47 protein-coding genes and 2 pseudogenes are annotated in these 49979 nt (G+C 40.1%); 25 read left to right on the top strand and 24 right to left on the bottom strand.

Going from position 1 to position 49979, the window contains the following annotated elements:
* Nucleotides 1-1316, top strand: a 1316-nt coding sequence (locus RH40_RS12255; RefSeq protein WP_039954672.1) for a heavy metal translocating P-type ATPase, incomplete at its 5' end; no start/stop codon positions are given.
* Nucleotides 1317-1536: 220 nt separating this feature from the next.
* Entirely contained in the window at nucleotides 1537-2295 is a 759-nt protein-coding gene (gene udp / locus RH40_RS12250; RefSeq protein ID WP_009601838.1) for a uridine phosphorylase, read from the top strand.
* A gap of 184 nt (nucleotides 2296-2479) precedes the next feature.
* On the opposite strand, the gene RH40_RS12245 is transcribed toward udp, so the two are convergent.
* From RH40_RS12245 to metG, 6 genes are all read right to left on the bottom strand, one after another.
* A complete protein-coding gene (locus RH40_RS12245) occupies nucleotides 2480-2944 on the bottom strand; it encodes a hypothetical protein (protein ID WP_009601837.1) in 465 nt (154 codons plus the stop codon).
* Entirely contained in the window at nucleotides 2937-3665 is a 729-nt protein-coding gene (locus RH40_RS20095) for a winged helix-turn-helix domain-containing protein (protein WP_009601836.1), read from the bottom strand. The genes RH40_RS12245 and RH40_RS20095 overlap by 8 nt, the downstream gene beginning before the upstream one ends.
* Before the next feature lie 24 nt (nucleotides 3666-3689).
* Nucleotides 3690-4157, bottom strand: a complete 468-nt coding sequence (locus RH40_RS12235) for a hypothetical protein (RefSeq protein ID WP_039954670.1) — start codon at nucleotides 4155-4157, stop codon at nucleotides 3690-3692.
* Between the two features lie 2 nt (nucleotides 4158-4159).
* Nucleotides 4160-4864 (bottom strand): winged helix-turn-helix domain-containing protein, encoded by a 705-nt coding sequence (locus tag RH40_RS12230; RefSeq protein WP_009601834.1) that lies wholly within the window; start codon nucleotides 4862-4864, stop codon nucleotides 4160-4162.
* A 108-nt stretch (nucleotides 4865-4972) separates the two neighbouring features.
* Nucleotides 4973-5167, bottom strand: coding sequence for a hypothetical protein (locus RH40_RS20385; RefSeq protein ID WP_081455009.1), 195 nt, complete (start codon nucleotides 5165-5167; stop codon nucleotides 4973-4975).
* A 239-nt stretch (nucleotides 5168-5406) separates the two neighbouring features.
* Nucleotides 5407-7467, bottom strand: a complete 2061-nt coding sequence (gene metG, locus RH40_RS12225) for a methionine--tRNA ligase (RefSeq protein ID WP_009601833.1) — start codon at nucleotides 7465-7467, stop codon at nucleotides 5407-5409.
* A gap of 164 nt (nucleotides 7468-7631) precedes the next feature.
* On the opposite strand from metG, the gene apbC reads away from it, so the two are divergent.
* The 5 genes and pseudogenes from apbC to RH40_RS12205 form a co-directional block, all read left to right on the top strand.
* The gene (apbC, locus tag RH40_RS12220) at nucleotides 7632-8705 is read left to right on the top strand and encodes an iron-sulfur cluster carrier protein ApbC (RefSeq protein WP_009601832.1); all 1074 of its coding nucleotides are present in this window, start codon (nucleotides 7632-7634) and stop codon (nucleotides 8703-8705) included.
* Between the two features lie 225 nt (nucleotides 8706-8930).
* Nucleotides 8931-9572 carry a uridine kinase gene (gene udk, locus RH40_RS12215; RefSeq protein ID WP_009601831.1) on the top strand — a complete coding sequence of 214 codons (642 nt, stop codon included), beginning with the start codon at nucleotides 8931-8933 and terminating at the stop codon, nucleotides 9570-9572.
* 150 nt (nucleotides 9573-9722) lie between these two features.
* Entirely contained in the window at nucleotides 9723-11906 is a 2184-nt protein-coding gene (locus RH40_RS12210; protein ID WP_009601830.1) for an AsmA family protein, read from the top strand.
* 158 nt (nucleotides 11907-12064) lie between these two features.
* Nucleotides 12065-12460, top strand: coding sequence for a hypothetical protein (locus RH40_RS20380; protein WP_081455008.1), 396 nt, complete (start codon nucleotides 12065-12067; stop codon nucleotides 12458-12460).
* A 21-nt stretch (nucleotides 12461-12481) separates the two neighbouring features.
* Nucleotides 12482-13117: pseudogene (locus RH40_RS12205) on the top strand (serine protease); the annotation flags it as partial.
* 79 nt (nucleotides 13118-13196) lie between these two features.
* Here RH40_RS12205 and cobO read toward each other — a convergent pair.
* Nucleotides 13197-13802 carry a cob(I)yrinic acid a,c-diamide adenosyltransferase gene (gene cobO / locus RH40_RS12200; RefSeq protein WP_009601827.1) on the bottom strand — a complete coding sequence of 202 codons (606 nt, stop codon included), beginning with the start codon at nucleotides 13800-13802 and terminating at the stop codon, nucleotides 13197-13199.
* A 107-nt stretch (nucleotides 13803-13909) separates the two neighbouring features.
* Here cobO and RH40_RS12195 point away from each other — a divergent pair, with 107 nt between their 5' ends.
* Nucleotides 13910-14365 carry a low molecular weight protein-tyrosine-phosphatase gene (locus tag RH40_RS12195; RefSeq protein ID WP_009601826.1) on the top strand — a complete coding sequence of 152 codons (456 nt, stop codon included), beginning with the start codon at nucleotides 13910-13912 and terminating at the stop codon, nucleotides 14363-14365.
* A gap of 46 nt (nucleotides 14366-14411) precedes the next feature.
* On the opposite strand, the gene RH40_RS12190 is transcribed toward RH40_RS12195, so the two are convergent.
* The 4 genes from RH40_RS12190 to sodB all read right to left on the bottom strand — a co-directional run bounded on the left by RH40_RS12190 (nucleotide 14412) and on the right by sodB (nucleotide 17248).
* Nucleotides 14412-15074 (bottom strand): SDR family oxidoreductase, encoded by a 663-nt coding sequence (locus RH40_RS12190; RefSeq protein ID WP_009601825.1) that lies wholly within the window; start codon nucleotides 15072-15074, stop codon nucleotides 14412-14414.
* 200 nt (nucleotides 15075-15274) lie between these two features.
* On the bottom strand, nucleotides 15275-15778 hold the full coding sequence (locus RH40_RS12185) for a VC2046/SO_2500 family protein (RefSeq protein ID WP_009601824.1): 504 nt from the start codon (nucleotides 15776-15778) through the stop codon (nucleotides 15275-15277).
* Nucleotides 15779-15916: 138 nt separating this feature from the next.
* Nucleotides 15917-16519, bottom strand: a complete 603-nt coding sequence (locus tag RH40_RS12180; protein WP_009601823.1) for a 2-hydroxychromene-2-carboxylate isomerase — start codon at nucleotides 16517-16519, stop codon at nucleotides 15917-15919.
* A 144-nt stretch (nucleotides 16520-16663) separates the two neighbouring features.
* A complete protein-coding gene (gene sodB, locus RH40_RS12175; RefSeq protein WP_009601822.1) occupies nucleotides 16664-17248 on the bottom strand; it encodes a superoxide dismutase [Fe] in 585 nt (194 codons plus the stop codon).
* A 301-nt stretch (nucleotides 17249-17549) separates the two neighbouring features.
* Between sodB and RH40_RS12170 the strand changes: the two genes are divergently transcribed.
* A complete protein-coding gene (locus RH40_RS12170; protein WP_009601821.1) occupies nucleotides 17550-17888 on the top strand; it encodes a Grx4 family monothiol glutaredoxin in 339 nt (112 codons plus the stop codon).
* An 85-nt stretch (nucleotides 17889-17973) separates the two neighbouring features.
* Nucleotides 17974-19920 carry a DNA topoisomerase III gene (locus tag RH40_RS12165; RefSeq protein ID WP_009601820.1) on the top strand — a complete coding sequence of 649 codons (1947 nt, stop codon included), beginning with the start codon at nucleotides 17974-17976 and terminating at the stop codon, nucleotides 19918-19920.
* On the opposite strand, the gene RH40_RS12160 is transcribed toward RH40_RS12165, so the two are convergent.
* Nucleotides 19917-20900: a DUF3080 family protein gene (locus RH40_RS12160; RefSeq protein WP_009601819.1), complete on the bottom strand. Its 984-nt coding sequence runs from the start codon at nucleotides 20898-20900 to the stop codon at nucleotides 19917-19919. The genes RH40_RS12165 and RH40_RS12160 overlap by 4 nt on opposite strands.
* Nucleotides 20901-20945: 45 nt before the next feature.
* Nucleotides 20946-21626, bottom strand: coding sequence for an SDR family oxidoreductase (locus RH40_RS12155; RefSeq protein ID WP_009601818.1), 681 nt, complete (start codon nucleotides 21624-21626; stop codon nucleotides 20946-20948).
* A 412-nt stretch (nucleotides 21627-22038) separates the two neighbouring features.
* On the opposite strand from RH40_RS12155, the gene RH40_RS12150 reads away from it, so the two are divergent.
* Nucleotides 22039-22962 carry a histone deacetylase family protein gene (locus RH40_RS12150; protein ID WP_009601817.1) on the top strand — a complete coding sequence of 308 codons (924 nt, stop codon included), beginning with the start codon at nucleotides 22039-22041 and terminating at the stop codon, nucleotides 22960-22962.
* Between the two features lie 13 nt (nucleotides 22963-22975).
* Nucleotides 22976-23458, top strand: a complete 483-nt coding sequence (locus tag RH40_RS12145) for an NUDIX domain-containing protein (protein WP_009601816.1) — start codon at nucleotides 22976-22978, stop codon at nucleotides 23456-23458.
* A gap of 153 nt (nucleotides 23459-23611) precedes the next feature.
* Here RH40_RS12145 and RH40_RS12140 read toward each other — a convergent pair whose 3' ends face one another.
* Both RH40_RS12140 and RH40_RS12135 read right to left on the bottom strand, forming a co-directional pair.
* A complete protein-coding gene (locus RH40_RS12140; RefSeq protein WP_009601815.1) occupies nucleotides 23612-26992 on the bottom strand; it encodes a S41 family peptidase in 3381 nt (1126 codons plus the stop codon).
* A gap of 266 nt (nucleotides 26993-27258) precedes the next feature.
* On the bottom strand, nucleotides 27259-28371 hold the full coding sequence (locus tag RH40_RS12135) for a DUF3103 family protein (protein WP_009601814.1): 1113 nt from the start codon (nucleotides 28369-28371) through the stop codon (nucleotides 27259-27261).
* Between the two features lie 626 nt (nucleotides 28372-28997).
* On the opposite strand from RH40_RS12135, the gene RH40_RS12130 reads away from it, so the two are divergent.
* Together RH40_RS12130 and RH40_RS12125 are read left to right on the top strand one after the other, a co-directional pair.
* Nucleotides 28998-31766, top strand: coding sequence for a glycosyl hydrolase family 18 protein (locus RH40_RS12130; RefSeq protein ID WP_009601813.1), 2769 nt, complete (start codon nucleotides 28998-29000; stop codon nucleotides 31764-31766).
* Between the two features lie 512 nt (nucleotides 31767-32278).
* On the top strand, nucleotides 32279-32842 hold the full coding sequence (locus tag RH40_RS12125) for a YagU family protein (RefSeq protein ID WP_009601812.1): 564 nt from the start codon (nucleotides 32279-32281) through the stop codon (nucleotides 32840-32842).
* Nucleotides 32843-32985: 143 nt separating this feature from the next.
* On the opposite strand, the gene RH40_RS12120 is transcribed toward RH40_RS12125, so the two are convergent.
* Both RH40_RS12120 and RH40_RS12115 read right to left on the bottom strand, forming a co-directional pair.
* Nucleotides 32986-33345, bottom strand: coding sequence for a transporter substrate-binding domain-containing protein (locus tag RH40_RS12120; protein ID WP_050790447.1), 360 nt, complete (start codon nucleotides 33343-33345; stop codon nucleotides 32986-32988).
* Between the two features lie 195 nt (nucleotides 33346-33540).
* A complete protein-coding gene (locus RH40_RS12115) occupies nucleotides 33541-34008 on the bottom strand; it encodes a transporter substrate-binding domain-containing protein (RefSeq protein WP_050790446.1) in 468 nt (155 codons plus the stop codon).
* A gap of 325 nt (nucleotides 34009-34333) precedes the next feature.
* Between RH40_RS12115 and RH40_RS12110 the strand changes: the two genes are divergently transcribed.
* The 4 genes from RH40_RS12110 to RH40_RS12095 all read left to right on the top strand — a co-directional run bounded on the left by RH40_RS12110 (nucleotide 34334) and on the right by RH40_RS12095 (nucleotide 37219).
* Nucleotides 34334-34753, top strand: coding sequence for a phage tail protein (locus RH40_RS12110; protein WP_009601811.1), 420 nt, complete (start codon nucleotides 34334-34336; stop codon nucleotides 34751-34753).
* Between the two features lie 16 nt (nucleotides 34754-34769).
* Nucleotides 34770-35909, top strand: coding sequence for a hypothetical protein (locus tag RH40_RS12105; protein WP_009601810.1), 1140 nt, complete (start codon nucleotides 34770-34772; stop codon nucleotides 35907-35909).
* Between the two features lie 75 nt (nucleotides 35910-35984).
* Nucleotides 35985-36527: an outer membrane beta-barrel protein gene (locus tag RH40_RS12100; protein WP_009601809.1), complete on the top strand. Its 543-nt coding sequence runs from the start codon at nucleotides 35985-35987 to the stop codon at nucleotides 36525-36527.
* Between the two features lie 272 nt (nucleotides 36528-36799).
* Complete coding sequence (locus RH40_RS12095; protein ID WP_009601808.1) at nucleotides 36800-37219, top strand: VOC family protein; 420 nt, start codon at nucleotides 36800-36802, stop codon at nucleotides 37217-37219.
* Between the two features lie 117 nt (nucleotides 37220-37336).
* On the opposite strand, the gene RH40_RS12090 is transcribed toward RH40_RS12095, so the two are convergent.
* On the bottom strand, nucleotides 37337-38707 hold the full coding sequence (locus tag RH40_RS12090; protein ID WP_009601807.1) for a cytochrome P450: 1371 nt from the start codon (nucleotides 38705-38707) through the stop codon (nucleotides 37337-37339).
* Nucleotides 38708-38836: 129 nt separating this feature from the next.
* The gene (locus RH40_RS12085; protein WP_009601806.1) at nucleotides 38837-39373 is read right to left on the bottom strand and encodes a YybH family protein; all 537 of its coding nucleotides are present in this window, start codon (nucleotides 39371-39373) and stop codon (nucleotides 38837-38839) included.
* 291 nt (nucleotides 39374-39664) lie between these two features.
* Here RH40_RS12085 and RH40_RS20090 point away from each other — a divergent pair, with 291 nt between their 5' ends.
* Nucleotides 39665-41983 carry a cytochrome-c peroxidase gene (locus RH40_RS20090; RefSeq protein ID WP_009601805.1) on the top strand — a complete coding sequence of 773 codons (2319 nt, stop codon included), beginning with the start codon at nucleotides 39665-39667 and terminating at the stop codon, nucleotides 41981-41983.
* Nucleotides 41984-42047: 64 nt separating this feature from the next.
* Here RH40_RS20090 and bla read toward each other — a convergent pair whose 3' ends face one another.
* A complete protein-coding gene (bla, locus tag RH40_RS12075; protein ID WP_009601804.1) occupies nucleotides 42048-42902 on the bottom strand; it encodes a class A beta-lactamase in 855 nt (284 codons plus the stop codon).
* Between the two features lie 126 nt (nucleotides 42903-43028).
* On the opposite strand from bla, the gene RH40_RS12070 reads away from it, so the two are divergent.
* The 3 genes from RH40_RS12070 to RH40_RS12060 all read left to right on the top strand — a co-directional run bounded on the left by RH40_RS12070 (nucleotide 43029) and on the right by RH40_RS12060 (nucleotide 45334).
* The gene (locus tag RH40_RS12070) at nucleotides 43029-43931 is read left to right on the top strand and encodes a LysR family transcriptional regulator (protein WP_009601803.1); all 903 of its coding nucleotides are present in this window, start codon (nucleotides 43029-43031) and stop codon (nucleotides 43929-43931) included.
* Nucleotides 43932-44067: 136 nt separating this feature from the next.
* Nucleotides 44068-44748 carry a DUF1826 domain-containing protein gene (locus tag RH40_RS12065; protein WP_009601802.1) on the top strand — a complete coding sequence of 227 codons (681 nt, stop codon included), beginning with the start codon at nucleotides 44068-44070 and terminating at the stop codon, nucleotides 44746-44748.
* A 103-nt stretch (nucleotides 44749-44851) separates the two neighbouring features.
* Complete coding sequence (locus RH40_RS12060) at nucleotides 44852-45334, top strand: tetratricopeptide repeat protein (RefSeq protein ID WP_009601801.1); 483 nt, start codon at nucleotides 44852-44854, stop codon at nucleotides 45332-45334.
* Between the two features lie 28 nt (nucleotides 45335-45362).
* On the opposite strand, the gene RH40_RS12055 is transcribed toward RH40_RS12060, so the two are convergent.
* Together RH40_RS12055 and RH40_RS12050 are read right to left on the bottom strand one after the other, a co-directional pair.
* A complete protein-coding gene (locus RH40_RS12055) occupies nucleotides 45363-45818 on the bottom strand; it encodes a GNAT family N-acetyltransferase (RefSeq protein WP_009601800.1) in 456 nt (151 codons plus the stop codon).
* A gap of 1 nt (nucleotide 45819) precedes the next feature.
* Nucleotides 45820-46056: a VF530 family protein gene (locus RH40_RS12050; protein ID WP_009601799.1), complete on the bottom strand. Its 237-nt coding sequence runs from the start codon at nucleotides 46054-46056 to the stop codon at nucleotides 45820-45822.
* Nucleotides 46057-46414: 358 nt separating this feature from the next.
* On the opposite strand from RH40_RS12050, the gene bufA2 reads away from it, so the two are divergent.
* From bufA2 to RH40_RS12035, 3 genes are read left to right on the top strand one after another with little or no spacing between them, the layout of a single operon-like run.
* Nucleotides 46415-46696, top strand: a complete 282-nt coding sequence (gene bufA2 / locus RH40_RS12045; protein ID WP_009601798.1) for a BufA2 family periplasmic bufferin-type metallophore — start codon at nucleotides 46415-46417, stop codon at nucleotides 46694-46696.
* Nucleotides 46697-46715: 19 nt separating this feature from the next.
* Nucleotides 46716-47543: an MNIO family bufferin maturase gene (bufB, locus tag RH40_RS12040; RefSeq protein ID WP_009601797.1), complete on the top strand. Its 828-nt coding sequence runs from the start codon at nucleotides 46716-46718 to the stop codon at nucleotides 47541-47543.
* On the top strand, nucleotides 47540-48310 hold the full coding sequence (locus RH40_RS12035) for an HvfC/BufC N-terminal domain-containing protein (protein ID WP_009601796.1): 771 nt from the start codon (nucleotides 47540-47542) through the stop codon (nucleotides 48308-48310). The genes bufB and RH40_RS12035 overlap by 4 nt, the downstream gene beginning before the upstream one ends.
* Before the next feature lie 285 nt (nucleotides 48311-48595).
* Here the strand turns inward: RH40_RS12035 and RH40_RS12030 are convergent, their stop codons facing one another.
* The gene (locus tag RH40_RS12030; protein WP_009601795.1) at nucleotides 48596-48943 is read right to left on the bottom strand and encodes a hypothetical protein; all 348 of its coding nucleotides are present in this window, start codon (nucleotides 48941-48943) and stop codon (nucleotides 48596-48598) included.
* 361 nt (nucleotides 48944-49304) lie between these two features.
* Nucleotides 49305-49586: pseudogene (locus tag RH40_RS12025) on the bottom strand (tautomerase family protein); the annotation flags it as partial.
* Between the last annotated feature and the right edge of the window lie 393 nt (nucleotides 49587-49979).

The raw sequence follows: 49979 nt of genomic DNA, 5'->3' as shown, positions 1-49979 counted from the left end.
TTGTGGTTGATCGAGTGGTATCTCTGACTATAACTTCTAAACAAGGTGAAAATACCATTGATAGAATTCTTCATATGATTGAAGAAGCAGAATCGAGAAAAGCGCCCCTTGAGCGTTTTTTAGATAAGTTTAGTCGCTGGTATACGCCTCTCATGATGATTGTTGCATTGGGTGTCATTACTGTCCCCCCACTACTTTTTGCGCAATCATGGGATACTTGGCTATATCGAGGATTAGCGTTATTGCTTATCGCCTGTCCATGTGCGCTTGTTATCTCTACTCCAGCCGCAATTACATCGGGTCTGGCTGCTGCAGCTCGACGTGGTGCATTAGTTAAGGGAGGTGCTGCACTTGAGTTACTAGGTGGAATTGAAACGATTGCCTTCGATAAAACGGGCACATTAACCATTGGCAAGCCCTTGGTGACAGATATTATTACCATTGAAGGTATGAGCAAGAAAGAACTGGTAGAAAAAGTGGCCATGATAGAGCTTGGCTCTAGCCACCCTATCGCTATATCAATAGTTAATCATGCCAAAGATATGCAATTGGACATCTCGGAGGCTGAAGATAGGCAAGCGTTAGTTGGTGTCGGGGTGAGAGGAGTCATTCGGGGTGAAAGTTATCAAGTTAGTGCACCGAGTAAAATAACACTAGCACTGCCAAAAAATATAGATAATGAGATTGAATTGCTCGAATCTGAGGGTAAAACGGTTGTAGTTGTTACACAAGGAGAAGGCAAATACATTGGTCTTATCGCATTACAAGACCAGCTAAGAGACGACGCGATCAATGCAATTAAATCGTTAAGAGCATTGGGTATTCGTCCCATAATGTTAACCGGTGATAATCCCAGAGCGGCTTCGCAAATCAGTCAAAAACTTGGATTAGATTTTGAAGCTAGTTTACTTCCCGAAGATAAAGTCAGTCACGTTGAACGACTTGCTCAAGTTAGCCGTGTTGCAATGGTTGGAGATGGTATTAATGATGCACCTGCAATGAAAGCATCAAGTATTGGCATTGCAATGGGAGGAGGAACGGATGTCGCTCTTGAGACTGCTGATGCCGCCATTACGCATAATCGACTCACTGAGTTGAGTGGCATGATTGAGCTTTCTCGAGCGACACTCAATAATATTCGTCAGAATGTATTTTTAGCTTTGGGATTAAAAGGCGTCTTTTTAGTTACTAGTCTAATGGGAATTACTGGTTTATGGGTTGCAGTATTGGCCGATAGTGGTGCAACAGCGATTGTTACGCTGAATGCATTGCGATTACTTAAATTTAAACCTATTGACAAGCACGCTTCTTCCTAAATAGTAATTCATAATTATATGTAACATAATGTTTGTTTTTGACGTTTTTTGTGACAAAGATCGCTTTGGTTTGCAAGTGCAACAAGATGCTTTTCATTTAGTGTGATCTAAGTCGGAATTTTTTTCCCCGACTTTAGTTAGAGTAACGCCGTATCAAATTCTTTAAATAGATGGTCCCCGGCAATTAAGGAGTTCGGGGGCGAATGACAAGGAGTAACTCATGTCTCAAGCTGTCTTTCACCTTGGTGTGACTAAATCTGATCTGGCTGGTGCTAGCTTAGCAATAATTCCTGGTGACCCTGCACGTGTAGCTAAAATTGCCGAGGAGATGGACAATCCGGTATTTCTTGCACAGCATAGGGAATACACTATTTATCGTGCTGAGTTAAACGGGGAGTCTGTGATTGTTTGTTCTACTGGTATCGGAGGTCCTTCTACCTCTATTGCCGTGGAAGAGCTGGCACAATTAGGAATTCGTACATTTTTGCGTGTTGGAACTACAGGTGCAATTCAACCACATGTTAATGTCGGTGATATGATTGTTTCGACTGGCTCAGTACGCCTTGACGGAGCAAGCCTCCATTTTGCACCAATGGAGTTTCCTGCTGTTGCAGATTTCGATGTTGCAACTGCAATGAAAGCGGCTGTTGAAGAGGCTGGAGCGACCGTCCATATGGGGGTAACGGCGTCGAGTGACACATTTTATCCCGGTCAAGAACGCTATGATACCTTCTCAGGCCGAGTAGTAAAACGTTTCCAAGGTTCAATGCAAGAGTGGCAAAGCATGGGAGTACTCAACTTTGAAATGGAATCGGCTACTCTTCTAACTATGTGTGCAAGCTCAGGGCTGAAAGCGGGTTGTGTTGCAGGGGTAATCATTAATCGTGCGCAACAAGAGATCCCCGATCATGAAACGTTACGAGAAACTGAAGCCCGCTCGATAAAAGTTGTGGTGGAAGCGGCTCGAAAGATGCTGTAGATTGAAGTATTCTACATACACCCAAGCGATGAAAAGACGCTTGGGTGTCTTTAAAAGTTTTTCGGCTTTGCAATGAGCGATGATTAAGTTTTTTCAAATCCTTATTGTGTCCGTAAAGCAGTTTATTCTCGCCAAGCCTCGCATCTTGAAGTGATCAAGTATGTAGCTCTATCTGAAAATAAGCTTACTTATTTTTTAGTAGAATAAATTTGATATCCCTGTTTGGCCTCTCCAATATTCTTTTTCTATTGTCTTTATAAATGATATTAAATGAATCGACAATTTTATAACCATCAATCTTGCTGAGGTTTGTATAGGCTTCTGAACCTTTCATTTTTATATTGTTTTTACTTAACATTTTATTTTTTGATGTTATTTCAAACGTGTTATCTTTGGTTTTTTCTATATCACCATTAGAGGAGAATATATGAGAACGTCCAAATTCATCTTTAATAATTATAGTGGAAAAATAGCTTCCATCATAACTTAAAAATGTGTTTATTCTCTCCTTCCATTCGTTTTTCTGAAATGGATTATAAATAATATTGCCTTCTAATTCCGTTGATTTTACATCATACCTGTAGTAAGAAAAAACAGAAAAAATTAGTAACAAAGATGAAAAAAATAGTAGATAAAAGTCCCTAATCATTTCTAGTGCTCCATTTCTTAGTGAAGTCCTTCCAATCTTTATCTGTAATAAAGTAATTTTTTGTTGAGTTTTTTTTCTGATCATAAACAGAGATTTGGTGTGTTTGATTATAGTAAGCGTAAAAATACCAGTAGTTAGGCTCTAAGATTTCTTTAAGTTCTATAGGTATTTCTGTTTCTTTTAACTTTAAAACTTCACTACCATTAAATTTTATTAATTCGAATCTTTCATCTTTGTATATTTCATTTTTATTGAAGGTAATATAAAGTAGTATAAAAGAAGATAAGATCATTATTAAAGATAACATTAAAGAGGTTTTTCTAATAATTCTACCAAAATAAAATACTACTTTATCATCATGGTTGTTTGTTACAGTGTTTCTGTAATTATCTAATAATATGATGTCAGTTTTTTCACATGATAGGTAATAACCTTTTCCTGGAATAGTCTTGATTTCTATACACTCTGTATTTCTTAATGCGTATCTTAAGTTATATATAGACTTGTGCAATGAAGACTCCGTGACAATATTACCAGGCCAGCCTTCAGACATTAGTGTGCTCTTTTCTGCTACTTTGTTATTATTTTCTACTAAGTAAATGAAGACTAAAAAGTCGCTATAACTTAGAGAGGTAGTTTCTTCTTTATGAATAATGGACATGTTTTTAGTATCAATGATCACATCATTGAACTCGTATACTCCATTATTTGTTATTGTCATTATAATACTCACTCCTGATTAATTTTATTCTCGCGTCAGCATTAGGCTATTTATATTACCATGCTTCCTTTCAATAATTATTTTTCTTTTATCTCTGTATATAACATCAAAATAATCTATAATAGTGAAATTGTTTAGATCATATAATTCATTAATAATTTCTGAGTTTAAATTAAATTCTGATTTATTGTACATTGATTTTGTTGTTGACTTTATCTTGAAGCTGTTTTCTCTCTCTCGTGATAGTATTCCAAAAAGTGAAAACACATTTATACTGTTTTCTTCTTCTTCTTTAAGAGTTAGTGTTGTATGGTAATGGCCATCTTTGCTAATAAGAATATTTATTTGTTCCTTCCACGGATGTTTCTTATACGGGTTGATCACAATGTTGCTGTTGAGTATTTCTGATTTATCAAAGGTTTCTCTTTCAAAAATAAAAGAAAAAATTAAAAATACAAATGAAATAAAAAGAAGAAAATAATATTTTATCAATTTTATCCCCTCCAACTATTAATAAAATTTTTCCAATTTTCTTTTTCTATAAAATAGTTCTGACTTTGGTTTGTTTTGGGATCAAAAGTGGATATTTCGTAAAAATATTTATTCTTATTAAAAAAGTAAAACAGATGTCTAGGGTTAGATTTAACTTTTGATAAGAACTCTTCAGGTAATGATATATTTTTATTTTTTAGGATAGTGCTATCTTTTATTTCTAAAACAGTAAAATTATTATCAATAAAATCTGATTTACTTTTTAATTTATTAACAATATTAATTATTGAAATTGAAAAAAATAATATTGAAATAATAATTATATTGTTCTTAATGGGGGATTTTTTGCATGTAATACTGTGTTTTTCTGAACCTTCTTCTCTTTTATCTCTTGTGTGGTCATCATCTATGACCAGAATATATCCTCGTCCGGAAATCGTTTTTATTTCAACATTTGATAGTGACAAAACTGCTCTTAGACTAAAAATAGCTCTGTGCAGTGAAGCATCTGTTACTACGTTGTCAGGCCACCCAACAGAGAGTAAAACGTCTTTGGAGATGATTTTGTTGCTATTCTCTGCGAGATAAGAAAGTATATGAAACTCATTGTAATTCATCCTGTAAGAATTGCCATCTACCAGAATCGACATTTGTCTTTTGTCGATACTGATATCGCCACAAAGGTGGATGATATTATCCGGGTGCATAGAGACCTTAAGGAGTAAAGTGCTTGTAATTGAAGTTTAGAAGTATAGTTGATTTTTTACAGTATCTTTAATTCGTTTTAAATAATAAATTTGAATCTAATCTGGTGCTTAAGTAGTAGTGTTAGTATACCCAAGTGACTTCAAAATGCAGTATTCAGAGCGATGCCACTGTGTTGAGTTCAAGGAAAATAACGCAGCGAAATAGTCGACTCTTACCAAGTTATTTGACGATGAAATCGGTGCTGTGGCACGCTCCCAAAGGGCGAGTTGTCTTGCTTTACATACGTCGTTACCGATTTTCAATTGAGATGACTAGATTTTCAAATCGTTGCATTGCCTGTAAAGCAAGTCATTCTCGCTGAATCTAGCATCTTGAGGTTACTTGGGTATACACCAGTTTATAGAAATAGTGACCATAAATAATCGATGTTTTATGTGGATTGATTTACAGGACCTGTAATGGATCCCATGACTACTTTTTATTCTTTACGATCGAATGGGAAAGAGCCTTACCCAAATAGAGTAAGGCTTAATTCTATTGACTATAGAATCCGCATTCCTGGTTGAGCGCCATCGTGTGGCTCTAGTATCCAAAGATCCTTACCGCCTGGGCCCGCAGCTAAGATCATGCCTTCAGACATACCAAATTTCATTTTTCTTGGCTTAAGATTCGCTACCATGACGGTAAGTTTGCCTTCAAGATCTTCAGGCTTGTACGCTGATTTAATTCCAGAAAACACCTGACGAGTTTCACCGCCGATATCCAGCTGAAACTTTAGGAGCTTATTCGCCTTTGGCACCTCTTCACAAGAAATAATACGAGCCACACGCATATCAACTTTTACGAAATCATCGAAATCAATTTCTGCTGCAATGGGGTCTTTACTTAGTTCTGTTGCGTTTTGTGCAGGCTGCGTTTGTTCTTTAACTTCGACCGAGGCGCTTTCTTTCGATGATTCAAGCATCTCATCCACTTTTTTAGGATCGATGCGATTAAAAAGCGCTTTAAACTTAGTGATCTTATGACTCTCTAGTGGGGTAGACAAGTCACTCCAAGTCAGTTCTTTATTTAAGAACGCTTCAGTGCGAGCGGCCAAAGCAGGCATCACCGGCTTGAGGTAGGTCATCAACACTTTGAATAAGTTGATGCCTACAGAGCAGATATTTTGCAGTTCTTGTTCTTTACCTTCTTCTTTCGCAACTACCCAAGGCGCTTTTTCATCTACATATTGATTGGCTTTGTCAGCCAGTGCGGTAATTTCGCGAATCGCGCGGCTAAACTCTCTAGTTTCGTAGAGTTCTGCAATGTTATCTGCTGCTGAAGCAAATTCACGATAGAGTTCTGGTTCGTTACAGGTGGCTGATAGTTGGCCATCGAAGCGTTTGGTAATAAAGCCAGCGTTCCTCGATGCGAGATTAACAATCTTATTGACTACATCAGCATTCACTCTTTGAGTAAAGTCTTCTAAATTAAGGTCGAGATCATCGATACGGCTATTAAGTTTCGCTGCGTAGTAATAACGCAGACACTCAGGATCTAAGTGCTCAAGGTAGGTGCTTGCTTTTATGAATGTCCCTTTCGATTTTGACATTTTCGCACCATTAACTGTGACGTATCCATGTACAAAAACATTATTAGGCTTGCGGAATCCCGAACCTTCTAGCATTGCAGGCCAGAAAAGACTATGGAAATAGACAATATCTTTACCGATAAAATGGTACAATTCAGCGGTACTATCTTTTCTCCAATATTCCTCAAAATCTAGATCAGAACGCTTGTTACAAAGGTTTTTAAATGAACCCATATACCCAATTGGAGCGTCTAGCCATACGTAGAAAAACTTATCTTTTTCTCCGGGGATTTCAAAACCGAAATATGGAGCATCACGTGAAATATCCCACTGTTGTAAACCTGACTCAAACCATTCTTGCATTTTGTTCGCGGTTTCAGTTTGAAGAGAGCCTGAACGCGTCCATTCTTGAAGCATGCTTTCGAACTGGGGTAGGTCAAAAAAGAAGTGCTCTGAATCTTTCATTATTGGCGTCGCGCCAGAGACAGCTGACTTAGGCTCTATAAGCTCTGTTGGGCTGTATGTTTCACCACAGTTATCACAGTTATCACCATATTGATCTTCAGACTTACATTTAGGGCAAGTACCTTTAACAAAGCGATCAGGCAAGAACATTTCTTTTTCAGGGTCGAACAGCTGTGAAATCGTTCTGCTTGAGATGAAGCCGTTCTTCTTAAGCTCTAGGTAAATATGTGAAGCAAGCTCTCTGTTTTCTTCAGAGTGGGTACTGTGATAATTGTCGAAACTAATATCAAAACCAGCGAAGTCTTTTTGATGCTCTTCACTGACTGCGGCGATCATTTCTTCTGGGGTAAGCCCCATTTGCTGCGCTTTAAGCATAATTGGCGTGCCATGCGCGTCGTCAGCACAGATAAAGTTTACTGTATTACCACGAAGTCGCTGGTAGCGAACCCAAATGTCAGCTTGAATATGCTCTAACATGTGACCGAGGTGGATGGAACCATTGGCATAAGGGAGAGCACAGGTAACCAAAAGTTTCCTAGGGTTTGGGTTGCTTGAATCGTTTGCCATACTTAATAATCGCTTTGTTAATAATTGGTAGTTATAGGGGCTAAGTTTACCCTATCCGCACTCCTACTCCAAGCTATGACTTAGTCGATCCCCGTAGTTTTTTTGTGGTTCAGAAAGGTGGCATCATTCGAGTATAATGGCGTAAAAATGGTTGTGGGGTAGCTATGCAAAAACTAAATGTACGGCAAGATTTTTGTGACTGGTTCTGTCAGTTTGAACATCCATGTTTGATTACAGATTGGGCAAAACTTGAACGCTGGGTTACTTTGGACGGGGGGGGAGTTAAAATTACCATTCCTTATGCAAACCATGAGCTGAAAGATGCCTTGATGTGTTGGATAGAGTCGCAGTTTGAACACAAACACGTAGAGCCCTTCCAGTATCAGATTTCGACTCGAATCAAAGCATTGGAAACTCATTTGAGTCGCAGTGTCCAAGGTGTAAAGAACATCATTGCCGTGACTTCAGCGAAAGGAGGGGTTGGTAAATCAACAACAGCAGTTAATCTTGCTCTGGCCTTCTCAGCATCTGGTGCGCGGGTAGGATTGTTAGACGCGGATATTTATGGTCCATCGGTTCCTTTAATGCTCGGCACCACAGACGAGAAGCCAGAAGTTCGTGATAATAAATGGATGCAACCGATTCATACTAAGGGAATATACACTCAATCAATCGGTTATTTAGTTTCTCAAGATGAAGCCGCGATTTGGCGTGGTCCAATGGCTTCAAAAGCGCTGGCACAATTGCTTAATGAAACGGAATGGCCTGACTTAGATTACCTTTTTGTAGATATGCCTCCTGGGACAGGAGATATACAACTAAGCTTGGCGCAGCAGGTTCCTGTTACCGGTGCTGTTATTGTGACAACACCACAGGATTTGGCATTGGCTGATGCTCGAAAGGGAGCGGCTATGTTTGAAAAAGTAGAGGTGCCTGTAATTGGTGTGATTGAAAATATGAGTTATCACATTTGCAGTCATTGTGGAGAGAAGGAAAATATTTTTGGTATAGGGGGGGCAGTACAGATGAGTCAAGAACTGAGTTTGGATCTGTTGGCTCAACTTCCTTTACATATCCAGATTCGAGAGGATATCGATAAAGGTCTACCAAGCGTTGTCGGACGCCCTAACTCTGAGCATGCTAGAGAGTATTTTGCACTCGCACAGAAAGTGGGCGCTAAACTCTATTGGTGCAGTAAAGAAAAACCAGAAGCTATCTCGTTTACTATGCTTGATTAATCGGTGTAAAGCTTAGGTTGAAGAGTTCAGATTACGCAATCGGTTGGTTGGCATCTGACAAGAGATGATTTATAAAAATCTGTTCAATTCTCTCTAGCCACTGAGCCGTTTACTCCTTATAATCGGGCAGTTTGTCTGAAAGGGCACTAATGCAAGCGGCGTATTTAAACGAGCGCTTATAGTATTAGCATGTGACACCAATTAAAATCATCGGGTGCAAGAATAATGTCTGATAATAATCAATGCGTCATCGTCGGTATTGCTGGCGCGTCTGCTTCTGGGAAAAGCCTCATCGCTAGTACCATTTACAATGAACTTCGTGAAAAGGTCGGCGACCATCAAATTGGTGTGATTACCGAAGATTGCTATTATAACGATCAAAGCCATTTGAGCATGGAAGAGCGCGTAAAGACGAATTACGATCATCCAAACGCATTTGATCATGATTTACTATGTCAACACTTAGAGCAATTAATGCAAGGGTATTCGGTCGAGGTTCCAGAGTACAGCTACTCAGAGCACACTCGTACAGCGAATACCACACAGGTAACACCTAAAAAAGTGATTATACTGGAGGGTATACTACTCCTGACAGATCCCCGCCTTCGTCAACTTATGCATGCTACTGTATTTATGGATACGCCATTAGATATCTGTTTACTGAGAAGGGTTAAGCGAGATGTTGAAGAGCGTGGTCGTGAAATGGACTCTGTTTTAAAACAGTATCAAGATACGGTTCGTCCTATGTTCATGCAATTTATTGAACCGTCAAAACAGTATGCAGATATTATTGTGCCTCGTGGCGGGAAAAACCGTATCGCGATTGACGTATTGAAAGCGCACATTGCAAGACTTTTGAAAGCTTAACGTAGAAATTCAATTCTTCTCTTTATTTTTTTTTATGAAAGTGGCACTTTTAGTGTCACTTTTTTATGGGCGCTATAGCGTCCATAGTATTTTAATCACTATCTGAAATCAGTTAAAAGCTCGAAAATCAGTTAAGAAAGGACCATTTGGATGAAGAAACTGCTTTTGGTACTTGGTATTGTCATTTTGACCATATCGATAGCGTTATTGGCGTTAGTCACCTTGGTTGACCCAAATCAATTTAAGCCATTGCTCGTCGAGCAGGTAAAGAAAAATACAGGTCTTGATCTCGTTGTCGATGGGGACATTCAATGGCAATTCTTTCCTTCACTTGGTTTTTCTTTAGGTAAAACTGAACTTCGCAATCCAGATGAATTTGAGAATCAGAATTTATTCAAAGTCGATACAATCGGCATCGATGTTTCCGTGATACCACTGCTTCAAAAAAAACTTGAGATAGGGAATGTAAATCTTAGCGGTGCGGAATTACATATAGAAACCCTTAAAGACGGTAAGAGAAATATCGATGTATTAAGTCAAAAATCATCAGTAACCGAGCAGCAAACAGTATCAAGTAGCGCGCAGAGTACAGCGCCTCAATCAGACAATGTAAGTTCATCTAAAGATGGTTCAGGTACAGGGTTAAGTACTGACGATTGGTCGATTAATTTAGCTGGTATAACGGTTTCAGATACTTCTGTTGAGATCCAAGACAGAAAAGCGGGCACTTATACAAAACTTTATGATGTTAGCTTCCAACTTTCTGAATTTGCGTTTGACCAATGGACAAAAATCGATTTTGCGATGAAAGGTCAGAATAATCAGCAAAAGTTTGCCACTCAAGGACGTGCAGAATTTAAGCTTCAGCAAGATTTAGTTTCTTATACTTTGCGTGATATTGAGTTAGATGCCTCTCTCAGTGACCCTCAGACCAAGATTGAACGAGCGGTGATTGGACTGGATACTTTTGCTTTCGGTAAAGCAAACTCGTTGACTTATGAGGTCGTTGGTCAGGCTTCTGGTTTAGACTTAGATTTGAAAGGTTCATCGACTTTAACGATAGATCCAGAAATGACTAAGCTATTGATGGGCCCGTTAAAGCTTAAAGCAACATTACAAGGAGCATCCCTGCCACAGTCTCCCATGAATATCGATATGGACTCAACTTTGTCTTTTGATATTACTCAAAAACACTTGAGTTTTGTTTTGAAAAAACTGGCCGCAAATGACTTGTTATTCGATGGGAAGACGGACGCTACTTTATCTGATATACCTAAAATCCGTTTTTCTTTACATAGTCCGAATATAGATTTAGATGAGTTTCTCGGTCTATCTCGTTCTGTTAATGAGCCCTCGCATGATGAAGTTGCTAGCGAAACTCCAACGGCACCTAAAAGTTCTCAATCAAAACCTGAGCAATCACAACCTGAGCAATCCGATGAAAAAGAGCCTGATTTATCTGCTTTGAAAACTCTGGATGTTGAAGGGAAGATTGCAATAGATGCATTTAAAGCCAGTAATGCACGCATGCAAAATGTTGATGCAAATTTCTCTATCAAAGAGGGTATCGTTAAGTTAAGTTCATTTTCTTCAAACCTTTATCAGGGGTCAATTAAAGCAAATGCTCGTTTAGATGCACGTCAATCACCAGCATCTTATGTGGTAAAGAAGCAGCTTAAAGGTGTTAAGGTTCAGCCTCTTTTACGTGATGTGTTGGAGAACGATAAGCTAGAAGGTACCGGTAATATCAATGTTGATATCAGTGGAAAGAGCCTGACAGTGAATGGAATAAAGAAAAATCTTGCTGGAACAGTATCGATTCTATTTGAAGATGGTGCGGTAAATGGAATCAATGTTGCTCAATTGATTCGTGAAAATTACGCTAAGTTCAAAGGTAAAGAAGTTGAGAAACAGAATGAGCCATTGAAGACAGATTTTAGTGCGTTGCAAGCGACATTGAAGCTGAATAAAGGAACTGTGTCGACCAATGATCTATCGATCCAATCACCACTTCTGCGTATTCATGGTGAGGGGAAGGCCAATTATTTACAACAGGATGTTGATTTCTTGCTAAGAACCTCCATTGTTGGCTCTCTTTCCGGACAAGGTGGAAAAGATATTGATGAACTTAGGGATATTACAATTCCGATTAATATTTCAGGAAAGTGGGCTGATCCTAAGTTTAAATTGGTGTTTGATGAAGTGCTCAAACAAAAAGCGCAAAAAGAAATTGATCGTGGTTTGAAAAAACTTGATGAAAAGCTGGGAGATAAAATAAAAGATGAAAAAACCAAGGATGCAGTCAACAAGTTGCTAAAAGGTTTATTCAACTAGCACTGTAAAAGCGCGCGATAAGCGCGCTTTATATATCTCTTGTTATCCAAGCGAGATTTGAGTATTTACATATACCCAAGTAACCTCAAGATGCTAGGTTCAGCGAGAGTGGTTTGCTTTACAGGTAAGGCAACGATTTGAAAATCTAGTCATCTAAATTGAAAATCGGTAACGACGCATGTAAAGCAAGGCAACTCGCCCTTCGGGAGCGTGCCACAGCGCTGATTTCATCGTCAAACAACTTGGTAAGAGACGGCTATTCCACGGCGTTATTTTCCTTGAACTCAACACTGTGGCATCGCTCTGGATCCTGCATTTTGAAGTCACTTGGGTATATTTTTATTCAAAGTGTTAGCTTCCGTCATTCGATAACTTATTATGCTGCTAAAGGATGGCGAAACAATATGTTTATTCTAGGTCGTTTTCTATTTCTCTCTGTATTCATTGCTATTTCAATATCTGTTCAGGCTCGTTCTATCATTTCAGGGCAATTAGCTAAAGCAGATGAATTTCCATTTATTGCTGCTCTTTACTCGAAGGGTTCAACGCCATAAGATGGTTTCTATTGTGGAGCGTCTTTGATTCAACCTGACTTGTTAGTCACCGCCGCACATTGTGTTGAGGGAGTGCAAGTGAACGAGTTATCTATCGTCGTGGGCGTGCATGATATTGGTTTGGCTGAATCTGCATACGCTCCTCAATCAGCAGAAAAAATCTTTACTCACGCAGGCTATGATTCCTTCTCTCTGGTCAATGATATAGCCCTTATTCGTTTGACCGAACCTGCGAAGTCCAATCCAATCGATATCATTGATGATACACGTTTCCAATGGCTCACCACAGATACGGAAATGACAGTCGCTGGTTGGGGTAATATGACACTAGAAGAGGGCAGTGGAAGTAACTATCCTCGACGGCTTCAAAAAGCGATCGTCGATTTTATTGATCAACAAACTTGTCAGAACCTAAAAGTACCATCACCATACTCACAACTTGACGAATTTGCCTTGTGCGCAGCTCGTGACGGTATTGAACTCGGGAGTGGGGATAGTGGTGGTCCCCTTATTTATAAGTACAATGAAAGGTATTACTTAGCAGGCATAGTCAGTTGGAGTTTGGGCTATGCTTCGGCATCAGAACCAGGTATTTATATGAGTGTTCATCATTATCTTGAATGGATTACTAAGGCTATTGAGGACGGCTCTATCTAACAAATGGTCAAACAAGCGTCTTGCTAGCTTGCTATGCTCAAGACGTTTGTTTCAAAATAAATTGCTTTCTTATCTTCTTTTACCAATCCACACCTTTGAGTGCTTTTACGCCAGAATCGAAAGCATGCTTGATGTTTTTGACTTCAGAGACTGTATCCGCGATATCGATAAGGCTGCGGTGTGCGCCCCGACCCGTAACCACGACAGACTGCATTTTAGGGCGGTTTGTGATTGCTTCGATGACTTCCTCCAGTTCAATATATCCGTAACTGACCATATAGGTTAATTCATCCAAAAGAACGACCTGAATAGACTCGTCTTGTAACATACGTCGACACTCTACCCAAACCTGCTGTGCAGCCTTAGTATCACTCTCTTTACATTGGGTATCCCAAGTAAAGCCAGTGGCCATTACCTGAAATTCGACGCCCAATTTTTCAAGCAAATTGCGTTCACCATTGTCCCACGTTCCTTTGATAAACTGAGCGACAGAGCATTTCAATCCGTGGCCTACCGCCCTTGCAACCGTTCCAAACCCAGACGTCGATTTCCCTTTTCCATTGCCAGTGATAATGAGAAATAGTCCTTTTTCCTCTTGAGCTTCGGCGACCCTTGCATCTACTTTATCTTTTACTTTTTGCTGACGAGCCTTGTGACGAGCTTCTTTATCTACTTCTTGAATCATAGTAATACCTTTTAGATAGACTAGCTGGCACGTATGATAGCTTATTGGAATAGATGCAAAAACCTTTAGTTTACTACGGTGAGGATATGTATATGACGGTGGAAGTAGTGAAAAGCATTTTGGTGGTATGTCTGGGAAATATTTGCCGTTCTCCAACTGGTGAAGCTGTATTGCGAAAAAAAGCTCGGCAGTTGGCGTTACCGATAACAGTGGATTCTGCAGGTACGATAGGATTCCATCAAGGTAAAAGACCAGACTCCAGGTCTCGCTTGGCTGCAGAGCAGCGAGGGTATAGTTTTGATGGCATTGCCTCTAGGCAAATTATTCAAAAAGACTTTGAGGAGTTTGACCTAATTTTGGCTGCAGACAACAATAACATGGAAGACTTGATGGCATTTTGTCCTAAACAGTATCAACATAAGATTAAGCTTTTTCTCAGTTATTCTGACTCCTCTCACTCCGAAATACCCGATCCTTATTATGGTGGTGAGCAGGGATTTGAATTGGTACTTGATTTAATAGAAAGCGCAGCAGATGGGGTATTGGCCTCTGTACAAAGATGACGCCAAGGTGCTTGTACTAAGAATTTGCAAATTTTAGCCTTGAAGTTCACGCAGCGACCACCCGACCACTGAAATAGTCGTTAGTAATGATATATTCTGTGTTTCTAATGAGGTCATCACGTATATCGGACCAACGAACATCCTCGTGCTCTACAGAGGGGATGACGCCTCCGACGCGAATGTTGAAAGGAGTGAGTTGCTTCGCCCAGCTTTGTGTAAACCCTGCAACCATAGATGCTGCATTGGCAAACCCCGATAAGTCTTGATATTCAGGGGTTGCGATTACATTGACGATTACTCCGTTTTTCTGTTCTTCTCTCATTCTCTCAGCGGTTGCTTGTCCAAAGCTAAACATCGTTGCTGCCATAGTTGATAGTGTTTGAGTGAAGATATCACTGCCATGACGGTCGAAGATATTGGGCATAGCTTGAGGAGTTAATGCATTGATCAAAACGTCAGGGGTTCTATGTAGATGAGAATCAATAAACTCAAAGAGGCCGTGGATTGAATCAAGTGAGTTATCACTGATTGTGAATTTATAAACATTATCAGAAATATTGAGGCATTGTGCGTATATGCATGAAAAATCTTCACCTTCTTGATCACATATAACGAGTGTAGCGCCTAAAGAAGCAAAGTGATGAGCGAGCGTTCCCCCAACCTGCGATCCTGCAGAGGTAATTAAAACTACGGCATTTTTTATTTCCATATATGCCCCCGTCATCGGCTTAGTGGTTAAAATGTGTCCACAAAGGATGGTAGATTAACTGTGTTTTAGTTGTGAATAAGGTCAAATTATCCTGTTTATAACTTGACCGTAGTTTGAATGTTTGGAGTCATTCACATTTACGAGTAAAGGGTTTGCATGTGCAACAGATAAACTAGAAAAAAATGTGATCTTGAAGGTTTTTAAACTTGGGTTTGTATTTGATGAGATCTTCTTGCTTCAATTAATTGGCTGTAAAGATCTGTGGGTAGTGATGCCTTAGGTTCTTTACTCGCAAGACTACGACGTTGATGACCAGATAGATTATGGTAGACGTCTTCTGGTAAGTCGCAGGTATCCTCCGGAAGGTATATCAAGGCGTCAGGTTGAATACAGTGGCAGAGTTTCGCACTTGGTAAACCACCTCGATGGAAAAAGTCAGATTGCTTTGTGGCAATTTCATAGCTTTTTTGGTTTGAGCGCAGAGGTTGTGGTGATTGGAGATCAAAGCGCCTCCTTAATCCTTCTTCCGTCTCATTTAGATCATCAAATCTTTCGATAGGGGAATTTTCACAAGCGTTGTCTGAAAACATGGAGAGGATAAGGGAAAAGTCGGCACGTCGACCTTCATGTACAGCAGTATTGATATCTGTACCATAAACGAGTTCATTAATGATGCCGGCTTTATCTAGAGTATTGATGTGCATGTGTTTCCTCTTATGTCGCTTTCTTAGCGGCAGCCTGAGAGAAAACTTGAGTCATGATAGGGATTTGTGGACAAATATTTCTGGATATTTTCTTGATCGAGTGGAGCCTTCATGGCTGGGGATCAAAAATATCAAGGTTTAGTCATTGGAGCTCGCGTAGTCGATGGTATCCTCTAAACGATCGTCACCCCAAAAAATTTCGTTTTCTACTGTGAATGACGGTACACCAAAGATTCCCATCCTCTTTGCTGCTTCTGTGTTGGCGCGATAAACAGTTAAAGCGGTTTCTTTGTCAGCTTTATTGAGAATCTGCTCCACATCGAGGTTCAATTTTTTTAAAGTAAGATGGAGACTTTCAGGTGAGCCCGCTTCAATACCCTCCAAAAACCAGAGTCGGTAGATGGTTTCAAAATATTCGAGATAGCGACCTTGTTGATTGACAACAACACCAACTAGATTTGCTTGATCGAAATAGTTGAGAGGATAAGTGACGGGTACATTGGGAATTGGCAAATGATAACGCCCAGCACGGCGCTGAATATCTCGCCACATATAATCGACTTTGGGTTGCTTTGATGAAGGAAATGGAATGTTGTCCATTTCTTGCATGATTCTTCTTATACTTATCGGCTTAATGGTTAAATCTAAATTCTCTTTTGTGACGAGCTCGCGGATACGCATAGCTGTAAGGTAGCTATAGGTACTACCAATAGAAAGCCAGGCTGTTATAGGTTGGCTCATATGACCTTCCCTATCGATCAAAGATGCTCTTAATAGGAAGAGTATATGTCATGATAAAGACCGAGTGAAGATCCCATAAAAAAGCCTGAACATTGCTGCTCAGGCTTAAAAATTTGGTGTAGTCACCGCTATATGATGCAGTAATTACTTGGCTAAATTTTCTGCGACAAATTCCCAGTTTACAAGAGACCAAAAGCCGTTCATGTAATCAGGGCGTACGTTGCGATAATCGATGTAATAAGCATGTTCCCAAAGGTCAACAGTCAATAGCGGTGTTGTGCCTTCTTCTGTCAGCGGTGTTGCAGCGTTAGAGGTATTAATGATTTCTAAGCTACCATCTGCTTTCTTAACTAACCAAGTCCATGATGAGCCAAAGTTGTTAATTGCTGAGTCGGTAAACTTGGCTTTAAATTCTTCAAACGAGCCAAATGCGCTGTTGATAGCATCTGCTACAGCACCCGTCGGTTGGCCTCCAGCGTTTGGAGCTAGACAGTGCCAGTAGAAGGTGTGGTTCCAGATTTGAGCTGCATTATTAAAGATGCCACCTGTCGAGGTTTTGATGATATCTTCTAATGATTTGTTTTCAAATTCAGTTCCTGGGATCAGACCATTCAACTTAACAACGTAGGTATTGTGGTGTTTGCCATGGTGGAAATCTAATGTTTCCGCTGTGATGTGTGGTTCTAGCGCGTTTTTCGCGTAAGGAAGAGCTGGTAGTTCAAATGCCATTGCTCGATTCTCCGTTTTTTGAGAGGAATGTACCTCTCCATTGCTTCCAGTGTTATTTATTATTTACGGTGCGGTTAAAACCTGACCAGTGTCATTTCTATGACTTGAGCTACATTCTAGCAACTTCTGGCAGTATTAAAAGCGCAGGTTGCTAATTTGTTTAAAGAAAGGCGCCTTCCAATAAGGAACCTTATAGCACTATTGATACGAAAATTATGACCTCATGGATTAAGGGCTTTTTATTCTCTGTTAATGCTTTAAAATAGTGTCAATACTTGCAGCAACTCCAGTAGAGGAAGCAATGGAAACTATTGACAAAATTAAACAACAAATCACGGAAAACCCGATCCTTCTTTACATGAAAGGATCGCCTAAGCTCCCAAGCTGCGGTTTTTCTTCACAAGCTTCCCAAGCTCTGATGGCTTGCGGTGAAAAGTTTGCGTACGTAGATATTCTACAAAATCCAGACATTCGTGCTGAATTGCCTATTTATGCACAGTGGCCTACTTTCCCACAGCTATGGGTAGAAGGTGAGTTGGTCGGTGGTTGTGACATTATCATTGAGATGTTCCAAAAAGGTGAGCTTCAAACTTTGATTAAAGAAGCTGCGGCTCGCATTGAAGACGAAGGCGACGCTTAAACACTGTTTAAATTTACAGTTTTTCTTGATCTTTAAGGGCTACATTCGATAATGTAGCCCTTATTCTTTTTCTCCCTGTATCACTATGCCTAGATTATTTATCGCAGAAAAGCCCAGCCTAGGAAGAGCAATCGCAGCCGCTCTTCCTGGCCCTAAAAAAAATGAACAAGGCTTTATTCGCTGTGGTAATGGGGACATAGTGACTTGGTGTATTGGTCATTTGCTGGAACAGGTTGAGCCTGATGCTTATGATGAGCGGTACAAAAAATGGAACTTAAATGATCTGCCAATTGTGCCGGAAAAGTGGCAACTTAAGCCACGAAAATCGGCAAGTAAGCAGTTGTCTGTAGTTAAAAAATTATTGCGTGAATCAGGGCAAATTATCCACGCTGGTGATCCTGACCGAGAAGGGCAACTTCTTGTTGATGAGGTCATTGATTACTGCAAGGTTAAAAAAAACCTCAAAGATACGGCGCAAAGATTGCTTATTAGTGATTTGAATTTACCTGCCGTTAAACGCTCTTTACAGCAGATGCGCAGTAATAAAGAGTTTATGCCACTCTCGATTTCAGCTTTAGCTCGTTCCAGAGCTGATTGGCTATACGGAATGAACATGTCTCGCGCTTACACTCTTCTTGGTCAAAAAGCAGGCTATCAAGGGGTGTTGTCTGTTGGCCGGGTTCAAACGCCAGTACTAGGTTTAGTGGTTCGTCGAGATGAAGAAATTGAGAATTTTGTTCCTCATGATTATTTTACTCTTGATGCGTTGATTCCCTATCAATATGATGGCGGTCAGTTTGATATCAGAGCTCGTTGGAAACCCAGTGAAGCTTGTAAACCTTGGCAGGATGAAGAAGGGCGGGTCATTAATCGAAGTTTGGTAGAAAATGTCGCGCAACGCATCATGGGTCAACCTGCCAAGGTTGTAGAGTCTGAGCAGAAAAAAACTAAGCAATCGCCACCTTTACCTTATTCTTTGTCTGCGTTACAAATTGATGCTGCAAAACGTTTTTCAATGAATGCTCAACGAGTCCTTGATATTTGCCAGCAACTGTATGAAAAGCATAAGCTCATTACTTACCCGCGTTCAGACTGTCGCTATTTACCTACCGAGCATTTTTCTCAGGCTCCCAGTATTGTTGACGCAATAAGCACTACTAGTAAAGAACTGAGCGGTGCCACAAAAGGTGTAGATTTAAATCTGAAATCAAAAGCTTGGAACGATAAAAAAGTTGAAGCCCACCATGCTATTATCCCAACGCCCAAGTCATTGTCGTCGTCGGCTCTATCATCAGATGAACTTAACATATACCAGCAAATAGCAAGGCAATATCTGATGCAATTTTATCCGTCAGCCATTTATGCAGAAGCAAAATTGGTGTTTGATATTGGTGGTGGTGTCTTTGTTGCGAAAGGGAGACAGATGTTGTCTGCGGGTTGGAAATCTTTATTAGGCAACAAGATCGATGAGGAAGATTCTGGTGTTGAAAAAGTACCACCTCTTGATGTCAACACAGTATTGACGTGTCGTGAAGGGGAAATCAAAGCGCGAAAAACAGAACCTCCTAAGCCGTTCACAGAAGCCAGTTTGTTACAGGCAATGACGGGAATTGCGCGTTTTGTTGAGGATAAAGAACTCAAAAAAATTCTTCGAGAAACGGATGGACTGGGCACTGAAGCAACCAGAGCAGGTATATTAGACACCTTGTTTCGACGGCAGTTACTATCAAGAAGTGGCAAAGTGATTAACAGTACTCCTGCAGGAAGGGGGCTTATCCATGCGCTGCCAAGGGAATCAACATTACCTGATATGACCGCAAACTGGGAATATCAACTTCAGGGAATGGCTGAGCGTAGCCAAGCGTACCAGCCTTTTATGCGAGCATTAGAAGAAAACATTGATAAATTGATGACTCAAGTGTGTACTTCTGAGCCACCTGAGTCTCTGCGCGCTTTGCCCAAAACGGAAAGAAAATTCACTAAAAAGCGCAAGAGAGGAGGGAAGTTTCCCGGTAGAGCAAAAAATAACTAGCCTACTGTCTTGCCGCAACGTTGAAAGAGACGTTGCCAATAACTGACATGCTCTTGAATAGAAGACCTAAATTTCTCGTGAATTTCAACTAATGGGTATTTAAAATTACTCATTTCAGGTTTAGGCTGAATGAGGATCAAGTTGGCAGAAAGCTGCTGATAGTAACTGTCAAGAGTTGCCATGTAAGGCTGAACCTTACCAAGGTATTGCTGTTCAAAGACATTGTTGAGATAGCGAAATTTAGTATTATTAATGTTTTGACCACACAGAATTTTATCATCGTTGTCTAGTAGCTGTTTAGTGACGATGTCCAGGTGTTGATAAGCATGAAATAACGAATAGCTTAGATTACCTATGATGTGCTGTTTTTCTATCACCTCCTGTGCCGAGGTAATATCAATGTTAGAACCTTCAAATGCTTGATTTAATATCGATATTGCATGGTTAACCTGAGTCACTTGTTCAGCTAATCCTTGTTCTAACCAATGCCTTCCTTTGAGTTGTTCTTGCATTGCGTGGCTTGTATAGGTCAAATTCCATTGATGTTGATAGAGCTCTGGTCGCTTTTGTTTTTCTGCGATGATGAGTTTTTTTTTCAGTGTATCGTCAATGTTGCCTTCCTCAATACAACGACTGATGCCATACAAAACATCTCGCTGATAATTGTAGTTACGAAATTCGTCAGCCACCTTGCCCAACGCGGAGTTTTTTTCAGCAATTAGATTAAAGAGCCCACACTTTCTAAGCTGGTAACTTTCTAAAAGCCCTATCGATATAGGATCGATAGGGATATAAAGTTCTCTTTTTCTGGGTAAATCTTCGTATTTAGGCAAGTCAGACTTTAGCGGAGTCGCCTCCTGTACAGAGGCTATTTTAGATAAGTAATCGCTAAAATATTGGCTCGGTTTGTTGTCAGTACACCCAGCCAACAAAGCACAAAGTGGTACCCATAAGGAGCAAAGTATTCGACTGACTGACATAATAGGTATCCTTTGTGCTGTGTTTGACAGAGAATCGGGTCTGCCTTACCAAGGCAATGGGGTTCCATCGTAATTTAAGAACTTTCCTGTGCTTGATATATCTGCTCGCTCGATAACATCCATAAGTCCTTGAGCTGAAGTTGTGGTATCGAGTAGCGCATTGGGTCCGCCCATATCGGTTTGAACCCACCCCGGGTGTAATGCGAGTACCGTAATACCATCCTGAGCAAGGTCGTGGCTTAGACTTTTAACCACTGAATTGAGTGCGGCTTTTGAGGACCGATAGATGTAAGCAGCTCCAGATGTATTGTCTTCCATACTTGCCATTTTTGACGATATACACACGACCTTTTTATACGAGCTATGACGCATGTTAGTGTACAGAGCTTCGATAAATTTAAGAGGAGCTATGGTGTTAACTTCAAACACTTTACGCCACTCCTCTACTTGAGTATCACCAAATCCTGTTCCTTTTGGGCCATAATAACCTGCATTATTTATCAATAAATCTATGGTTGGTAGGCTTGCGGTAAATTGAGGTAGTTTGTCATAGTGTGTAACGTCGAGTTGATGACAATGTAGGTTGTCTCGTTTCAGCTCAAATAATTGCTTTGCACCTTGCTCTTCTCGATATGTGGCATGCACTTGCCAGCCGTTTTCAAGATACAATTGGGTGAGCTTGAGGCCGATACCGCGATTGGCACCTGTAATTAATACTGTTTTCATTATTGATGACCTATTGAATTGACGTTGATTGGTTGACGATAAACTAACAAAGTCGAGGTAAGTTTGCATCACTACCGCTAATTCATGTGAGTGTAATCAACTGATTTAAATCGTATTCGCTTTACATTCATTGTCACCGATTTTCAATTTAGATGACTAGATTTTCAAATCGTTGTCTTGCCTGTCAAGCAAGCCATTCTCGCTGAACCTGTAACTTGGGTTTATGGTATTTCACTTATAAAGTGCAATCATAGCTGATATTATACCTAAGTGGTTCTACAACGTTGATACCGACTCTTAACTTAGAATATGAGGCCCTCGAATCGTTGCCTTTATCTTTAAGGCAAGCCAATCTCGTTGAGTTCAGTATTTTGAGGTTACTTGAATATATTTCTCATGGGTTAAAAATACGATGATTCCGCTGATTTACCATCCTATTTATTCACAACTTCCGTTACCAGAGGGGCACCGTTACCCGATCAATAAATATCGTTTATTATTCGACGCGATTGAGGAAAGGTGTAATGAACAACCTAGTTGGAGGCAGAATTTTCATTTTGTTGAGCCCACTCCTTTGACTCTGAATGATGTTGAAAAAGTTCATAACGAAGCATTTGTAAACCAGCTTGCAAGCGGAACGTTACCTGGAGCCAAAATGCGTCGGATTGGCTTTCCGTGGAGTGAGCAATTAATAAAAAGAACATTGACATCGGCAGGAGGGACCTGTGAGACAGTCAAGCAGGCCCTCTCGCACGGTGTTGCTGTGCATTTGAGTGGTGGGTATCACCACGCACACTATGATTTTGGTAGTGGGTTCTGTTTATTCAATGATCTCGTTTTAGCCGCAAGATCAGCATTACAACTTGAAGGCATCGGTAAAGTGTTGATCGTTGACAGTGATGTTCATCATGGCGATGGTACAGCCAGCTTGTGTAATGGTGATGAGAGGATTGTGACTTTATCGTTTCACTGCGATAAAAACTTCCCGGCTCGAAAGCCAGAATCTGATTTGGATGTTCCGTTTTGCAGAGATACGGGAGATGATGAATTCTTAAACTCTTTTACATCCATTGTTGAAATGGCGGTTCACATGCATCAACCCGACTGCATTTTATATGATGCTGGTGTTGATATTCATACTGATGATGAGCTTGGTTACTTGGATGTTTCTACAGGGGCGATCTACAAAAGAGATGTTTTTATGTTTAATCTCGCTAAAAGATATCATCTTCCCATTGCTTGTGTCGTTGGCGGAGGATATCGAAGTAACCATAGTGACTTAGTGCCAATTCATTTACAATTAGTCAGAGCATCGCTAACCGTATTTGGAAACTGAACAGAGAGCCTCAATGCAACATCGTATTCGTTCTGCTGGTATTTTATTAAAAAATGACTGTATCTTGTTAATCAAGGTAAGAGACTTTAGTGGTGAGTATTGGATTCCACCCGGAGGAGGCTTGGAAAGGGAAGATGTTAGTACTAAAGGTTGCCTTGTTAGAGAGTTTAAAGAAGAAACGGATTTGGACGTAGAGGTTGGTGATCTGATTTGTGTCCGAGAATTCCTAGAAACTAACAAACAGCGTTACAATGTCGAGTTGTTTTATTTAATAACAGCCTTTGAGGGGGAACCAAGCACTGACTCTCTCGCAGGACTTAATGATGAGAATTATATTCAAAGTGTCGAATGGATACCTGTGTCTACTCTGCACTCATTGCGGACGTATCCGAGTCAACTTGAAAAAACCGTGTTAAGAAGAATTGAAGATGGGCGCTTCTCTACTCATTTAGGCGGCTATGTGCAAGGAGAAAATGAGGACGTCAATATTCTATGATGAACATTTTATCAACTTTCCAAATGCCTTATTGTCATCAATGATAGGATTTTATATCCAAGTCACTTCGTAACAAAATAAGTGGAACTTGCTGTTTACATTGTTTGATAGAAAACAGCTTAGTGCTCCACTTGTAAAAGCTTTCTCCTGATCTTATTTCACCTGCGACAGTGCTACTTCAATTGCACTATCGAGCTGTGTGTCGATCCCATTTGCAATATCCTCAGGATGACTCAAAACTTTAACGTCAGGAATAAGTTCTAAATTTTCATAGTATTCACCAGATGATTTCTTTACTGGTAAATATGGAAAGCTATAGATGATATCTGGGTAAGTATGTGGTTGTATATATTTGACTGCTGTTCCAGTACCGGGGACGGGTTCACCTATTATTGGGCCAACATTTAGATCCATGTAATACTGACCGAAGACTGAAGCGTCGGAATACGACCATGCATTGATAAGAGTTACCGATGGTTTTACCCAACCCATGCTGCTGGCTTCAGAGCTTGGTTTCCCTTTTGAAGGAGCCAACACGGCGACTTCTCTGGTGGTTAGAAACTGAATGAGTGTATTGGCTAGCCAACCTCCTCGATTAAAGCGTATGTCGAGAATGAGAACTTCGGTATTTTTCAGTCGACCAAGTGCTTCTGCAAATAAGTGCTCAAAGTTGGCTAAATTCATGTCTGATAAATACACATAACCTACTTTTCCATCACTCTTCTCAAGCACATAATCTCTTCTCAATACCTGCCATCTTTTATCTATCAGATCTGCTTGATGTTGCAAAGAAATGGCGGTGACTTTTTTCTGCCATGATTCCTGGCTGTTATTTTCAAAACCAACAATCACTTTTTCGTCTACTTTATGGTTCAGCGCTTGAGATAATTGTGCAAGGTTAGACACAGCTTTACCATCTATCGCTACGATCCTGTCTCCAGGTTTTATCTTCGTATCTTCTCTATCAAAGGGACCACCAGGTAGGATTTCGGCGATTACAAGCGGTCTTGCATTGTTTTTCTCTGAAAGGACATGTTCATTTAATATAAGGCCAAGTACAGCAGATTCATCTGTATGTTTCTGGTTCCAAACAAAGTGATCAGCGTTGGTATGAGATACATTGAGTTCACCTGCGAGTTCCTTCAGTAGTATTGTTAAATCTATATCATTATTGATATGTGGTAAAAACTTGGCGTATTGTTTAGATAGCTCATTCCAATCAACGCCATTCATATCTGGGCGATAAAATTGTTCCTGTGTTTGAAGAATAAGTTCATCAAACGCGGCTTTTCTCCTTGAAGTCCTATCAAAATTTATCGGTATATTAAGCGCAAAGTAAGAGGCGTCTCCTGAATCAGCACTAATTTCAATAATATCATCGTCGGTCAGTAAATAGATATAGCTCTGATCTTCGGTAATATAGGTCTCTTTTGCTATGGGGTAGCCGTGGAACAGGGGGTGTGACTCACCGGTTCTAATATTATAAATAAAAGCTTTGGTTGTGTATTCTCCGGATGGAGTTTTCGTCTCCTCAATGACCAAAAGGTCATCGCCAGATAAATGTGCATCAATATAGTTGCCAGAGCTTGGTAGCTGGAAGGCCTTGCGATACTCAATACTATTTTGATTAAAGATATACTTTGGTTGAGGTAGGGGATTGTCGCTCTCATCGTGTTCCGTTTGTTCAAGGCCAAGTGAATCTTGAAAGTCTTGTTTGGCAATATTGCTTACAAAAACGCCAGTAAGTGTAGCGTTAACTGCGAACCCATCAGAAGACCGCTCTCCTGATTGCGTTGTTTGCCAAAACAGGATGTTGCCATCTTTACTCCACTCTGGAGCAAAGTTATCAAAACCGTTTTCAGATACATGAGCTATATTGCCATTCACATCAACGACCCGTATCTGAAATAAATGGGGTGAGGTTAAGAAATTAACCGCAAGTTGATTCGAATCAGGGGACCAAGCAAAGGCCAATTCAATACCCTGGATATAGCTTTCTGCCGAAATGAGCTCCTTGCCTAGATCGGATAATTCTCCAGACCAAATATCAGGCTCGATCTGAGCTTCTTCCTGACTAGCAGGAGGCTCCACTGTCACCATCATATCATTTTCTTGCTGGTTTACTTGTTGTTGAACTACGTTGTTTTTTTCAGACTCAGCCTCCGACTGATGTTTGTCAGAAGAGCCAAAGTGTATTATGTGTAAAGCTTTGCCATCGACAACAAAGGCTAACTTGGTTCCATCAGGAGAAAATTGGGGTTGTGTAAGGTTGTGTTTATCTGAGATCAAGAGGGGAGACTCTTCTCGGATAATTGATGATGACAACAACTCCTTATCGATGGTCGAGTAGCTTTGATAGATCCCCCAAAACCCATTACGCAATGCACTATAGACAGAGCCATATCCATCGGGTGTATAGCTGACATCTTTTTCTTCTGTGATGGTTTGAGTTATCGCTTTGAACTGTGATTTTTTTGTATTGAATGCGTACAAGTCACCATAGGAAGTGAGTAAGACTTCTTCTACATTTTGCTCAGAAGGAACGAAATCTGATGCGAGTCTGCTGTACCAGTAATTCTGTTCTTTTGGTGAAAAGTTATTAATTTGGATCGCTATTTTTTCTGGAGACTTTGCACCATTGTTCAATCTATAGAGCTCACCTTTGTATGAAAAGCTAAGATTATTCTCATTATCAGCGGTAAGGTCTCTGACCGGGTGCCCTTTTAAAAAGGTTAATTGCTTTGTTTGCGAAGTTGCTAAATCGTAGAACCATACGTTGAAATCACCACTTTGCTCACTCAGATAAAAAAAACCGTTTTGTTCGCTATTCCAAACAGGTTTTTCTGCGGCAATGCGCTCATTGGTCAAACGTGTATGAGTGTTGGTTGCTTTGTCAAAGAGCCAAATGTTGGGTACTGCGAACGACTGTTGATGCTTTCTATAAGCTTGATCTTTATGGGGAGAGTTATAAAGTAACTGAGATGTGCTCTGATTCCACATTGCATTTTTAGCCGGCAATGTCATGGCTACCGCCGCTCTTTGTGATTTAAGGTCAATATGATACAGCTGGCTAAAATGAAGTCTCGAAAGGTTATAGAAATCTTGTCGATGAGATGTCACTCTGGATGTATTAAATAGAAGGCCTTGACCGTTATTAGTAAATGATGCGGGAATATCATCCCAAGAGTTATAAGTGTGCCGAGTTATTTGGTTAGTTCCAATTTCTAATGTAAACACATCGTCATGGCCGTATGGTTGGGCAGCAAAAGCGAGAGTTTTGTTATCTGAAGACCAGACTAGGTGGTGTGGATAAAAATCACCGTTGGTGATGGGTGTAGCGCTTCCTCCGGTGCTATCAACGAGAAAGATTTTGCTTTGGTAGGTAAAAGCAAGATATTTTCCATCGGGAGAAAGTGCAGTATTACGTAGCCACAGCGGCTCATTATTTTTGGAAAGATATTCCGCTCCATTAGCCAACACTAATGTACTAAAAAGCAAGGTGGTCAGGATAGGCAAATATACAGGTCGGAGCATGTCCATTTCCTTGTATTGGCAGTTTGTATTATAAAAATGATTGGTAGTTATTGTTTATTTTAGTTTCTTTATCAATGATTGCGGTGTAATTATTTGCACTACCTTTCAAAAGAGCACGGTTACTAACTAAATGCTGGAGAATGAACAGAGCGATTGTCCCGGTAAGTGTTGGGAAATGTTGAGAGGAATACAAGCTCGGAATCGGGGCACGTGTGATACTGGTCTGGATAGAGCAGGGCTAGATAGGGTAGCCCTGCTTTGACTATTTAAAGCTCAACTTCACCAATTACTAAGGGTTCAATCGAAACGGTGACATTACCACCAGCTCCAGTATGGTCTGTGTACGTCGCATTTTGTTGAATAGTGTACACTGCATCAATAACATCATCATTATCTACCCACATACTTTCCGGGAAGGCATCCATTATGCGATTAGTAATTTGAGGGATCACCGCATATTTTTGTACGCGCGGGTCTTCAATATTGTTAAGTACTTCTTCGGCAATTTTGACAAGATTCTGTGCAATATCTTTGTATTGTACTTTGTCATCCATTTCCATAAATATCATGTCAGCAGCGGCCCATCGATAGCGTTGCCAATAAATTGCTATTTGGTTAATTGGATACTCTATTTTTTGGTAGTCAACCACTGGCATTTCAACGATATCAATCTGTGGTGCCATTCTTGATGGTGATACGCCTGTGACAATTGCGTAAACTTCGGCAGGCTGCAACCAGAGTTCTTTTATGTATTCTGCTCTGAACTTCTTGATGACGGAAGTGTGGATTTCTTCTGGGAATTCCTCTTCCTCTGGTTCGGTATTTTCATTGAGAGCCGTACGAATCCCACTTTTATTCAATGTTTTTTGGATAATCTGGTTCATTGAACGGGCTGTTTCACGCATGATTTTTGAGCGTTGAATATCAAGTACTAGCACTGGTTTATTAGGAAGCTCCGTCGGTGAGAGCTCTTCGGTCTCTCCCAATAAGTTGTAAGCATTGACTGCTTCATTTTCGTTTCCATCTGCATCTGGAACAATTAATGGAGAAATATTTGCTTGCCATAGTGGATATAGGCCTGGGTTTGCAATACGAATGATCACAAAGTCTTTAAGCTCACTATCCAGTCCACGCTGCTCTAAGATCTCTGTTTCTAATTGATCGACTTTGGATTTTGTTTCAGTCGATAGAACGAGCCCATCAATATCTACTGTGAATTTTCCCAAACTAAACTGCTCGTCAATAATACCTTTATTACTGTTCCAATGAGTAAAAATGTCCTGCGCAATAGAGTGCTTTAGCTCTTCAACTGACCCCGCGTGGCAAATAAAGCTAGTGAAAAAAGAAGCTGTCAAAAATATCTTCTTAAGCATGGTCATTCATCCTTCCTTGTCTGATGTTTAATATTTTTGTATGCCAAAGATTTAAGGTTCACAACCTATAAATTAACCAAATATAGCTATGCTCACACATATAGATTCGGTTAATAATTGACCACTCAGCGGGATATTTTATTATTAATGAATAAAATATGATTATTAAGAAGTATTCGAAATGTGAATAATTTTGCTATTAATATGTTTTTTTAATTAATGAGGTGTTGTTTATTAAATCTTAAAAAAATAATCAATTAATATCAGAGCTTTATATTTTCTCTCAATTTTCCTTTTATTTGTTTATTGTTTATTTTGTTATTAGTGTTAATTTTCGATGTAAAATAACCATTTTTTTTGACAATGTTAACGAGGGACTATTTAAACAATAAGGTTAAAATTTTATCATTTCTTCTATAAGTCTACCTAAAAATGCTGAAAAAAAGTTGAATTCACAGCGTTTATTCCAGTTCAAGATTAGTTTTTTTACCTTTCAAAAAAAACAATGAATCATATAAGCCACTTGTCCACACAAGTATGGTTTTAGGCAAGGTAAAAAATTCTCAGTTAATTTAGTTCGATAAATAAGTTTACTCGTACTGACTGAACATAAAAACACCGGAGATAATACAATGAAGCAAACAAATATGCGTTTAAACAAAGTCGTAAGGGCAATGATTGTTACTGGATGTATTGCGGGAGCTATGGCTTCAACCATAACAAGCGCAAACGCCGATGAGCATCCATGGGTTACTGGCCATGGGTTGACCAAAACTAAGATAGACTCATCAAAAGAACGTTATAACACTTATAAATCTGATGAGTCTTTACCACCTGTGTCTGCCTACTTATCCAATTGGGCGCATTATCAGCAAGGCTACAAACCAAGTATTGAGGCTTTGTCTAAATACGATACCGTAATTCTTTCGTTCTTCGGTTTATGTGGTACTGAAATTGGTGACCCTGCAATTCCTAATGCAGTGCAAAAATTAAAAGAGCACTGTGGGAAATTTAATGCTAAAAAGTTTGAAATTATGACCACTGACTTTTGGGCAGATTTACAAGTGGGTTTTCCATCCGCTGGAATTTCATCAGGGAGTAAGCAATGGCTTGAGCCAAACCCATCGGGAATGCTCGGGGTGATGAAAAAGCTCGCGGATGAAACCGACACAAAAGTTGCTGTTTCTATTTTCGGCTGGTCTTTATCAAATATTGCTTCTGATGCAGTAAAACCTGAAAACCGCAAAGTGTTCATTGCGAGTCTCATAAGATTCCTTGAGGCTTACCCATTTGTAAGTCAACTTGATATTGATTGGGAGTATCCCGGAATCCAAGGAGCGTCTGAGAATGTTTTTGACCCTGATAATGATGCGAGAAATTATGCAGAATTCATCACCGAGCTTCGTTCTGCTCTTAATAATGCTCATCGTGAGGATGTAAAAATTGGTATTGCCTCAGGCGCGCCTCAAGACAAAATTGATGCCGCTGAGTTACAAAACCTAATTACTGCAGGCGTAGATACTATTCACTTGATGACTTATGATTTCTTCGGTGAATCATGGGCCGAAGGGTTGGCGCACCATACAAACCTTATGTCGAATGCGAGTAGAGACTGGTCCTCAGATGCGTCAATTGATTATATGATTAATGAACTACATATCGATCCTAAACGAATTCAAATTGGTTACGCGAACTACAGCCGTAATGCAATCAATGCCAATATTACTTCAAAAAGTCCACTTGAGGGCAGCTTCACCAAAGGTGAGAATGTTATGGGGACATTCGAAGGCGCCTCTTCACAGATCAATGATATTTTCACAAACTACTTAAAGCCTCATGAAAACAATGGTTTAATTCCTCAAAATGGCTACCACTTGTTTACGGATGCTGAAGCTAATGCTGATTATTTATACAATAAGGACAATCAAGTTTTTGTTTCTTTCGATACGCCTAGGACTGTCTACGCCAAAGCACAATACGCGAGAAAACATAACCTAGGTGGTATCTTTAACTGGATGGGTGATCCTGATGAGGGATTGATGCTTAATGCCGCAAGAGAAGGCCTTGGCTACACTCGTGAAAACACAGTGATTGACATGGACAAGATAATTAACACATGTGGTGAGAACATTATTTCCCCAGATGAATGTCATGACCTAACTCACTTAATTGACTCTGACCCAGGTCACGCTGTGCATGCTGAAGATGTAACGACGGAATATCAGCCTGGACGTCACTACGAACTGTTGGCAACGGTTGATGACAATACGGAAATCAAGAATGTTGAATGGTCTTTAGAAGCAGTTTCTGGCGTTGATGCGAAAGATGTGGTCATTGCTGCGAATCAAGGGCTTTCATCAAGCTTTGAAATCAAAGTAGCGGATGTTGTTGAAAATATAAATGCAAGCTTTAAGGTCACAGTAACATTTGCGGATAATAAAACATCATCAGCCACGATGAAATATAAACTTAAAGTTGATGAGAGTATTCCTGTCATAACTGATATTGTAAATCCGGATGAGTATATTTATGGCTCTGGTGAAGCGTTTAATTTCAATGTGATTGCAGAAGATAGCCAAAGTAAGCAATTGAATTACCAGTGGCAAGTTACGCCTAGTGATACGGCAATTAGCTCAGGAATTAATGGGTCTAACTTGGCCATTGATATAGAGAAATTGGCTAATCGCCCAAGCTATGATGTAACGGCAAGTGTGACTGTGACCAATCACTTTGGTAATACAGCTGAGAGCTCTGCAACGACCAAAGTTAAAGGCGATCCGAGCCTAAACCAACCGCCTGTAGCGTCTTTCGATGTTAGTCCAGAAAATGCTCAACAAGGTGATGTTATTGAGATGACATCAACATCGAAAGATGAACTTGTTGATGAGTTGCAATATCAGTGGCATGTCACTTTCAATGGTACAGACATTACTGTTGATCAAAAACGCGGTGTTACGGCTTCGTTTAAAGCTCAAGATGCAGGGGAATATCAAGTTAATCTTCAAGTAACAGATGTCTTTGGCGTTACAGGTGAGTACACACAGGATGTCGAGGTTTCTGAACGACTGATTCCTGAGCAATGTGATGGTATTGACCCAGATGCTGACCAATATCCAGCATGGGTTCAAGGGAATACTTATTTGGGTGATGATGTAGTGAGCCATAACTCTCTTGTCTACAAAGCCAAATACTGGACGCAGACTGAGCCATCTGCAACGGCTGTTGAGTGGACGTTAATGTCTAATGAAGTACTGCCGTGGAATGCAGATGCAATTTACTCAACCAATGATGAGGTCGACCATAATGGCAGACATTGGCAAGCTCAATACTATGCAGAGAAAGGCGATGAACCTGGTGTAGCACCTATGTGGAAAGACGTTGGTGAGGCTGTGTGTCCTTAAAGCAAAATAGAGACAGTTAAAAAACACCCCAATTGGGGTGTTTCTTTTTTTTTCTCTAAAAATACTCAAGTGACTTCAAGATACGATATTTTTATTTTTCTTGATGAGATTGGAGAATATTTTATCTTTTACTAACGACTCTGGTCACATTTATAATCCTCACGCAATGGAGTTGTCTAAATTCGATTATATTTATGAATGTTGTTTTGTTCGTTTTAGAACAATGATTCTTTTTTTATAGGTAACTAACTGTTTCTATATATTAAAGATGCTAAGTTTTTATTGATGCATTTGTAATCAAATATAAGATGTGTACTATGCTACGATTTAGTAGCATTAAATAGTGTGTAATTGTTATTCTTTTTAGAGTGTATCCTGATACTCCATCTCGTTTTTATGTCGTTATTTTGAGTCAATATAATTATGGGCTAACTCCATGATATTAAGATCAAAAAACTTCGAAACATCGAAAATAAGAGAGTAACAGAGTTCGTCAGCGAGGAAATAGTTCAATGAAAGATAAAATCGGCACGAAAGTCATTCTTTGGGCAACATTAATTGGGGGGGCAATAAGCTCACTGGTCAAATCGGGTACAGAAGCCAATATGCCACCGAGAATACCGGGAGAGATCTCACCCCCAGCGGAAAATATCGATCAGTGGTTGGGTTGGTTAGGAATAAACTCCCATTCATTAGATTATGTGTATCAGACAGTTACAGTGCCAGGGGCTGTTATGATTTATCACTGGTTATTCAGTTTCGCTTTTGCTTTTGTTTATATTGCTCTATCAGCAGTCTGGCCTAAAGTGAGACTCTGGTATGGGGTTGCGTATGGGCTAGTGATCACTTTTGTAATGCATGGCTTACTTATACCAGCTTTAGGCTTTCGTCATCCTGCCTATCTTGATGGAGAAACAGGCTGGCTCTGGAATTTGAATGGTTACGAATTTTGGAGTGAAACCATTGGACACATTTGCTGGTCGGTATCGATCGAGGTAAGTTTGATAGCAGTATTAGCTTATTTCTCTCGACCTATTGTTGGTTGTTGGTGGCACAAAACGCCTGCGGATGTTTAATACTATCATTGAGAATTTATGTCATTCCATCTAGTGGCGTGTGCTTCTAGTATACCGATACCCAAATGACTTCAGCACACTATCCAGTCGCTTCAAGTAATTTGGGTATATGCATCGCAGTTACGCCTGTAATCTCATTATTATTACATTATTTCATGAGAAAAATATTTTTTGGTGATTCGACTATGCTCACCGTCAGTGATAATTTGTTTCAGAGCTCTATCAAGCTTTTCTTTTAAATCTTTATCTTGTTTTCTGATGGCAATGCCCACCCCTTTACCAAACCACTTTTCATCGGTAAATCTAGGCCCACTAAAGTGGTAGTTCTTACCTTGTTCTGTGTCTAAGAAGCCGACACTTAGTCCAATGGTCCCACCAAATACGGTATCTAAGCGTCCGTTTAATAAATCGATAAACGCTTCATCAAATGTACTATAGCGACGTATATACCCAAGTAACCTCAAGATGCTAGGTTCAGCGAGAATGGCTTGCTTTACAGGCAAGGCAACGATTTGAAAATCTAGTCATCTAAATTGAAAATCGGTAACGAGGCATGTAAAGCAAGACAACTCGCCCTTTGGGAGCGTGCCACAGTGCCGATTTCATCGTCAAACAACTTGGTAAGAGTTCACTATTACGCTGCGTTATTTTCCTTGAATTCAACACTGTGGCATCGCTCTGAATCCTGTATTTTGAAGTCACTTGGGTATATTGAAATTAGGATAAAGTTGGGAAAGAAATTTATCACCTATGGTTGCTCTTTGAACTCCAATCTTAAGAGTTTCAAAACCTCGACCTCCAAAATTTATCTCTTTTTCTTTATGCACAATAAACCTTGTCGCCGCTTTAGCATAAGGGATGGTAAAACTTACGCGTTTTTCTCGTTCTTCGGTAATGGTCATTGCGGCCAATATCGCATCATTTTTCCTACTCAGGAGTGATGGAATAATGCCATCCCAATCAGTCTTATTAATCGTACACTTTGTATTCATCACACGACAGAGAGCATTTATAAGATCAACCTCAAAACCTTTTAAACTTCCTTCTTTTGTTGTCCAGCTAAAAGGATGATAGGCTCCTTCTACAGTAAATCGAATATTTTCCCAATTTTTTGCCAAAGAAAAATGAGGTAAAGAAAGCAATGTTAAAAATAAAAATAATCTCATTTAAACTCCTTTTTATTGATGCGGCGCTATGATGAAGTAATGCTGGTTTAAACATGTTTCTTCTATTGAAATTTATCCAATAATAAATGGTTGAGATAAGAAGTACCCAGCGATAACTTTGCCCTTTCTCGGTTAAGATCCATACCGCAATGATGCAAACTTTTTTCCTCACAGTTACAACTTAGATGTGATTTAAATTTGGTGTTTAGAACTCAATACTTGTCATTTCCTTAATTGCCATTCTACTTTTACCTATGGACATTTAAAAGTGGTGTCAATTCTTTATCTATCGATATGTATGTAAATGCTATTTTGGGAGGGTATAATGCCTTTTAATCAAGAAAGAAAAATGAGAGACATTCCCCGACAGCCTATCTACCGTTTCGTTGTTTCAATTGATGGTGAAAAGGTATCCTTTAATTCAGTCTCAGGCTTGAATATTCCTGATGACTCTGAAATATCACTTTCAAATGAAGCATTAGAAATCACTTTTCATGACGGACTATTGAGTAATAACAACCCGCTTTATCAATGGCTCAATCACAGCTCTACGGATAAGGTGGAGAAAAAAGACATATTAGTAACACTAATAAAAGAAGCTGGTGGTCAATTAATTGCTTCTTGGAGCGTAATAAATGCTTTACCCACTAAACTATCCTCTCCAACAGCCGATAAGAACGGTAATGATATATTTGTTGATGAAGTATCAATGATTGCAGACAGTATAACTATGGTCGCACATTGATTTAAAGAGGTGGAAAATGACCCGAGTAAGTTTGTCCGAGTCTTCAACTATTCAGCCCTCGCAGGGTGACTATCTCGGCACAAGCTCAACTGCAATACCGGTTTTTGCGGTTAGTGAGTTTGATTCTCTATTTTTGCATGTTAATGAATGTGTCGAATTATCAGATCGAAATGTCATTTTACTCAATTCATGGAGTGACTATCAGGCATTAAAAAATCGAACTGAAAATGAGTCTAGCTACACTATTTCTAAAGCGGACAAAATGCGAGATGAATGTGTTAGGGTATACTTCGAAAACGGCGGAGGACGTTGCTACCTGATAAAATTGATTCATTTTGAGAGAGAGGTACCTTTTTTACGCGATGCCACTCTTTTAGTACAAGCTGGTCAGCCAGCGGATCTATTTCAGAAAGTAGTAGTTAAACTTTGTACTAAGCAAAGCAGTCTATTTGCAATATGTGATGGCCCTTGTGGCAGTATTGACTCAGATAATAGCTGGAAAAACGATTATTGCGCCTCAACAAATACAGCCATTTATTACCCTTGGTTGAAGCAAAAGAAAGGCACTGATAATTTTCTGATTCCTCCAAGTGCAGCGATTGCTGGCGCATACTGTTTAAACGATTCTACACGTGGTGTTTGGCAGGGGCCAACAAGTCTTATCTTACGTAGCGGTTTAGTACCAGCTTGCGAACTAAGTGAAGATACGCTGGATGATATTGTTCATGGCGATTTAGTTATGAATACGATTCGGGAAATAAGTAATGGCTCATCCGTGATCTGGGGAGCTAAAACAGCGGGTCAAGCAAACGAACCCCAATGGTGTGATATTGCCACTCGTCGTTTGTTTTTTTGTGTCAAAAGAGCGATAAAAAACTTGCTCAGTCCTTTTGAGTCTGCACCACACTGCGCGGAGACGCTAGAGAAAATATACAATACAGTGAGTGAATATCTGAAAGTCTTGTGGCAAAAAGGGGCACTTTATGGAGCTAAGCAAGAAGAAGCTTTTTTCGTAAAAGTGGAAAAGTACAACAACCCCACACGAGATAAACAGCATAAACTCTCTGGTAACCAACATCTTAATATTCATATTGGTATGGCAGTGACAGCTCCAGATGAGTTTTTGAGCTTTGATTTAACCCAATCATTGATATGAACAATAACTAATGTACAGCTTACAATCTCAACACTAGAATGAACGCTGTTTTAAATTTTAAGTTGGTACTCATTCATGAAACATTTTATTGTTTTACTTGTTTCTCTAATCGCATCATTTCCATCATTAGCTGAGCGCCACCAGATTGGCTTGGGGCTTGGTGGGGCCGATCTTGATGGTCGTGACAGCGATGGAGGTTTTGCGGCGCAGCTTAATTATTCTTATCAATTTCAACCCAACTTTGCAGCTGAAATTGGCCGTATTGGTGCTTCTGGCATAGCTAGCTCTACGGTCTCTACATTATTGGGTGACACAAAAGAAACCATCGACTTTTCTAATACTTATTTAGGGATGAGAGCGAACTATTACTTACTAAGCTTTGTTAACGTATATGCCATGGGCGGTGCAACTTACTCTGAAGTGGAAAAGTCCATCAAAGTAAAAAAAACTGGTGCTAAAACGACCGATAAATCTGATGGCCTTGGTGGTTATATCGGGGCAGGCTTAGAATTAGTTGCCTTTGATAGCGTTGGTTTTGGCCTAGAATATCGAAAGTTCTTTATGCATGATGACTACAAGTCTAATAGCGTCTTGTTGATGGCCAATATAAAGTTCTAACGTTTAAATTACGTTTGTGTAAATTAGCAACGTACTTTTTATGTAAGCCGAATTGACCGAAGTATTCTTTGTTGTTCTTTTTTGCCATGTCCCTCGAGTTATTCTGTCGGCTCGGTCTAGAAGTTGATGTGCTTTGCGAAAGTGCGAAACCTAAATACCTCCCCCTTTTTTGATAAAATGAAATATAAAAATTTTATCAAAAAAAACTTTACCTCAATAATGGTTGAGGTTTTAAAGTGGTGTTGTTTGAAACTCCCAATAGAGGAAAAACAATGCTTCATTTAGAACATATAAATTTAGTGGTAAAAGATATTCCCAAAATGTTGGCATTTTATCAGGCTGCTTTTCCACATTGGTCGATTCGCGACCAAGGAATAGGTACGTGGTATGGTAAATCTCGTAGGTGGTTACATTTTGGGAATGACTATCAGTATATTGCTTTTAGTGATCATGGTGAGGGTGAAAATCGAGATTTATCTGGGCACCAGGTAGGGCTTGCACATTTTGCCTATGTTACTCATGAGATAGAAGCGCTAACAGCAAGGCTTATAAATTCAGGTTTCCCCGTTTCGAATGACGGGATGAATGAGCCTTTTCGCAGAAATGTATATTTTATTGATCCCGAGGGCTTTGAGGTCGAATTTGTACAATATTTGAGTGATGACCCTGAACTACGTAACCTCTCAAGCTAATGGCTGTACTTGATTCATTTTGAATTGATCGTTGTTCTATTAGTTTACGGTATGGTTCAGTTAATACACAGCATAGCTTGCACCCATTGAAACGAGGTGCAAGCAGTTACTTAGAAGTTATTTGGTGTGTAATCTTACGTTGAATCCAACCGGAGACATAGTAAATGCAAATTGCTCTACAACGTCTTCTGGTGGTTGTAATGCCTCAATATGAAAAGACTGTAATAAGGCATGAAACGCCAGCTTTATTTCCATTATCGCCAAGGAGCGGCCGGGGCACAATCTAGGGCCTGAACCAAAAGGTTGAATATCTGAGAAAGAAGCTTTTCCTTTTTCTAACCAACGATTTGGGTTAAATGACCGAGGAGAGTCAAAAAGTTCTGAGTCAAAGCCACTCGCATGCAAAAGAGCAAAAATAGGCGTTCCTTTCTTAATGTTAAGATCGCCAATCTTAGTATCCTTCATGGGTTCTAAGTACAACTGTGGGGCGACAGGTTTTAATCGCATCGCTTCATACATAATTGCTGTTATATAGGGGGCTCTTGGGATTGGCCAACTGAGAACCTTTTCATCACCTAGGTCAGCGAGTTCTTGTTCTAATGCTTGTGATGTTTTGTTATCACTACTGATCAGAAAAGCCATCCACGCGAGGGTATTTGCGGTTGTATCTTCTCCAGCGAGCAAGATAGTGATGGCATTTGAAATGATGTCTTTGTCGGTGAGAGTGCTGTCTTGGTCTTGTTCCGTCAACATGATTTGTAGCATGTTCTCAGGGTTTTCTTTCAGGTTGGGGTTTTCAGCCAGCTTTTGCTTTTGTTTTTCTATACACTCAGAAACAAAGTCGCGCACTTTCTTAAGGCTGATATCAAATTGTTTGTCTTTTTGGGTTTTAAAAAAACGCCAGATTGGAATTGGGGATTTGCATCTCTGATTGACCACTGGAAAGACATCACTTAAAGCAGCAGAAAGGGGAGTGTGGTCTTGCTCAATAGAATTAAAGTCCTCACCAAAAGCGAGCAATGAGGTCACATCAACGGTATACTTTTTGAACTCACTGACAAGCTCAACAGATTCTCCAGACTGAGCGAGCTTTTCGAATCTTTGATGAAGTCTTGATGTGATCGCTTTGAGTTTGGGGTAGAAGTGCTTCAAATGAGCGGGCTGAAACATTGGCTCTGTGAGCTTCCGTTGGTGCTTCCAGCTCTCACCCTCTGCAGAGAAGATACCGTTGACTTGCGCTTCCTCGAACACGCTCTCTATATTTTTTAAACGCCGAAACTCATCTGGTCTAGATTTGAGTACCTGCTTTACTAGTTTGGGATCGGATAGAACCAATACATTCTTCATCCCAAGCCTTAAACGAAACTGATTGCCGTATTTTTCGGTCCACTCGATCAATTGCAAATGGATGTTAGTTTTTTTAAGAAAGCTAACGTGACCCAATAAACCAGTAGTGGGTGGCATTGGGAGTTGTTCAAAGGTATTCACGGCTTCGCCTCTCAGTGTTTGAGTTTTCGGCCTGCAGTATACCTAAATGTAGACAGTGCTTTGTAGTAAAAATGCGTAAGGCATTCGAAAGAATGCCTTACTGTTGGACTAAAAAACCATGAGTATATATTACTTTGAACCGACAACTTCGAAATCATCAACTCTTAGCTTAGCGGTGCCGTCATCTTGTAATACCCAAAGCTCTTTAGTAATAACACCATAAGCTTTATTCATTTTCCATGATGCAGATAGAACCGCAGCGTCACTAGAAATAACTTCGATTTTTGTGTTCATGTATTCTACATTCTTGAAGCCGCTTCCGATAATGTATTCCCAAAGGCCTTCGGCTGCATCTTCACCCATGTAGATACCAAAAGGAATGGCTGTGGTAACACTGTCTTCTTCATAGAAACTTGCAGCTGCTTTTGCATCGCCTTTGTTAAATGCTTCTCGCCAACCTTCACTTGCTTTTTCTACCGCCTTGACGACTTTCTTCTTTTGACTTTCAGAAATAACTAGACCAGCAGGTGCTTTGTAAACATTAACAACTTCAGGTGAGAGCAGGGGTTTTGGCTCCGCATTCTTGGCTGCAAAAGTACTTAAAGAAGTTACAGATAGAGCCGCTCCAAGTAAGCCTAGTGCGATGGTATTTTTGTGAAAGTTCATAGTATTTCTCCAATTCGGTTTTGTTGTATTCAGTTTTGTTTTGCGATGGAGGTAGATTAAGTAAGTTTTACCAAACTAAAAACAGAACAAAAAGAAAACACTGTTGTTTTAAAAAGAACAATAAGTGTAATCATCGATTCTATTAAAAATATTAATAAAGAAAGTGATGAGATCATTATCTAACTATCTAATTTTCATATTGAATTTTATTTTTACAAGACTAGAATTTCACCAATTTTGATAATGATTATCATTTCTTTTTTTTGGTTGGGCATATTGTCAGGGAAGGCTATGCAACTATTTACAAAATATTTTCGTCGGTCTCGCTTCGTTGTCGTCTCTTTGGTTGCGGTTGTTATGTTAAGTGGCTGCTGGGAACCAAAAACCGAGGCGTCATTTCGTTTTTCTGCTTTGGTTGAACATCCTCATGCGGCAGGTAGCCAATTTACCATTACTCAATCCACTACTGAGCTTGTTATCGAAGGTACTCTTGATAATGATGGACGTTTGACTACAGTTATTCCCAAAGGAACTGCGCTAAATTATCCAATTCAAGTTAGTGTTTTCTTTCCCTCAGAAACCTACAAATATCTGAGTGATAGTGTTGAGATGCTTGAAAAAATGGTTAAAAACCACAGAGCTTCTAAAATGGCTAGGGTAGAAACCGTATCATCCAGCGAACCGTCTGATATTGAACCTAAAATAACATTAAAGACAACGGCTGAATTTGCTAAAGCCGATCGCGACCGAGACGGTTGGCTTTCTTTTGAAGAAATTCACTATAAAACTATAGATAGTTTGAACTTGGACTATGTCGCTCAGGTAAAGGAGCTCATGGTTGCTGCTGATATTGCTCGTCGATATCCTCACAAGCTATTTTACCCCTCGACCTATCATATGATAGGGGAATTTGAGGCGAAACAAGCCGTAAAGAGTGCTTTTTTTGCCACCAATACTGACTTGGTTCGCGAGAGTAGACAGTCACTATTTGGTCAAGCAAGTGAACCAAATGGTGAGGCCCAATCATTTTTACGGCTTGATGATAAGGGGTGGCCTTTGAGTGAACAGGGCGGGTCGTATTGGGATCTTCCTTGGTCTTGTGTGGATGATATCCGTCGCGTTTCCGTTAGAAATTATGCGGTACGCCTTTGGTTTTCTGGGATCCCAGAAAACAATAAACAACCTTCAAGTGAGATAACCTCAGTTATTCGGGAGATCAATGCTCGCAGTGTTTGTTTAAAATCAAGTTGGGCGTTGCCAACGATCAATCAATTAGCCACGCTGTTTTCCGATGGAATGGTTTCTTTCCCCAACACTTTTCCATTTTTAACTATCGATGATGCGATTTGGGCGCTCAATGAACAAGGTCAACGTGTTTTGGTTTCTTTTGCATCTGACGAGCCAGAAGTCACATCAGCTATTGAAAACCAAGAGGGAATAATATTACTTCACAGTATTGAAGTACCTGATATGTGGTTCAATATTCCTGCTCAAGAGACGCCAGTGGACTTGGTTGAACTAAGAGAACAATATGCCCAAGAACCATCACTATGGCCGAAACCAACCATTGATGAAGGAATTGAGTGGCAGGAGTTGGGGCTATTGCCGCAAGTTCCCTTTCCTGCAGATAATCCTTATTCGAAACACAAAGAAAATTTGGGTAGAACGCTTTTTTTTGACAAACGCTTATCTAAAGACAACACCATTTCTTGTGGCAGTTGTCATGAGCCTTCAAAAGGCTGGGCTGACGGTACAAGAGTGGCTGTAGGCATTGATGGACGCACCGGAACAAGAAATACGCCTACCATACTGAACACCGCTTATTATGAGAGCTTGTTTTGGGATGGCCGAGTCAAGTCTCTTGAAGAGCAATCTTTGCACCCTATTGCTAACCCTATTGAAATGGGGTTACCACTGGATGATCTCTTGGTTAAGCTCGAGAAGATCAATGCTTATCGAGCACTGTTTAAAGCAGCGTTTGGTGACGAGGGAATAACTTTGGATCGGATTGCCAAGTCCATCGCAACTTTCGAGCGAACGATCATTAGCCGCACAAATGCACTTGACCGATTTTTAATCGGTGACAAGCATGCACTGACGGATCAAGAGCTCCATGGCATGCACCTTTTTAGAACGAAGGCACGATGCTTGAACTGTCACAGTGGTCCTCTTATGACTAACAATGGTTTTGCCAATATTGGTTTAACATTTTATGGGCGTGAGTTTGAAGATAGGGGCCGATATAATGTCACCTTTGATGCTAAAGATATGGGCAGATTTAGAGTACCTGCCTTACGAGATATTGAAGCTACTGATCCAATGACTCATTTAGGCTTCTTTAAGCTGGCTATTGTTCCTCCCTCTGGGGATAGAGTCTTTGGATTACTCGCAATGTATAACAATGGTATGACAAGAAATCGCAGTGGCAATTTCCCTCAATATGAGCACAAATATGATGTTCTCTTTCCTAAGGTATCGACTCTTATAGAGCGCTTGGGGATGACGTCAGCAGAGCTTCTTGCACTGAAAGCCTTTATGTCCGCAGTATCTTCTGATGTGAGGCAAGACAGTGCGACACCGGAAGAGATGGGAATTGTAATACCAGACTAGGTCTTTAATTCGAAAAGAGCTGGCATTCAATGGCCAGCTATAAATTAAGTATCTTCGCGGCAGATTATTTAACACCGTATTTGGTGAAAATTTCGTGGCTAATATTGGCCACGACTTTATTTAACTCGCTCAACTCACTCAGTTTAGAGTTGGCGATAAAAATGCCAATAAAAATGGGTTTACGTTCTTTGCTCCAAATCATAGCAGTGAGGGTTCTCGAATTGTTTACCCCCCCTCCTGAACGATCCGCAATGGCCCAATTTTCTGGAAGCACAGATCGAGCGAGTCCATCTGAAACCATATTATTGGTCATCCAAAATTTGAGTTGCTCTTTGCTTTCAGAGTTTAAAACATTACCGAGTAATAATTTTTGTAATGTTCTAAGCATAGCTAGTGGTGTTGTTGTGTCATTAATCGCATTCTTTTCTACATAGTTTAACTTGGGCTCATAATGATCAAGACGAGTGGCTTTATCACCAATTGAACGCAAAAACTGGGTGACACCTTCGGGTCCTCCCACTTGTTCTAGTGCTAAGTTGGCCGCGTAATTATCACTCATCAACATTGTGGCACCGCAAACACTTTTTAAAGACATGTTGCCACCAACAAAGTGTTGGGTAATGGGATTCCAGTTGATTAATCCTGCTTTGGTTACGGTAATCTTTTGTGACATATTGAGCTTATTTTTCTCAACGTCATACAAAACATTCGCGCAAGCAAGGGTTTTAAACGTACTCATCATAGGGAACCTATCATCACCGTGATAGCTCCATTCCGTTGAAAATTGTGTGTCTATGACCGCGACACCAATCTGACCCTCAATCTTTTGCTCGAGTTCAGAGAGTGTTGTTGTCAGATCTTTTGCCAGAGTATGGGCGGAAATAAGCGACAATATGCCGCATAAAATCAAGTGTTTCATTGTGTTTTTGGGTTATTGGTTGGGAGGTTAATATTAGGCTGGGGGTGTCAGCCTTACAACACACCATTTCTTATCTCAGATCCAAGAAATTCTTGGCCTTAGTCATCTAGGTTTGAATGAATTAGAATGGGGCAGTTTCCATATGTGGGTGGTAAATACATGAACTTAAGTCAACTTCCTCTCAATTCACTGCGGGCTTTTTTTGTTTCGGCAAAGCACCAAAGCTTTACAAAGGCAGCGAATGAATTATGTGTGACTCAAACTGCAGTCAGTCAGCAAGTCAAAGGATTAGAGAAACGGCTTGGCGTGACTTTATTTAATCGCATGCCAAGAGGCATAAGCCTGACTCGGGAGGGGAGCCTATTATTTCCAATTGTGGAGAAAGCGTTTTCTGAGTTGACCATAGGGTTAGATAATTTGTGTCTTGGCACAAGCAGAGAGATACTTAATTTGGGGGTAGTGGGCACATTTGCGGTTAACTGGTTATTACCCAGACTTGAAAGTTTTTACCGTTCGTACCCAAATATTGATTTAAGGATCTCGACCAACAATAATGTGGCTGACGCATTTTCCGAAGGGCTGGATTATATTATTCGTTTCGGTCGTGGTAACTGGCATGCTTGTGTTTCGGAACTACTTTTTGCAACCCCATTTACGGTGTTATGTCCTCCTTTCTTGGCCAATCAGCTTAATCAACCTCAGGATATTTTCAGATATACCTTGCTGCGATCTTATGATGTGTATGAATGGGATCAATGGCTGCGTCAAGCTGGCTTATCGAGCCAATCACATTCTGTAAATTGCATTACGTTTGATTCGACAGCCTTGATGATTGAGGCGACGATTCAAGGTTTTGGTCTTGCTTTAGCACCACCGGCTATGTTTCAAGAAAAAATCACTCAGGGTAGTCTTGTTCAACCTTTTAATATCTTGTTGGAAAAAGGAGGTTATTGGCTAACTCGTTTAGATAGTAAACCTGAAACACCCGTGCAGCAGGCTTTCAAAACTTGGCTAAATCAGCAATTCTGAAGCGTCGCTTTTAAAGTCGTTTAAAACTAGGCGTTTCCACGATCATTTCTTTCCTGTTTCACTGTAAATAATTATTTGTTATGTTATAACATAACCATTTAATTCTGATCATTGCATTTTACAGTGAGGACAAACGATGAATGCACCGCTCTCTAAAGCGCTTACAAGCAGTGAGTCGATAGTAAAAAATATCTCCAAAAGCAGTAGTATCGATGTTCACCCTATGATTTTGACAGATATTTACCGAAGTGACGTCAATATTGCAGTTTGGCAACGCAGCTTCGGTGAGGGTTTTAGTCAAGAGATCAAAGCATTTATTGATGCGCAATCTAAGGTTAGTAAGTCGCTAACGCTTTCTCCTGAAAATGCTTTTCAAGTGCTCAATGATGCCACTTATGGTGAGGCGCCAAAGAGCTTGATTGAGGATATGGCTCAATTAGTCGACATGTTCTGTTGTTTGTTTGATTTAAAACAAGCAGGGTTGCGTTTGGCGACATTAGATAATGCAATGTGTCCTCGTTTCCATGTTGATAATGTGCCGTGCCGTCTTGTTACAACCTATCAGGGAGCAGCAACAGAGTGGTTACCAAACGAGCATATAGACCGTTCTAAGCTCGGTCATGGGAGTAATGGTCAACCGGACGCTTTATCGGGTTTATATCCGTTAGAAAGTAATATTGAACAGCTTTGTTGTGGAGATATCGCATTACTGAAAGGCTCACAATGGATTGATAATGAAGCCTCAGGTTTGGCGCATCGTTCCCCTATTTCGTTGAATAATGATACCCGTTTATTACTGACATTAGACTTTGCTTAAGCTCTAAGTTTTTGTCGGTTGAATCAACTTTTGTTCCCCCATGATTGTTTTACAAAAAAAATGAGATATCCTATAAAGTTCAAATAAATCATGGTAATAAGTTATGGATGATAATCTAGAAGTGGCGATTCAACTGCGCGAGCAAGGCCAGTTTAAGGAATCAAGAAATGTGCTTCATGCATTGATTGATGCAAAGCAAGATATTGCTCAGGCACATTTGCACATTGCGTGGTCATACGATAGTCAAGGCTTTGAGCGAGAGGCTGTCGAACATTACGAGCTTGCCCTCTCTGGGGAGCTGTCCCTAGAAGACAGGTTTGACGCGTTACTTGGCTTAGCGAGTACTTTACGGTCATTGGGTCAGTATCAAAAAGCATTAACTTTTTTTGAACAGGCCGTCTCAGAGTATCCTAGCGCCAAACAAATCCTCCCTTTTTACTCGATGTGCCTTTACAACCTTGGACGTCACAAACAAGCAATTACTATTTTGTTGAATTTGTTGATAGAAGAAACGGATAATCAGGCAATATTAAACTATCAATCCGCCATCAAGATTTACGCACAAGATATAGATAAAACATGGTAACGCTTCTTTGACGTTAGGTTTTTCTAAACTAAAAGTAATTCGGTTGTGTCAGTCTGTTATCTGACTGCAGATGAGTCATGTACATGCAGCTTCCGCTTTTTCTAAATGGCCAAAAGCCAAGCCGCTGATAATAGGTTGGGTGAATATCACTATGCAAAAACAGAGTATGGTGAGTTTTAAGCAGTTCTAAGGCTAACAATTGGATCAGTTTTGCGCCGTATCCCTTCCTTCTCTGTGATGGTTGAGTAGCTACTGATCCTATTCCGACGCACCCCTCTTGTAATGCGAACCCTGAACAGTAAACGATGACAGAAGCGATCAGTTGATCTTTTTCGGTCAGTACATACCAGGTGCCAGATTGATATTTCGAGCTGGCACGGCACTGATGGAGGTAGTCTTCAAGGGACGTTCCAATACCCCAGGCATCAAAGCCCATGATATAAATGATGTCTAATTCGCAGGGCTTGGCCTTTCTCAACAGCATATTAGTTTTTTGTCGTGTCGCTACAGAAACTCTCGATATATAAAGCTTCGACCTTATCTCTCGCCCATTGAGTGCGGCGTAAAAATTTGAGTGAAGATTTAATAGAAGGATTGTTATAAAAGCAATTTATTTGGATCTTCTCATCTAATCCTTTCCAACCATAATGGCTATGTAAGCGAACAAGGATCTTCTCGAGTGTTAAGCCGTGCAGTGGGTTATTAGGTTGATGCTGATTCATTGTTTTTCAGTGCCGGATAATAAAGCTAGAACTTACGTGATTGCACAGTGATAAGCAAGAAGAAACAGGTTATGTGACCAAGTAACTTCAATTCACAATTGTCTAAATAGTGCTAGCGCACTTTGTTAACTCCAAATACCGTTAATCACAACACTACCTAGCAATTTTATTATTTTTACTTCCTTTAAATCAACAATATGGATAATACTTTCTATCAATTATGAAGGTGTGATGAAATTTTCTGTAGAGGTGGTGGGTCTATTTGGAGGAGCAAGGCAAGCGTCTTGTACTCAGGGAAACTGTCATTACATGTTCACGTAATCTCGGTAACCAATCCAAAGACAAGGAGTAAAATACAATGAATAAAATTCAAAAAAGCGCCACGTTTGCATCTACCGTATTAGCCGTTGCGATGAGCACTGGTACCATCGCAGCAGAGTCACCAGCGGGGAGCTCCGGTTCTGCAATCGGTGCGGGAGATAAAGTCCATTGTTATGGCATTCACTCTTGTAAAGGCCAATCAGACTGTAAAACTGCTGAGCACTCTTGTAAAGGGCAAAACAATTGTGGTGGTCATGGCTTTAAAGCAATGAAAGCGAAAGAATGCCTCGATAAAGGTGGCGTAATTTCCGACGTGTAAGATCAGTAAGGAGAGAGTGATGACTTTAAGTTTTGGACTCGGGTTACGTACTCAGCATTACAACGATTTTCTGAATACCAAGCAGCCCGTGGACTGGCTGGAAGTTATTTCTGATAATTACATGGTCAATGGTGGTAAGCCATTGGCCATGTTGGACCGAATTCGTGCCGATTACCCAGTGACGATGCATGGTGTTTCTATGTCGATAGGGTCGGTGAAAGGCTTAGATCAAGAGTATCTAAAAAAACTCAAAGCACTTGAACAACGCATCCAGCCTATGTGGGTATCTGATCATCTATGTTGGGGAGGTGTCCATGGCCGTAAATTACATGATCTTATGCCGCTCCCTTTTACGCAAGAAGCTTTAGAGGTTGTGTCGCGAAATATCCGACATGCACAAGATTTTTTGCAGCGTCCATTGGTGATTGAAAACGTCTCTAGTTATGTTGAGTTTAAAGATTCAGAAATGACGGAGTGGGATTTCCTTAGCGAAATCTGCAACCGAACGGGATGCCAACTATTGCTCGATATTAATAACATTTACGTCAGTGCATTTAATCACGGGTTCTCACCTTTTGATTTCATTGATAGTGTGCCTTCGGAGCAAATTCGCCAATTTCATCTCGCCGGACATCAAGATAATGGTGATCATCTTATCGATACACATGACCACCCAGTTTGCCACGGTGTTTGGGAGTTATATGAATACGCACTTCATCGTTTTGGCTCAGTGCCAACCATGATTGAACGCGACGATAATATTCCGCCGTTATCGGAACTACTTGAAGAATTAGAAACGGCAAAAGCGATTGCGAGTAAGGTATTAAAAATCGAGGGGGCCGCGTGAATTTAGAAGAATTGCAACATCGGTTTCAAGACATTGTTCTAACCAAAGAGTGTACCTACGCAGACTGGGTGAGTGAGAGGGAAGGGCGGTTGCCTTCAAGAGATCGTTTGGCGATATATCACAATGCCTACCGAATTCGATTGATTGACGTTCTTCGAGAAAACTTTGCACATACGGTGATCTATTTGGGAGATCATTGGTTCAATCAATTGGCTTCAGATTATGTGCAAAGCCACCACTCTACTTATAACAATATTGGTTATTATGGGCATCAATTTGCGGAGTTTGTTGCTAATCAGTTACCAGTGGATAAAGAAGTGGCTGAGCTGGCGGAGTTAGATTGGGTACTGAGGCGCGTATTTGATGGAAAAGACAGTGTGCCGTTAACAATGGAGACACTTCCAGTTTTGGTGAGCCAAGATCCCGACAATTTTTGTTTAACCCCAGTGCCGACCATGACGCTTATTACCCATGAATACAATACGCTTGATATTTGGCATGCGATAGACAAAGATTCAACGCCTCCTGAGGTGATAGCATTACCTCAACAGGTGGATGTGCTGATATGGCGCAAAGAGCATTCCCCACACTTTCGAAGCGTATCACCCTTAGAGTCACTTGCTCTGCAATGGGTTCATGAAGGGCATGCAGTGAATGAAATAGGGGAGGCGCTACAAAACCGCTTCCCAGATGTTGATGTTTCGAACGAGTTTGGGTTGATGCTCCAACGCTGGATTAACGATGAGGTATTGGCATTTCATGTTTGACTCAATGTTACGAATCTGACTGAGTTGACTTATTAGGTCCTCTATTCGCTCGTTTGTATTTGGCTTGATATTCGCGTCTTTACTTTGTTATTTCAAACCTTAAACGCATAACTGATTGATTCATATATTATTTAATGGTTCATCGAATGATCTAGAGCGCACAAAAAAAGAATTTCCGGATAACTTTTTGTATCGGAAAATTCTTTGTGAGCTGTCCGGTTTAACTGGTACAGATTAATGTTAAGTGACCGTGTAATATCGGGCAAAGATAGCACCGAAAATTAGTTAATTGACGCTATAGTCTCTTGTTATTCCACCCACATTGTGAACCCTGATATATCCATCCGCGCAGTCTCCTTGACTATCATAACCAATGAAAGCCCTAGATTTAGAGGTATGAAGTGCAAGTAGCCTCGAAAACATTCTGTTTGCAGCGGCTTCTTTTAAATCCGAATCGATAGCAAAATAGTCACTCTTACATGATGGGTGTGATTTTGGTTGGCTCGCCAACTTAAACAAAACTAAACCACTTGAGTATGTAAGTATATTGACAACATGACCTTCAATATTTTTATCATATCTAGCCCAAGTTGATGATGAAAACACCATTAATAAACATATAAAAAAACGCATACTTAACTCTTTTATTTAACTTTCCTTTGATAGGTAAAATCTAACGTTTATTCGATGGAAAAATGTCGTTTTCAGTCCACCGAGGTGAAATGTTTGTATAATATTTAGATTATAAAATCAATAGATTAGTCAATGTTAAAAAGGGGGGGCTGCAAAATAGCGCATCATTTTAGAAAGGTTAACATCTAGAGTTATTCGTATCAATAATTCGGAATAATTCGGGACACACACCAATTGAACACTAGACTTTCAAAGCACGTATTTGGACAAAAGCACCTTAGAGTATTGATTCTAAGATGCGAGATTTGGATTAGACAAAGTATCTTGAAACCTTAAACGTTTGTTTCCACTCTGTTTACAGCTAGACATTTACCTTATATGTCAGATCTTTAACGTCATCTCCAGTCATGCCGCGGAAACCCCAACAGTGCGGGGGTTGCTCTTTGATTGTAATTTCGATGTCTACAGGAGACAGACCTAGGCTAGATTCGATATTGGTAAAAAGTGCCATTATAAGAGCCTTTTTGGTTTCAACTTTACGTCCTTCCATCATATTGATTTCGATGACCGTATAAGCATCAGAACGATCATCAGGATAATAGAAGTCAGATTTATCAAGTGGCACAATTCTATGAGCACGCTTACCTTAAGGAGAGAATTATCATTTACTTGGGTACCTTCGTTCAATTTTTGGATTTTTTTAACGAGACTGGCACACATAAATTACCTTGTAAATAAGGAGGATGTGGTATGCTGATTCAACCACATAGAGAAAATATATCGCTACCATCTATCACCCGAAAGAGATATGGGAAAATAAATGAATGCTGAGTAGGGAAGTGAGATATAAGTCATTCTGAATACTCGGTAAAGTTAGGTCTTAGAGTCCTTGGCTTTTGTCTTTGGCTATTTCGAAATAAATATGTATCACTTAGGATTATTGATGTTGTTTTCTTGTTCATTGAGAACTAAACCGCATGTCATAAAATATGACTCGTGTTTGTTTAACAGATGTTTCCCTCTTTACCCAAATATC

This window comes from Vibrio caribbeanicus ATCC BAA-2122 (assembly GCF_000165125.1).
Lineage (GTDB): Bacteria > Pseudomonadota > Gammaproteobacteria > Enterobacterales > Vibrionaceae > Vibrio > Vibrio caribbeanicus.
Note: the sequence above shows the minus strand (reverse complement) of the source record. Positions and strands in the feature narration are given on the sequence as shown.

What these genes read in the sequence shown, in the direction of transcription:
- udp (WP_009601838.1), top strand. Translation starts at nt 1,537, where the DNA reads ATGTCTCAAGCTGTCTTTCACCTTGGTGTGACTAAATCTGATCTGGCT.
- RH40_RS12245 (WP_009601837.1), bottom strand. Translation starts at nt 2,944, where the DNA reads ATGATTAGGGACTTTTATCTACTATTTTTTTCATCTTTGTTACTAATT.
- RH40_RS20095 (WP_009601836.1), bottom strand. Translation starts at nt 3,665, where the DNA reads ATGACAATAACAAATAATGGAGTATACGAGTTCAATGATGTGATCATT.
- RH40_RS12230 (WP_009601834.1), bottom strand. Translation starts at nt 4,864, where the DNA reads ATGCACCCGGATAATATCATCCACCTTTGTGGCGATATCAGTATCGAC.
- metG (WP_009601833.1), bottom strand. Translation starts at nt 7,467, where the DNA reads ATGGCAAACGATTCAAGCAACCCAAACCCTAGGAAACTTTTGGTTACC.
- apbC (WP_009601832.1), top strand. Translation starts at nt 7,632, where the DNA reads ATGCAAAAACTAAATGTACGGCAAGATTTTTGTGACTGGTTCTGTCAG.
- udk (WP_009601831.1), top strand. Translation starts at nt 8,931, where the DNA reads ATGTCTGATAATAATCAATGCGTCATCGTCGGTATTGCTGGCGCGTCT.
- RH40_RS12210 (WP_009601830.1), top strand. Translation starts at nt 9,723, where the DNA reads ATGAAGAAACTGCTTTTGGTACTTGGTATTGTCATTTTGACCATATCG.
- cobO (WP_009601827.1), bottom strand. Translation starts at nt 13,802, where the DNA reads ATGATTCAAGAAGTAGATAAAGAAGCTCGTCACAAGGCTCGTCAGCAA.
- RH40_RS12190 (WP_009601825.1), bottom strand. Translation starts at nt 15,074, where the DNA reads ATGGAAATAAAAAATGCCGTAGTTTTAATTACCTCTGCAGGATCGCAG.
- RH40_RS12185 (WP_009601824.1), bottom strand. Translation starts at nt 15,778, where the DNA reads ATGCACATCAATACTCTAGATAAAGCCGGCATCATTAATGAACTCGTT.
- RH40_RS12180 (WP_009601823.1), bottom strand. Translation starts at nt 16,519, where the DNA reads ATGAGCCAACCTATAACAGCCTGGCTTTCTATTGGTAGTACCTATAGC.
- sodB (WP_009601822.1), bottom strand. Translation starts at nt 17,248, where the DNA reads ATGGCATTTGAACTACCAGCTCTTCCTTACGCGAAAAACGCGCTAGAA.
- RH40_RS12170 (WP_009601821.1), top strand. Translation starts at nt 17,550, where the DNA reads ATGGAAACTATTGACAAAATTAAACAACAAATCACGGAAAACCCGATC.
- RH40_RS12165 (WP_009601820.1), top strand. Translation starts at nt 17,974, where the DNA reads ATGCCTAGATTATTTATCGCAGAAAAGCCCAGCCTAGGAAGAGCAATC.
- RH40_RS12160 (WP_009601819.1), bottom strand. Translation starts at nt 20,900, where the DNA reads ATGTCAGTCAGTCGAATACTTTGCTCCTTATGGGTACCACTTTGTGCT.
- RH40_RS12155 (WP_009601818.1), bottom strand. Translation starts at nt 21,626, where the DNA reads ATGAAAACAGTATTAATTACAGGTGCCAATCGCGGTATCGGCCTCAAG.
- RH40_RS12150 (WP_009601817.1), top strand. Translation starts at nt 22,039, where the DNA reads ATGATTCCGCTGATTTACCATCCTATTTATTCACAACTTCCGTTACCA.
- RH40_RS12145 (WP_009601816.1), top strand. Translation starts at nt 22,976, where the DNA reads ATGCAACATCGTATTCGTTCTGCTGGTATTTTATTAAAAAATGACTGT.
- RH40_RS12140 (WP_009601815.1), bottom strand. Translation starts at nt 26,992, where the DNA reads ATGCTCCGACCTGTATATTTGCCTATCCTGACCACCTTGCTTTTTAGT.
- RH40_RS12135 (WP_009601814.1), bottom strand. Translation starts at nt 28,371, where the DNA reads ATGACCATGCTTAAGAAGATATTTTTGACAGCTTCTTTTTTCACTAGC.
- RH40_RS12130 (WP_009601813.1), top strand. Translation starts at nt 28,998, where the DNA reads ATGAAGCAAACAAATATGCGTTTAAACAAAGTCGTAAGGGCAATGATT.
- RH40_RS12125 (WP_009601812.1), top strand. Translation starts at nt 32,279, where the DNA reads ATGAAAGATAAAATCGGCACGAAAGTCATTCTTTGGGCAACATTAATT.
- RH40_RS12115 (WP_050790446.1), bottom strand. Translation starts at nt 34,008, where the DNA reads ATGAGATTATTTTTATTTTTAACATTGCTTTCTTTACCTCATTTTTCT.
- RH40_RS12110 (WP_009601811.1), top strand. Translation starts at nt 34,334, where the DNA reads ATGCCTTTTAATCAAGAAAGAAAAATGAGAGACATTCCCCGACAGCCT.
- RH40_RS12105 (WP_009601810.1), top strand. Translation starts at nt 34,770, where the DNA reads ATGACCCGAGTAAGTTTGTCCGAGTCTTCAACTATTCAGCCCTCGCAG.
- RH40_RS12100 (WP_009601809.1), top strand. Translation starts at nt 35,985, where the DNA reads ATGAAACATTTTATTGTTTTACTTGTTTCTCTAATCGCATCATTTCCA.
- RH40_RS12095 (WP_009601808.1), top strand. Translation starts at nt 36,800, where the DNA reads ATGCTTCATTTAGAACATATAAATTTAGTGGTAAAAGATATTCCCAAA.
- RH40_RS12085 (WP_009601806.1), bottom strand. Translation starts at nt 39,373, where the DNA reads ATGAACTTTCACAAAAATACCATCGCACTAGGCTTACTTGGAGCGGCT.
- RH40_RS20090 (WP_009601805.1), top strand. Translation starts at nt 39,665, where the DNA reads ATGCAACTATTTACAAAATATTTTCGTCGGTCTCGCTTCGTTGTCGTC.
- bla (WP_009601804.1), bottom strand. Translation starts at nt 42,902, where the DNA reads ATGAAACACTTGATTTTATGCGGCATATTGTCGCTTATTTCCGCCCAT.
- RH40_RS12070 (WP_009601803.1), top strand. Translation starts at nt 43,029, where the DNA reads ATGGGGCAGTTTCCATATGTGGGTGGTAAATACATGAACTTAAGTCAA.
- RH40_RS12065 (WP_009601802.1), top strand. Translation starts at nt 44,068, where the DNA reads ATGAATGCACCGCTCTCTAAAGCGCTTACAAGCAGTGAGTCGATAGTA.
- RH40_RS12060 (WP_009601801.1), top strand. Translation starts at nt 44,852, where the DNA reads ATGGATGATAATCTAGAAGTGGCGATTCAACTGCGCGAGCAAGGCCAG.
- RH40_RS12055 (WP_009601800.1), bottom strand. Translation starts at nt 45,818, where the DNA reads ATGCTGTTGAGAAAGGCCAAGCCCTGCGAATTAGACATCATTTATATC.
- RH40_RS12050 (WP_009601799.1), bottom strand. Translation starts at nt 46,056, where the DNA reads ATGAATCAGCATCAACCTAATAACCCACTGCACGGCTTAACACTCGAG.
- bufA2 (WP_009601798.1), top strand. Translation starts at nt 46,415, where the DNA reads ATGAATAAAATTCAAAAAAGCGCCACGTTTGCATCTACCGTATTAGCC.
- bufB (WP_009601797.1), top strand. Translation starts at nt 46,716, where the DNA reads ATGACTTTAAGTTTTGGACTCGGGTTACGTACTCAGCATTACAACGAT.
- RH40_RS12030 (WP_009601795.1), bottom strand. Translation starts at nt 48,943, where the DNA reads ATGCGTTTTTTTATATGTTTATTAATGGTGTTTTCATCATCAACTTGG.